Raw genomic sequence first — 55,956 nt, 5'->3', positions numbered from 1 at the left:
CCGTGCGGATCGGCGGGGTCAGGTCGGCCGGATCGGCCGGGGTGAAGTCGAGGACCCGCAGCAATTCCGGCACATCGATGTGTTTCGGGGTGAGGCCGCCGCGTAACACGTTGTCGGAGTTGGCCATGATCTCCACACCCGTGCCGCTCAGGTAGGCGTGCAGGTTACCGGCCGCGAGATAAACCGACTCCCCCGAGTCCAGGTGAATCCGGTTGAGCAGCAACGACGCCAGCACACCGGGATCGCGCGGATACTCCTCGCCGAGTTGTAGCACCGTCCGCATTTCGGCGGCGAATCGGGTGTCCCCCTTGCCGAGGACATCGACCGCGCCGTTGAGCACGGCCGGCACCAGCGTCGTCAGCGAAGCGTCCGGGAGTGTCAACCACGTGGTGAACAGCGCCCGCAGACCCTCCGAATCCGGTTGCCCGGCAAGCATTCCCAGGTATGGATCGAGTTCGGACACCTGGAGCTCACGGAGCAGTTCGACGGTGATGGCCGGGTCCCGAAAACCGGCCAGCGCTTCGAACTCGGTGATCGCGACGAGCAGTTCCGGTTTGTGCCACGCGTCGCGATAGTTTCGGTTGGCTGCATCGATCGGCACACCGCGTGCGTTCTCCCGCTCGAATCCCTCACGCGCCTGCTCGGCACTCGGATGTGCCTGCAACGACAACGGCTCCTCGGCAGCGAGCACCTTCAACAGGAACGGCAGCCGCCCGTCGAACCGGTTCGCGGTCGCGTCACCCAGCGTCGACGGCCGATCGGCGTCGATCACCGACAGCAGATCGCTGTCGGTCCGACCGTCGTCGCCGATACATCCGGCCGGGCCTGCGGGATGCGCGCCGAACCACAACTCCGCCTCGGGATGTGGCGACGGGACCGGCTTGCCCCGCAACGACGCGATCGCGGTGCGCGATCCCCATGCATAGGGGCGCACCACCCCCTCCAGAATTCGCATCACATCAGTTCCTGATCAACCTCAGATAGACGGCGGCCATCTCGACCCGTAACAGCAACAGCAACAACGACATCAGGTCAGTGGGCGCATCCGCTGCGAGCTCCTCCCGATTCAGCGGCGGCGCAGTGGCGATTGCCGTCGAATCATCACCGACAAGCACGTCGAGGTCGCCGACCGCTTCGAGCCGGTGCCGCACATACCACTCGCGCGCGGGGGTGGTGGCGACGAAGACCCGGGGCGGCAACTCCGGCGGCGGCCCGTCGATCTCGGGGTCGTAGAAGATCGAGTCGGTCGGCGACGCGCCCGTGCGCGCCGACCATTCGGCCATCATCCGCGTCACGTCGCCGATCTGGGCGACCGCGCTCATCGCGCCGGCCAACGCGACCAGCGTGCGTGCCGCCTGCCCGGCCACCACCGAGGTGCCGGCGGTGTCACCGACCCACACCGACGGCGGACCGTCGAGCCGCGCGGCGAGCATCTTGGCGCGGTTGTGGAAGCTCTCGTTCGCCGGATGATTGGCACCGGCCTCGTCGTCGAGCGCATCGGCGAGATCGGCGACCTGCGGCACCTGCCCGGTGAACCGGACCGCGGACAGTGACACGAAAACCGCGAGCAACGCGGCCACGAAACCCGGGAACCGGAATCGCGCGTCCACGTGGATCCGCGGGGAGAGATCGATTCCGCTGCCGCCCAGGGCATCCCGCAGCGGACCCTCGATCGGCGCGGCGACCACGACTTCGGCGCGACGGCGCAGCGAGCGGGCGGCGGCGTCGGCCAGGACCATGTCTCCGGCGTCGTCGCCGGCGAGCACCACCACGTCGAGCGGTCCGATCCAGCTGGGCAGCGCCGGTGCGTGCACGATGGGCACATCCACCCGCGCACCGATCGCCGCGATCACGAGATGGGCTGCGGGCGTGGCCACCCCCGTTGCTCCGGACACGATCACCACACTGCGCGGACGCAGGTCGGTCAACGGTGCGAGAACCCCCTCGGCCTGGGCTTCCGCGATCGACCGCACCTGGGCACCGGCCGACGCCACGGCCGGCAACATACCGTCCACATCAGCGGCGATCAGCTCCTCGACATCGTCGAGATCGGGGGCACCGGTACGCATGACACCACCCTAACGCGCGGTGCGCGGGCGGCGTCAGTCGATCGGATCGGGGAGTACCCGAAGATGCCCGCGCCGGCCGGGACGCGGTGTGTTCGCCCGCGAGGCGCGCCGCGGCGGTTCGTCGACGGACGGCGAATCGGAGGGTCGCGCGGGCGTCCGGTTGGCCCGGTGGCGGCCCGCCGCAACCTCGTCCGACCCATCGAACAGATCGGGCCAGCGGTCGCCGGAGGGCACCCGGCCCGCGTTGCCGACCTCGCGGACGGCCTCGGCCAGCGCGGTCAGTTCGTAGTCCTCGGCAACCGGGGCGGAGAAACCACGTTCACTGCGCAGCATCTCCCAGCCCCGCGGCACGGTGATGCGTCGGGCGTGGTCTTCGCACAGATCCCACGAGTGCGGCTCATCGGCACTGGCCAGGGGACCGATCACCGCCGTCGACTCGGCATACACGAAGGTGAGGGTCGCCACCGCGGAGCGGGCGCAGCCAGGCCTGCAGCACTGTCGGGGGAGCTTCACGCAGTCGAGGTTATCCCGCTGTCCGGCCGACGCCGACGCCGACACGCGCGCACACGCCAAACGACGTGGTCACTGCTGCCCGGACCGCAGGAGATGACCTAGACTCTTCGCATGCGTTTTCACCCGCCCCGCCCCTCCCGAGGACGCGAGATCCGCGGCCAGGAGGCTCGGGTCCGCGGTGCGCGGCCGGCCCCGGAACCCGCCGAGACCGGGCGGCGCGGCAGGGTACGCGACCGCCGCGGGCGGGGCCTGCGTTCGCCACTGCTCCCCCAGTACGTTCCGGCGTTCACCAGTCGGGCCGATGAGTTCGACGGCGTCGCACTCGAGGCGTTCGCCGAGATCGACGCCCGCTGGCACGATCAGCTCGCCGGCCTCGATATCGCCGTCGACGACATCCCCCGCATGCTGCCGCGCGATCCCGACTCGATCCAGTGGCCCGACGAGGTGACCGCCGACGGCGCGGTCCCGCTGGCCCGGCTGATCCCGGCCGGCGTCGATACCCGCGGCAATCCCACGCGCGCGCAGATCATCCTGTTCCGCCGGCCGCTGGAGATCCGCGCCAAGCGTGGCGCGGACCTGCTGGAGCTGGTACACGAGGTGCTGGTGCAGCAGGTGGCGACCCACCTCGGAGTCGACGAGGACATCGTGGATCGCGGGCCGGAATGACCTTGGCCGGTCTCGCCGACAGCAACCTGTAGTTCGCCGAGAGCAACCAAAAACTCGCCGACAGCAACCGGGTCCGGTTGCTCTCGGCGAGTTTTTGGTTGCTGTCGGCGTGATTCTGGTTGCTGTCGGCGGGTGATCAGATGATGCCGCGCTTGAGCCGCCGGCGCTCCCGCTCCGACAGTCCGCCCCAGATCCCGAATCGTTCGTCGTTGTGCAATGCGTACTCGAGGCATTCGGATTTCACCTCGCACCCCTGGCAGATCCGCTTGGCCTCGCGCGTCGAGCCACCCTTCTCCGGGAAGAAGGCCTCCGGGTCGGTCTGCGCACACAGCGCACGTTCCTGCCACTGCTCCTCGACGGAATCGAAGAGTTCGTCGAAGTCGTTGGGCACCAGGGACAGATGCCGCGGTTGCGGCCACGTGGGACCATCGACGGGTTCGGGGCAGGCCGCCGGTACGGCCGACGAATCACCAATCATCTCAAAGTGATTCGCGCCGGATTCGACACCGGCCGGAAGTGGATTCGAAAAGTTGCGTGGTTCAAGGGGATTGCCGATCGGGTTCTCAAAAGCCATCGTCGGCGCCTCCTAGCTCGAAAATATCGGTCAATTCCAGTCGTCGTTCTCCGGTTCCGCAGCAGCCCTGCCACGTCCCCTACGCACCTACTTCATCGATCTCACCGTGTGTCCGAGCGCTCCACCCACCGGGCCAATCGAACATCTGATCGAAACCGTTGTGCTCCATTGGTTCTCGATCTCAAACCCGGAATGACACTGATGTGATTACACACGGTCAGCACAGGTGCGGTCAAGTTAAACCAAAAGATTCCTTAATACCATCTTCAGTCTTATCCCCCCGGTCCCGACACGGCGGCGTGTCCGCGTCGCCGGAAGAATCACACTCACGACAATCCCGGCCGGTGACCGACACCCATCGTAGCGAATCGCATCGGTGTGATTCGCGGCCCGCGGGGTGACGCTCCCCGCACTCACCGAAAGCACTGGTGACACCGCGCGCACGGCTGCGCTCACGCGGTCACTACAGTGTCGAGGGTGAAAGTGACGGTCCTCGTCGGTGGTGTCGGTGGCGCCCGCTTCCTGTCCGGGGTGCGGGAATTATTCGGGCCCACGCCCTTTCCCGAGCCACCGGATTCCTCCGCCGAATCGACCGAGCCGGCCAGGTCCGAGCCGGGGCAGATTCATCCGTCCGGCCGACATGAGATCACCGCGATCGTCAATGTCGGCGACGACGCCTGGATGCACGGCGTGCGCATCTGCCCCGACCTCGACACCTGCATGTACACCCTCGGCGGCGGTATCGACCGTGACCGCGGGTGGGGACGCGTCGACGAAACCTGGCATGCGAAGGAAGAATTGGCGGCCTACGGCGCCGACCCGGACTGGTTCGGTCTCGGCGACCGCGATCTGGCGACCCATCTGATCCGCACCCAGATGCTCGACGCCGGCTACCGACTCTCCGACGTCACCGCCGCCCTGTGCCGCCGCTGGCAACCGGGCGTGCGCCTGCTGCCGGCCACCGACGACCGGCACGAGACACACGTCGTGGTGGCCAAACCCGACGGCGACGACGGCGAGCGCGTCGCCATCCACTTCCAGGAGTGGTGGGTCCGTCATCGTGCGCAGATCCCCACCTACGGCTTCGCCCAGGTCGGCTCCGACGACACCAAGGCCGCACCCGGCGTCGTCGAGGCCATCGAGTCGGCCGACGTGGTGCTGCTCGCCCCGAGCAACCCGGTGGTCAGCATCGGCGCGATCGTCAGCGTGCCCGGCATCCGCGCCGCGCTGCGGACCACGTCGGCGCCGGTGGTCGGGATCAGCCCGGTCATCGACAACCGCCCGCTCCGCGGGATGGCCGACGAATGCCTCTCGGTGATCGGCGTGGAGACCTCCGCCGAGGCGATCGCGGCGCACTACGGCGCCCGCAGTGCAAGCGGCATCCTGGACGGCTGGCTCATCGCGGACGGCGATCACGCCACCGTCGACGGCATCGCCGTCGGGCGCGCGCCGTTGCTGATGACCGACCCGCCCACAACCGCGCAGATGGTGCGCGACGCCTGCGCACTGGTCGGACTCGACACCCCACCCACCGATATCGGTACCGACACGGGAGCCGCATCATGACCCTCGGCGACCATCGGGCGCCCGGCACGCTGGAGATCCGACCGGTCACCGGCCTCGGCGAGTTCGGACCGGACAGCGACATCGCCCGCGAACTGCTCGACGCGGCGCCGTGGCTGGCCGACGGCGACGTCGCGGTGGTGACCAGCAAGATCTTCTCCAAGACCGAGGGACGGATGGTGCCCGCACCGGCCGACCCCGACGAGCGGGACGCATTGCGGCGCAAGCTGATCGACGACGAGTCGGTGCGTGTACTGGCCCGCAAGAACCGCACCCTGATCACCGAGAATCGGAATGGGCTGGTGCAGGCGGCCGCGGGCGTGGACGGCTCCAACGTGGCCTCCGACGAGCTGGCGCTGCTGCCCGTCGACCCGGACGGTAGCGCCACGCGACTGCGCACGCGGCTCAAGGAACTCGGCGGCATCGACGTGGCGGTGGTGGTCACCGACACGATGGGCCGGGCCTGGCGCACCGGACAGACCGACGTGGCGATCGGCGCCGCAGGCATCCGCGTCACCCATCCCTATGACGGCTCTGTCGACACCTACGGCAATCCGCTCATCGTGACCGAGATCGCGGTCGCCGACGAGATCGCCGCCGCCGCAGATCTGGTGAAGGGCAAGCTGACCGGCGTGCCGATCGCGGTGGTCCGCGGCCTCGAGCCCACCGACGACGGATCGACCGCCGCGGCGCTCATCCGCCCGGCCGAGGAGGACCTGTTCCGCCTCGGCACCGCCGAGGCGATCGAGGCGGGCCGACGTGAGGCGATCCGCACCCGCCGCTCGGTACGGTCATTCGCGCCCGGCTCCGTCGACCCGGAGCTCATGGCGGCAGCCTTCGCCGACGCACTGACCGCGCCGGCCCCCCATCACACCCACCCGGTGCGCTTCGTGTGGGTACGCTCGCCACAGCGCCGCACCCGCCTCCTCGATGCGATGACCGACGCCTGGCGCGCCGACCTCGAGGGCGACGAGAAAACCGCGGAGTCCATCACCAAAAGGTTGCGCCGCGGCCAGATCCTCTACGAAGCACCGGAATTGGTGATCCCTTTCCTCACCTCCGACGGTCGGCACGACTACCCCGACGACCGTCGCACCGCGGCCGAACACACGATGTTCACCGTCGCCGGTGGCGGCGCCGTCGCCGCACTGCTGGTGGCGTTGTCGACCCGCGGGATCGGCAGCTGCTGGGTCGGGTCCACCATCTTCGCGCCCGAGGTCGTGCGCTCGGTACTCGATGTCGACGCCGACTGGGAACCGTTGGGCGCGATCGCGATCGGTCACCCGCTCGAGGAGGCGACGGCGCTGCGCCCGCCCGCGGCGACCGACGGCCTGGTACTCGAACGATGAGCGCAACCTCGCTGCACACCTCGGCGCGCACAACACTCACCGCGTGGCAGGCACCCGATCCGGAACAGGATTCGTTGCGGCACACCTATCTCGCGTTCCTCGACGCCGCACCGAACGGGTGCCTGCGGGCATCGGAGCCCGGGCACATCACCGGGTCGGCGATCGTCTTCGACGCGACGCTGCGCCACGTACTGCTCACCCTGCATCCGCGGGTGGGTCGCTGGATTCAGCTCGGCGGACACTGCGAGGAGTCCGACGAGACGCTCCGCGACGCCGCCGCCCGTGAGGCACACGAGGAGTCGGGGCTGCCCGACCTGACGGTGACCGCGGATCCGGTGCATCTGCACACTCATCCGATCACGTGTTCGTTGGGGCTACCGACGCGACATCTCGACGTACGGTTCGCCGCGGTCGCCGCACCGACCGCCGACGGCACTCCCCCGCCACCGGTCCTCAGCGACGAGTCGGTGGACCTGGCGTGGTGGCCGGTCGACGCCCTGCCGCCCGACACCGACACCGTCGACGTGCCGGTGCTCATCAACCGCGGGCTGGCCGCCTGTCGCGCAACGGGATTGGGCTGAGACCCGAGCGCTTCAGACCCGGATCCCCTTACCGACGGTGACCACGCCGCCGCTGCTGATCGAGAAGCGTTCCCGGTCGGCGTCGACGTTGACCCCGAGGTGTTCGCCGTCACCGACGACGACGTTCTTGTCCAGGATCGCCTTGCGGATCACCGCCCCCTTGCCGATCCGCACGCCCGGCATCAGCACGCTGCCCTCGATGATCGCGCCGTTCTCCACCATCACGTTCGACGACAGCACCGAATCCCGCACCGTCGCAGCCGAAATGATGCAGCCCGCGCCGACCACCGAGTCCTGCGCCAGTCCACCCTGCACGAACTTGGCGGGCGGCAGGTTCTCCGTCTCCCCACGGATCGGCCAGCGTCGGTTGTAGAGGTTGAAGATCGGGTGCACCGACACCAGGTCCATGTGCGCGTCGTAGAACGCGTCGAGCGTCCCGACGTCGCGCCAGTAGCCCTTGTCGCGTTCGGTGGCGCCGGGCACCTCGTTGTCCTTGAAGTCGTAGACGTAGGCCGATCCCTTGTTGACGAAAGCGGGGATGATGTCGCCGCCCATGTCGTGGTCGGAGTCCGGGTCGGCGGCGTCGGCCCGCAGGGCCTCGACGAGCGCGGCGGTGGTGAACACGTAGTTGCCCATCGACGCGAACGTGGCATCCGGATCGTCCGGGGTACCCGGCGGATCACTCGGCTTCTCCAGGAACTGGGTGATCTTGGCGTTGTCGTCGGCGTCGATGCAGCCGAACGCGAACGCCTCTGAGCGCGGGACGCGGATGCCGGCGACGGTGACGTCGGCGCCCGAGTCGATATGGGCCTCCACCATCTGCGACGGGTCCATCCGGTAGACGTGATCGGCGCCGAACACCACGATGTACTCGGGACTCTCGTCGGTGATCAGGTTCATCGACTGGAAGATGGCGTCGGCGCTGCCGGTGTACCAGCGCGGCCCCAGGCGCTGCTGCGCCGGCACCGGCGTGATGTATTCGCCATGGAAGCCCGACGTCCACCAGGTCTGGGAAATGTGCCGGTCCAATGAGTGCGACTTGTATTGCGTGAGGACGCAGATACGTTCGTAGCCCGCGTTGACGAGATTGGACAGCACGAAGTCGATGAGGCGGTAGGCGCCGCCGAATGGGACCGCGGGTTTGGCGCGGTCCGCCGTCAAGGGGTACAGGCGTTTCCCCTCGCCGCCGGCGAGAACGATTCCGAGCACGTGCGGCTGTGATCTCACAGTCACCAACTTAACCGGCATCGAACCTCTGGGCTAGGCGAATCGGCGTGCTGTTGGTGCCAATGTGTATGAGTTTCCGCCATCGTTGGCGAACTCGGGGCGTTGGCGTTAGCGTCATGCCCATGAGGGTGGCGATGATGACCCGGGAATATCCACCTGAGGTGTACGGCGGCGCAGGCGTACACGTCACCGAATTGGTCCGGCACCTCCGGGCACTCACCACCGTCGACGTCCATTGCATGGGCGCCGAGCGGGACACTGCGCACGTCTACCAACCGGATCCCGGTTTGGCCGGCGCCAACGCGGCGATCACGACCCTGTCGGCTGATCTGCGGATGGCGGTCGGCGCGGCCGGCGCCGATCTGGTGCATTCGCACACCTGGTACACGGGGCTGGCCGGTCATCTCGCAGCCCAACTGCACGGTGTGCCGCATGTCCTCACGGCCCATTCGCTCGAACCGAGCCGGCCCTGGAAGGCCGAGCAGCTCGGCGGCGGCTACCGGGTGTCGAGCTGGGTGGAACGCAATGCGGTGGAGTACGCCGACGCGGTCATCGCGGTGAGTTCGGGGATGCGCACCGAGGTGTGCAACACCTATCCGCGGCTCGATCCCGAGCGAGTTCACGTGGTGCGCAACGGCATCGACACCTCGGAGTGGTATCCGGTGGATGATCCGTTCGGAGCTGACTCACCACTCGTCGAACTCGGGGTGGACCCGAATCGCCCGATCGCGGCCTTCGTCGGTCGCATCACGCGTCAGAAGGGTGTGGCGCATCTCGTCGCGGCGGCGCACGACTTCGATCCGTCGATCCAGCTGATCCTGTGCGCGGGCGCTCCCGATACCCCGGAGATCGGTGCTGAGATCGAGGCGGCGGTCACCGAGCTGTCGAAATCCCGGGACGGCGTCTACTGGGTACGCGACATGCTCGTCCGCCCAAAGATCCGCCAGATACTCACGGCCGCAACCGTTTTTCTGTGTCCGTCGGTCTACGAGCCGCTGGGCATCGTGAACCTGGAGGCGATGGCGTGCGAGACCGCGGTGGTCGCGTCGGCCGTCGGCGGCATTCCAGAGGTGGTCCGCGACAACGTCACCGGCCGACTGGTGTCCTACGATCCGACCGATCCGAAGGGCTTCGAGGCGGGCCTGGCCGAGGCGGTCAATGCGGTGGTCGCCGATCCGGCGGCCGCGACCGCGATGGGCATCGCCGGCCGCGAACGCGCCGAGGCGGAGTTCTCCTGGGTGGCAATCGCCGAACAGACCCTGGAGGTCTACCGCTCGACGCTGCGCTGACGTCGCTTCAGCGGAGTCGGCAGGTGGTGACGGTGACCGACACCGTGACGTCGATGCGTCGTGCATCGTGGGCGGTCAGTGTGCCTGCTGCCGATCGGATCTCGTCCACCGGCCGGTGAAAAGCCGACGGCCCCATGGCCACCAGGTCGGTGATGGTGGCGGCGTCGAGTGCGTGGTCGGCGCGGATCGTGCGGGTGTCGACGATGTCGAACGCAGTGGCCACGGCCGCGGCGAGTCGCTCGTCCTTGCCGGTGGCGACGCTCAGCATGCGCATCGGCGCGATGAGCGCTCCCAGGTGATCGGGTTCGGGGGTGACGACGACGAGCAGTCCACCGGGCCGGAGCACGCGTGCGAACTCGTCGACGTTGCGGGGCGAGAAGATCGAGAGCACCGCGTCGATCTCGTCGGTGCCGATCGGTAGGGTGCGCCAAATGTCGGCGACGACGGATGCGGCGCGTGAGTGGGACCGTGCGACGGCACGGGCGCAGTACTTGGACAGATCCATCCCGATGCCATGCGCGTGTGCATCGGCGTCGAGCACCGCGGCCAGATAGTGTCCGGTGCCGGCTCCGGCGTCGAACACCACGCCTGGAGCACCCGTCTGGGGCCGGGTCGATGCGACGACATCGGCTACCCCACTGGCGATCTCATCGAAGAGGCCGACCTCGTGCACCCGTCGCCGGGCGGCGACCATGTCCGCGGTATCGGAGCGGTGCGTACTCGACCGCCCGTCCATCAGGGTTACGTAGCCCTGGCGGGCGATGTCGAAGCGGTGCGCGTCGACGCAGATCAGCGAATTGTCGTCGGCGGCGACAGCGACGCCACCACCGCAGACGGGACACCGCAGGACGCGCTCGACGACCTTCAGCGCGCCCGGCGGTCGACGATCCGGACTCAGCCGGTGACCCCGCGGAGTTCCTCCCCGAGCGCGGCTGCCTCGTCTGCAGTCAGTTCGACCACCAGGCGTCCACCGCCTTCGATCGGAATCCGGACAACGATTCCACGTCCTTCCTTGGCCGCTTCGAGGGGGCCGTCCCCAGTACGTGGCTTCATTGCCGCCATTCTCGAACTCCTTCCAGAGCGTTCGCCACACGGTGTGGAATGACACCCGAGCATCGGTCGAAATGCTGCAGGTGCCACGACAATGATACGTGTTCAACCGCACGTACCTGCCGCCCACGTGCCGTGGCGTGGCCTGCCGATGAACCCGGCAACGGCCGGTGTGTCCGGCAGACCCGACTATTCGCCCGCGTCGCGAGCGCGAAGATAGCCGACGACGCCCCGCAGTTCGTCGAGTTCACGGGCCAACTTCTCCATCGCCCAGTCGACCTCGGACGGTGAGTAGCCGCGCACGGTCTGCGCGAAGGTGAGGGCACGGACGTCGTCGCCGGTGATGCCCGCACGCGGCAACCGGGTGAGGGTGGTGCCGCGGTCCAGCGGCGGTAGTTGCTCCCCGCGGCCGAACACGAACCACACCACCGCGAAGACCGCGGCCACCACGACGGCCATCACGAGCAAATACAGAAGGATTGTCTGCACGCTGCTCACCCTAACGTCGAGTGGGCGCCACTTTCCGTCGAGTGGGTGCTGTTCGACCTAGGAGGCGATCTCCTCGTCGTCGGTCTCGATGACGCGGATGGTGTTCATCGGGGGCCGGTCCTCGAGGTACACCTCTGTGGTGTGGCCGGTGAACGAGCCGTCGGGTTCGGCGGTGAACTGGGTGAGGCCGACGCCCGAGTCCTCGATGCCGCAGCGCCGCATCAGGGTGCCGACGATCTGTCGGCTCATCACACCGAGCTCGATCAGCGGCCGGTTACGGTGTGTCCGCACACCGAGGTTGACCTGGCCGATGCCCTCGAGGCCGTAATTGTCGAAGGTGTCGATGAGCAGCCCGATCTCCACGCCGTAACCGGGGGCGAAAGACACCGACGACAGCAGTTCGCGGGTGCCGGCGTACTCGCCGCCGAGCGGTTGCAGCACCCCGGTGAGGTCGGGTCGCTGCGACGCGAGCAGCGGACGCGCGACGAGTTCGGTGACCCGTCCGCCGCCGTTGGCGTCGTGTTGCCCGCCGGTCCGCAGCGGTCGCCGGTAATAGCCCTTGACCAGCTGGATCTTCGGGTCGATGAGCAGCGGCCCGAGCATCTTGGGCACGAACATCGGGTCGGGGTCGATCAAATCGGAGTCGACGAAGGCGATGATGTCGCCGGTGACCGCGGCGATCGAACGCCACAGCACCTCCCCTTTGCCCTTGACGGGTTCGAGTTCCGGAACGGCCTGCTCGCGGGTGATCACCTGGGCGCCGGCCGCGCGGGCGCGTTCGGCGGTGGCGTCGGTGGACCCCGAGTCCAGCACGATCAGTTCATCGATGAGGGTGCCGAACAGTGGACGAATCGAGGCGATCACGTCGGCGACCGTCTCTTCCTCGTTCAGGGCAGGCAGGACCACCGACACCGTGCGACCGTCCTTGGCGGCGACGAGTTCGTCGATCGTCCAATCGGGGCGTTCCCAGGTGTTGGTGGTCGCCCAGCGCTGTTTGTCGCTGAGCGTGTCGGCGGGAGCCGGCCACATCGCAGTCTTGTTGCGGTTGTTGGCGGCGGTGGCCTTGCGTGGTTTGCGCTTCTGGGTCCGACGAGCCTCTTCGGTCATGCGAGTCCCCTGACTGTTCGGGCGGGAGATCGTGTCCCCGCGATGGCAGCGACCATGTCGACCACTCGACGGGTGGCAGCCACTTCGTGCACGCGGAAGATCCGGGCGCCGGCAGCGGCGCTCAGAGCTGTTGCGGCAAGAGTGCCTTCCAACCGTTGATCGAGGTCCACTCCCAGAGTCTCCCCCACAAAATCCTTGTTGCTCAGCGCCATAAGCACTGGCCAGTCGGTATTAACAAGATCTTTTACACCGCGTAACAAGGCGAGCCCGTGGTGGGTGTTTTTCCCGAAGTCATGTGTCGGATCGATCACGATCGAGTCCCGGGCGACACCTTCGGCGAGGGCACGTTCGGCGGCGGCGGTGACCTCGCTGACCACATCGGCGACGACATCGTCGTAAGTGACCCGGTGCGGACGGGTCCGCACGGTCGCGCCGCCGGTATGCGAACACACGATGCCCGAGCCGGTGGCCGCGGCCACCTTCACCAGGTCGGGATCGGCACCGGCCCACGTGTCGTTGATCAGATCGGCGCCCGCGGCACACGCCTGTTCGGCCACCTCGCTGCGCCAGGTGTCAATGCTGATCAGGACGTCGGGATAGCGCTCCCGGATCCAGGCGATCATGGGGACGACGCGTTCGGTCTCGGCGGCGGCGTCCACCTCGTCGCCCGGTCCGGCCTTGACCCCGCCGATGTCGATGATGTCGGCGCCCTCGTCGATCACCTGCGCCACCCGCGACTGGGCTGCGGTGTCGGTGAAGCTCGCGCCCTTGTCGTAGAACGAGTCGGGTGTCCGGTTGACGATGGCCATGACCAGTGCGCGGTCGGTCGCGACGGCCTTACCGCACAGGGTTGCGAGCATGGGTCCCAGGGTAGCCAGGTCTCGATACGGCTCCTCGCTTGCGCTCGTCACCTACTCGACCAGCGGAGGAACGGCTCGCTTGCGCTCGTCACCTACTCGACCAGCGAAGGTGAGGTGCGACCAGGCGGGCGTGGGTAGCGCTCAGCCCTTCGGCGCCTTTGCGTTCGCGACGTCGGAGGGGTACTCGTCGTAGAACTCGACGTAACCCTTCTCCTTTCCGGCGAGCACGTAGATCTGGTCGTCACCCGCCTCCGCATAGCCCTCGTCGCGCAGTTGCACCTTGAAGTTCTTGAACGTCGAGGTCTGTTCGAAGTCGTCGACGACCCGGAGGAACAGCGGGACGGCATAGGACGGCAGATGGTCGTAGAGGTGGGCGGCGAGCTTGCCGGGGTCGAGTTCCTCGCCGTCGCGCACCTTCACCGCGCCCATTCCGGCGCGACCGTCGGTGCCGTCGACCTCGACGCCGTAGACCACCGACTGCGCGACCGCCGGGTAGGAGTCGAGGGCGCCCTCGACCTCGGTGGTCGCGACGTTCTCCCCCTTCCACCGGAAGGTGTCGCCGAGGCGGTCGACGAAGGCGATGTGGGAGAAGCCCTGGTCGCGCACCAGATCGCCGGAGTTGAAGTAGGCGTCGCCCTTCTTGAACGCGTCGCGGATGACCTTCTTCTCGGTCTCCTCGGGATCGGTGTAGCCGTCGAGCGGCACCCGCTCGCTGATCTCGGCGATCAGCAGACCGACCCCACCCTTGTCCACCTCCACCAGACGTCCGGCGTCGTTGCGCTTGGGGTCACCATGCTCGTCGTACTGGACGATCTTGTAGGGCAGCGGGCAGAAGCCTGCGGTGCGTGCGACGTCGAAGGCGTTGACGAAGGCGAGATTCAGTTCGCTCGCGCCGTAGAACTCGACGATGCGGTCGATGCCGAAGCGTTCGGAGAACTCGTCCCAGATCTCCGAACGCATGCCGTTGCCGATGATGACCTTCACCGCGTGCTGGCGGTCGGTCGGCTTCTCCGGCTGGGCGAGCAGATAGCGGCACAGTTCGCCGATGTAGCAGAAGGCGGTCGCCCGGTTGCGGATGACGTCGTCCCAGAACTTCGACGCCGAGAACGACCGGCCGATCGCGATGCAGGCACCGGAGGCGAGCACCGATCCGAGCGAGACCGACAACGCGTTGTTGTGGTAGAGCGGCAACGCGACATACATCGTGTCGGTGTGCTTGAGGCGCACGGCCAGACCGCCGATGCCGGACAGGTTCGCCAGCCACCGGTTGTGGCTCATCACGCTGGCCTTCGGCATCCCGGTGGTGCCCGAGGTGAAGATGTAGAACGCCTTGGTGGAGGCCGGCAGCGTGGCGGTGATCTGCGGGTTGCGCTCGGACCGTCCCTCGGCGGCGGCGTCGAGCTCGTCGAAGTCGTAGACATGCTTGGGCAGATCGTCGGCGGGGATGTCGGCGAAGGCCTCGGCACAGTCCGGGTCGTAGACGAGTACCGTCGCGTCAAGCAGGGAAACACTGTGCGCCAACACTTTTCCGCGTTGGTTGTAGTTCAGCATGCCAGCGGTGGCACCGAGTTTGACGGTCGCGAGGATCGCCATGAGGTCGGTGGGGTTGTTCTTGGCGAGGATGGCCACCACGTCGTCGCGTCCGACACCGCACTCGGTGAGCACCGCGGCGTACCGATTGACGCGCCGGTTGACCTCGCCGTAGGTCATCGAGCGGCCCTCGAACCGGATGAACGGACGGTCGGGGTGGGCGTCGGCGTGCTTGGCGAAGATCGACCCGATGGTGCGCTGGGCCTCCGGCGGGCGGTGGATCAGCCCGGGCAGGTGCTTGATCATGTTCGGTGCGTGTGGCGCCATCTTGACGACGCCGCGGATGAGGTCGGTGAGACCAACTGCGCTGTGGGCTTCACTACTCGCCATCGGGTACTACTCCGCTTCCCTCGTGCCGGTCAGGGGGTGACGCGCGGCGATCGTTCCAATCACCGTTGCCACCGTCACGTCTACCTTACCGGCCAGTAGCAAGTTGGATGGCGAGCGGCACCGTATCCGCCCGTAGTAGGCCGTCGAGTGCCGCGCGGGACACGAAACCGCGGGTGGCGAGATCTTCGAGCCACGCCAGCAGCGGGTCGTAGAAGCCGAACGGGTCGAGCAGGACGACCGGTTTGTCGTGCATGCCGAGATAGCCGCCGGTCCAGGTCTCGAACAGTTCCTCGAGGGTGCCGATGCCGCCGGGCATGGTGATGAAACCGTCGGCGCGCTCGTCCATCTGTCGTTTGCGTTCGCGCATGGTCTCGGTGACGACGAGTTCGTCGGCGCCGAGGTCGGCGACCTCGCGTTCCATCAGGGCCCGGGGGATGATGCCGACAGTGTGCCCACCCCCGGCTCGGGTGGCCTCGGCGACCGCGCCCATCATCGAGACGTTGCCGCCGCCGGAGACCAGGGTGTGACCGGCCGCGGCGAGGGCGGTGCCGAGTTCGGCGGCGAGGTCGAGGTACTCCGCGGAGACCTTTCCGGAGGCGCAGTACACGCAGATCGCGCTCATCGGGCACGCCCGGGGGTCGCGGCGTCGACGATCGCGACGACCTCGGCGGGCTCGTCGACGACCTGCAGCAGATCGAGGTCGTCGGCGGAGATCATGCCCTTGGTCAGCAGGACGTCGCGCATCCAGTCCAGGAGGCCGGACCAGTGGTCGCGGCCGACGAGCACGATCGGGAAGCGCACCACCTTCTTGGTCTGCACCAGGGTCAGCGCCTCGAAGAGTTCGTCGAGGGAGCCGAATCCGCCTGGGAGACAGACGAATGCCTGTGCGTACTTGACGAACATCGTCTTGCGCACGAAGAAGTAGCGGAAGTGCATGCCGATGTCGACCCACGGGTTGAGGTGTTGTTCGAACGGCAGCTCGATGTTGAGTCCGATGGACTGGGAACCCGTCGGGTGGGCGCCGCGGTTGGCGGCCTCCATCGCACCTGGCCCGCCGCCGGTGATCACCGCGTACCCGGCCTCGCCGAGCGCCCGTCCGAGCCGGACCGCGAGCTCGTACTCGTCGCTGCCCGGCTGCAGCCGTGCCGAGCCGAATACCGTGACGGCCTCGGCCACCTCGCTCATCGCGTCGAATCCGGCGACGAACTCCGACTGGATACGCAGCACCCGCCACGAGTCGCGCATCGTGCGTTCGGTCCGTAGTTGGTGATCGCGGGGATCGACCCACTCGAGGAAGCGCCGGTCGGTGGTCTCGGCGTCGTCGGCCACCGCGTCGCGCCGTATCCGGACCGGTCCGACGTAACAGACGTCCGGTTTCGGGGAGTCCGGGACGTTCGGTGAGTCGGGTGGGCTCGGTTGCGGTGGATCAGACTGGGAGGCGCGATGGCGGCCGGGCGTTGCGTCAGCGGTCGACATGGTCACTCACGCTACCCGGGCCTCACGACAGATAACGGCGGAGCAGCTCGGTGACCTCACCGATCTGGGCGACGGGGACCCGTTCGTCGGCGCGGTGGGCGAGGTTGGGGTCGCCGGGGCCGAGGTTGACCGCGGGGATACCGAGCGCGGAGAACCGGGACACGTCGGTCCAGCCGTACTTGGCGCGGAATCGGCCGTCGGCGGCGTCGACGAGCGCGGCAGCCGCCGGGTTGGCGAGTCCGGGCAGGGCTCCCGCAGCCGCGTCGGTGACCTCGAATCCCAGTGCGCCGTCGGCGAGCTGGGTGGCAAAGACCTCGCGGACATGGTCGGTGGCCTGCTCGATGCTGCGGTCGGGCGCGAAGCGGAAGTTGACGTCGACCCAGGCCGCGTCGGGCACCACGTTGCCGGCGACTCCCCCGCCGACGCCCACCGCCGAGAGTCCCTCACGGTATTCGCAGCCGTCGATGTCGACGCGGCGCGGCCGGTAGGCCGCCAGCGTGGTGAGGACGTCGCCGAGTTTGTGAATGGCGTTGTCGCCCATCCACGATCGGGCCGAGTGGGCGCGCACGCCGGTGGTGGTCAGGCGCACTCGCAGGGTGCCCTGGCAGCCGGCCTCGATGAGTCCGGCGGTGGGCTCGCCGAGGATCGCGACGTCGCCGCGCAACCAGTCGGGCAGTTCGCGTTCGATGAAGCCCAGGCCGTTGTACTTCGCGGCGATCTCCTCGCAGTCGTAGAAGATCAGGGTGAGGTCGCACGACGGGTCGGCCAGGGTCGCCGCGAGGTGCAGGAACACCGCGTCGCCGGATTTCATGTCGACGGTGCCGCAGCCGTGCAGCACCTCCCCCTCGTCGGGGTCGGTGGTACGACGATGCGGCAGATTGTCGGCGACCGGCACGGTGTCGAGGTGGCCGGCGAGGATGACCCGCCGTCCCAGCCCGCGATCGGTCCGCGCCAGCACCCGATCCCCGTGCCGAACGACCTCGAAACCTGTTGTCTGCGTGCGCAACGCGTGTTCGACGGCGTCGGCGATGGCGGTTTCGTTACGCGACTCGCTCTCGATGTCGACGAGGGCGGCGGTCAGCTCGACGGGGTCGGCGTGCAGGTCGAGGGTGGTCTTGGGCGCGGTCGTCACCCGACCAACCTATCGTGCCGGCATCCGGTGTGTCCGCCATGCCGATGCTCAGAGATCCACCTGTTCGAGGTGCCATTCGATGGACGCGAAATGCGGCATTTCGCGGCCCTCGAACATCGTCAGCAGGCTGCGGCGCCGCGACCAAATAGCGTCCGCTTACTTGCCGTAGCGCGGTTCGTAGAGCTGGACGGTGAACCCACCCGGTACGTGAAAGTGCGTGACGAGACCGTACCCGTGGTCTTCGATGGGTCCGGTGAACTCGACACCGCGGCCGGTGAGTTCGGCGACGGTCTGTTCGATCTCGTCGCAGTAGAAGGACACGTCGGCGGTCCCGGACGGCGGTGCGACGCCGTCGGTCGGGTGTACGCCGAGGTCTGCTTCCGGTGCGTCGAAGATGAGCCAGCCGTCGCCGGTGTCGGCGCCGGGCAGCTGCAGTTTGTCCCGGATGAACTCACGCAACGCGCGGTCCTCCGACGAATAGAACATCGCATGCATCCCGCGGATCATCGTGGCCTCCTCGCAACCGATCGCCTGTCCTGCAATCTACGCGCCGGCACGGGGTCCTCCGAGCGGATGACGGTGGCTCGTCGACGTATCGGTAGCGCTTACCATCAGTGGGTTCGAGGGGAAGGGGACTCAATGATCATCTTCGGAAGCCGCACGACCACGGCGTTTCTGGCGGCACTGATCTTCCAGTGCGCGTTCTGCCACAGTCCGGCCGCGCAGCGACTGTTTCGCGTGCGCTCATGGTTCACTCTGTTCTTCTTGCCGATCTTCCCGTTCGGTCACGGCAACTATCAGATGACGTGCTCGTACTGCGGGCAGGCGTCGACGCTCTCGCGGGAGAACGCGGAGCGGTTCGTCGCCGACGCGCACGCGCAGCAGCATGGTGCGCCCGCGCCGTACCCGATGCCGCCGCAGCAGGCACCGCGGTCGATGGGACAGGGCGGGTTCTGATCCGCACTCCCCGGGGACGGCGTTGTTCGACGACGACTGTCGGTCGGTGCGGATACCGTCGAGGAATGAGCATCGACCACCCGACACCAACGTTCAACGCGCTGTCCATCGTCGCCCGGGACATGGGCGCCACCACTGGGTTCTACCGGCTGTGCGGCCTCGAACTCCCCGACGACGCCGCCGATCAGCCGCACATCGAGGCCCGCGTCGGCGACGTGCGAATCATGTTCGACACGGTCGCGGTGGTCGAGTCGTTCACGCCCGGCTGGCGACCGCCGTCGGGTGGCCACCGGATGGCTCTCGCCTTCGAGTGCGCCTCCCCCGACGCCGTCGACGCCACTCATGCGCGACTCGTCGCTGCCGGGCATCGGTCGTCGGTGGAACCCTTCGACGCTGTCTGGGGTCAGCGATACGCGGTGGTACTCGATCCCGACGACAATCCGGTGGACTTCTACTGCCCGCTCGGCTGACGTCGGGGAGACACTCGTGGGCTCGATCGCCCACCCACCCCGGTAGGCTGTCCTCCCGTGACGACGAATGGCGCTTACGCAACCGGCATTGCCACCCTGACGAACGGCGGGTCCGCCGATACCGGTGTGGTTCTCGACGTATGGTTCCCCAATCCCGAACTCGACAGCCCCGCCATCTCGGGCACCACGATGCTCGAGGGCGACGACATCCCTGAGTCGCTACGCGAGCTCGTCGGCACGGACTCCGCACGGGGCGTCAAGACGGTCGCGGTTCGCACCTCCATCACCGATTTCGCCTCGGCACCGGATGATGCCTACGACGTCTATCTCCGACTGCACCTGCTCTCGCATCGGCTCGTCACCCCGCACGGCATCAACCTCGAAGGGATCTTCGGGATGCTGACCAACGTGGTGTGGACCAATCACGGCCCTTGTGCGACAAAGGATTTCGAGGTTACTCGGGCGCGGCTCCGGCGTCGTGGCCCGGTGACCGTCTACAGCGTCGACAAGTTCCCACGGATGGTCGACTACGTGGTGCCCGGTGGCGTCCGGATCGGTGACGCCGACCGGGTCCGTCTCGGCGCGCACCTCGCCGCGGGCACCACGGTGATGCACGAGGGCTTCGTCAACTACAACGCCGGCACCCTCGGGTCGTCGATGGTCGAAGGCCGCATCTCGGCCGGTGTGGTGGTCGGTGACGGCTCCGACATCGGGGGCGGCGCGTCGACCATGGGCACCCTGTCCGGTGGTGGCAAGGAGATCATCTCGCTGGGCAAGCGATGCCTGCTCGGCGCCAACTCCGGATGCGGCATCCCGCTCGGCGACGACTGTGTCATCGAGGCCGGCCTCTACGTCACCGCCGGCACCAAGGTGACCGGGCCGGACGGCACCACCGTCAAGGCGCGTGAATTGGCCGGACAGTCCAACCTGCTGTTCCGCCGCAACAGCCTCAACGGTGGGGTCGAGGTCACGCCGTGGAAGGGTGACGGCATCGCACTCAACGAGGCGCTGCACAAGAACAACTGAGGCACGCCCGCTGGTTGAGCTGGTCGAAACACCGATCCGATGACGGGCGTGGTTTCGACCAGCGTCGGGCTCGCTTCGCTCGCTCGTCGCGCTCAACCAGCGTGGGGTTGCGCCCGCCGGCAGCGTTTCGACCAGCGTCGGCCAGCCTGCTGTCAGACCTGCAAGCGCTCGGCTGCGGCGGTGATCCGCTCATCGGTCGCGGTCAGGGCGATGCGCACGTGGCGCGTGCCGGCCGGGCCGTAGAAATCGCCGGGCGCCACGAGGATGCCGCGTTCGGCGAACCAGTCCAGGGTGGCCCTGGAGTCTTCATCGCGCGTCGTCCACAGGTAGAGGCCGGCTTCGGAGTGCTCCACCCGGAATCCGGCGCCGCGGACCGCGGCCAGCAATGTCTCGCGTCGTGCCCGGTAGCGTTCGCGCTGGTCGGCGACGTGCGCGTCGTCGTTCAGCGCGGCGACCATCGCCCCCTGCACCGGGAACGGCATGATCAGTCCGGCGTGTTTGCGCACCGCGAGGAGTTCGGCGATCAGGTCAGGGTCGCCGGCGAGGAATCCCGCACGATAGGACGCGAGGTTCGACACCTTCGACAACGAGAACACCGCGAGCAACCCGGTGTGGTCGCCGTCGCTGACACGTGGGTCGAGGATCGAGTACGCGTCGGCGTCCCACTCGAGTCCGAGATAGCACTCGTCGGAGACGACGATCGCGCCGCGTTCACGTGCCCATGCGACGACCTTGCGGAGGTGATCGATGCCGAGCACCCGTCCGGTCGGATTCGACGGCGAGTTCAGGAACACCAGCGCTGGTGAGGTCGGTCCGAGGGCGACGGTGGAGTCCGCCCGCATCGGTGTCGCTCCCGCCAGCAGGGCGCTGACTTCGTATGTGGGATAAGCGACTTCGGGCACCACCACGATCTCACCGGCACCGATGCCCAGCGTCGACGTCAACCCTGCGATGGCCTCTTTGGTACCGATGACCGGCAGCACGCCCGACTCGTCGAGCCCGGCAACCCCGTAGCGCCGACCCACCGCGGCGACCGCGGCGCGGCGCAGTTCCGGTGTGCCGATCGTCGTCGGATAGCCGGGGAACTCCGAGGCGTCGGCGAGCGCGGACCGGATGAGTGGGTCCACCGGGTCGACGGGTGTGCCGACCGAGAGGTCGACGATGCCGCCGGGATGCGCCGCGGCACGGGCCTTGGCGTCGGCGATGGTGTCCCACGGAAAGTCGGGCAGGACCGAACTGACCCGACGGCGTGTGCGCGGCGTGTTCACGAGAACGCGATCAGTCCTCTTCGCCCATCGGGGGCAGCCCCTTGATGAACGGCGGATCGAAGTCGGTCTTGCCGACCTTGCTGGCGCCGCCGGGCGAACCCAGATCGTCGAAGAAGTCGGCGTTGGCGCCGACGTAGGGTTCCCAGTCGTCGGGCACATCATCTTCGTAGAAGATCGCCTCGACCGGGCAGACCGGTTCGCAGGCACCGCAGTCGACGCACTCGTCGGGCTGGATGTAGAGCATCCGGCCGCCCTCGTAGATGCAGTCCACCGGGCATTCCTCGACGCAGGCCCTGTCCAACACATCGACACAGGGCTCCGCGATGATGTAGGTCACCACACTCTCCTTCGCTGCAAAACTCGTCTCGGCGCCGCACCCACCCGGGTGTTGCCGGCGCAGGCGACGCGTGGGCTGAACGCGTCGCAACTCCCAACACCTGCGGCGATCCGATCGAACGGGTCCGCGCACACGTGTCCGCATCCAAGACTATCGGGCAGGTCCGCAGAACAACGAAACGATCCCCCGCCGACCAGGCATCGAGTAACGCGGATCACAGTTCGCTATGCCCCAGGGGTTGCGATCAGCGTGCGGATAACGGTCGACGCGACGACGGTCCACCGCCATGGTGGTTGGCGTGATCGATCAGGCCGCCATCGTCGTCGCTCGACGAGAGATGTGTCCCGGCTGTCCCCGCTGACGCCCCGACCCATCCACCGAGCCACGGAGATCCGATGACCATCGCCCTGCGCCGTCCCGAACCCCGCGCCCCCGAACCACGCGCCACCCACGTCCGCACCGCCAATCTCCCCACCCGACTGCGACCCGCAGACCTGCTGCGCATCACCGACCAGGGCGTCGCCGACGTCCTCGACGGCGTCTACGACCACCTGCTGCCGCCGACCTGGGATCCGGTCGAACGCTGGTCCACCCGATTGCACTCCGACGATGACCTCGACGTGTGGCTGATCAGCTGGACGCCGGACCGATCGACCGAACTGCACGACCACGCCGGATCGCTGGGAGCACTGACGGTCCTGTCGGGGTCGTTGCGTGAGTACCGCTGGACCGGGCACGACCTCACGCTGCGCATCCTCGACGCCGGCGCTCAGGCCGCGTTCCCCCTCGGCTGGGTACACGACGTGCAGCGTCACGATCCACTCGTGGTCGCACCGGTGAGCACCGACCGCCCAGCGGTGTCGGCTGTGGCGCCGACGCTGAGCGTGCATGCCTATTCGCCACCGTTGACCGCGATGTCGTACTACGCGGTCACCGATCGTGCGACGCTACGTCGTACCCGCACCGAATTGACCGACGAACCGGAGTGACCGTGCCGACCATCGATGACCTACTTGCCGCGGCCCGCAAGAACCTCGATCGCGTGCCGCCCGCCGACATCGAGGCCGAGATCGCCCGCGGCGCGGTGCTGGTCGACATCCGTCCCGAGGCGCAGCGCACGGACACCGGCACGCCACCGGGTGCGCTGATCATCGAGCGCAACGTCCTCGAGTGGCGTTTGGATCCGGCCAGTGACGCGCGGATACCGGAAGCCGTCGACCACGACGTCCGCTGGATCATCCTGTGCCAGCAGGGCTATGCGTCGAGCCTGGCGGCGGCGACGTTACGGGACATCGGGCTGCACCGTGCCACCGACGTGATCGGCGGCTGGGACGCGTGGCGTGCCCTGGACGACCCACCCGACACCGCTCGAAGTGCTGGTTTCGACGGACGCTCACTCGGCTAGCGCCTCGCTCACTGCTCAACCAGCGGTACCCCGCCCGTTGAGCCCGACGCTGGTCGAAACGGGCACTCAACCCGCGAGGGCACGACCCTGCGGGATCACGTCGGCGGCCAGGCCGGTGACGGGATCTGCCAACGCGGCAACGTGTTCGGCGAGCGAGTTATCGATCCAGTCGGAGCCGGCGAGCACGTAGGGCGGTTGGGCGGTGATCCGCTCGGCGAGGATATAGCCGGATTCGGCGGTGATCTCGGCAAGCACATCGAGGTTGGGCCAGGGGCGTTCGGGGTTGACGTGGTCGGGCGTCAGCGGTGACACACCGCCCCAGTCGTCGATGCCGGAGGCGATGAGCGCGGCACATTCGGTGCGCGACACCAGGTTCGGTGGTGCCTGGATGCGCATGTCCGGTCCGCAGACGATGCGCGCAACCGCGACGGCGGCCAGGAACTCGGTCATCTCGGCGTCCGGCGTGCCGCGCATGGCGGTATCCGGCTTGGCGCGGAAGTTCTGCACGATGACCTCTTGGATGTGCCCGTGGGCGCGGTGCACGTCGGCGATCGCGAGGATGGATTCGGCTCGCTCACGCAGACTTTCGCCGATCCCGACGAGGATGCCGGTGGTGAACGGGACGCGGGTGCGACCGGCGTCGTCGAGGACCTGCAACCGGACGATCGGGTCCTTGTCGGGACTACCGTAGTGCGGCTGCCCCTTCTCGGTGAAGAGTCGTCGCGACGTGGTCTCGAGCATCATGCCCATCGACGGGGCGACCGGGCGCAGCCAGGCCAGTTCGTCGGCGCTCATCACGCCCGGATTCAGGTGCGGCAGTAGGCCGGTCTGCTCGAGGACGGCGACGGCGGCGGCCCGCACGTAGTCGAGTGTGGAGGTGTAGCCGCGTTCGGCCAGCCACTCCCCCGCCTGTGCCCACCGATCCTCCGGCCGGTCACCGAGCGTGAACAGCGCTTCCTTGCAGCCCAATCGGGCTCCCTCGCGGGCGATCTCGAGGACCTCGTCGAGTTCGAGGTACATGCCATGGCCGGCGCGGGTCAGTTTCCCGGGCACGGTGACGAAGGTGCAGTAGTGGCAGCGGTCGCGGCACAGTCGGGTGAGCGGCACAAAAACTTTGCGCGAGTAGGTGATCTGACGTTCACGTCCCACTGCGGCCAAGCCCTGATCGCGCAGCCCGGCGGCGATGGACTGCAGTGCGACGAGGTCGTCGCCGGCGCAGGTCAGCAGCGCGGTTGCGGTGTCGAGGTCGATCGGGGCACCGGATCGCGCGGTCGCCAGTGCCTCGGATCGTGTTGCAGCATCGGTTTTTTCCGTATATGTCATGGAGCAGTTCCCCCTTCGTCGATGACATAGGGCGCGGGGTCGAAGGTACCGTTGCGTTCGCGGAACGACACGGCGGTACCCGGCCACAGCAGGGTCAGCCGACCACTGCGCGCATCCACATACCAGCTGTCACATCCGGTGAGCCACACCGTCGACGCACTGAGCCGATCGATCTCCCGCGTGTAGGATTCCTCGGCCTCCGTAGTGACCTCCAGCGATCGGATCGCGGTGTGCGACAGATGATCCAGCGCTCCGAGTACATAGTCGAGTTGCGTCTCGATCATGTAGATCGCCGAGTTGTGTCCGAGTGCGGCATTGGGTCCGTCGAGCACGAACATATTCGGGAAGCCGGCGACGACCGTCGACGCGTACGACACCATGCCCCGATGCCAGTGGTCGTCGAGGAGCAGTCCATCGCGACCTCGAATCCGGGTGGCCGCCGGCGGCCGGGTGGCTTCGAAACCCGTTGCCATCACCAGGATGTCGAGGTCATAGGCGCGTCCGCTCGCGGCGTGCGCCTTGCTTTCCACGACGCCGTCGAGTGCGCTGGGTTCGTAGGTGACGTTGGGTTCGGACAGCGCCGGGTAGAAGTCGTCGGACAGTAGGATGCGTTTGCAGCCGATCTCGTAATCGGGGGTGAGCATCTCCCGCAAGGTCGGGTCGGTGACCTGCGCGTGCAGATGTCCGAGTGCGCGGTCGCGGATCTCGTCGATGTCCGGTCGCAGCCCGAGCCGCTGCCGAAATCCCTTGTCCGCGTCGGTGAGTAGCTGGTCGCGTAGCGCCTGCGCATGTTCGGGAACGCGGAGTTCGGCCCGCTCGTCTGCGGTGTAGGCACGGTCGTTGCGGGGCACCACGTAGGGCGGGGTACGACCGAAGACGACGACCTCCTCGGCGTCGTCGGCGAGTTGCGGCACCAACTGCACCGCGGATGCGCCGGTACCGACGACTCCGATGCGCTCGCCGCCCGACAGCAATCCCGGCCGCCACTGTGCCGTGTGCACCACCGTGCCGGGGAACTCGTCGAGTCCCTCGACATCGGGTAACCGGGGTTCGGACAGCCGACCGACCGCCAGCACCAGGATGCGGGCACTGATCGGACCGGAGTCGGTGGCCAGTTCCCAGCGCGCGGTCTCGGCGTCCCACCCTGCTTGATGGAGACCACAATTCAGCCGGATGTGGGGCGCGAGTCCCTCGTCTTCGACGGTTCGCTGCAGGTAGCGCTGGATCTCGGCGCCACTCGGGTAGATCCTCGCCCAGTCCGACGGCGGTCGGAACGAGAACGAGTACAGGTGGGCCGGGATGTCGCAGGCGATCCCGGGATAGGTGTTGTCGCGCCAGGTGCCGCCGACGGCATCCGCGCGCTCCAGCACGATGAAGGATTCGTGTGCGCGCCTGGCCAATTGGGTGGCCATGCCGATACCGGCAAAACCGGCGCCCACTATCGCGACGTCGACGTTCACGGCCGCACCACGGGGACGGCGACGAGACGGTCGGCCGGTGGATCGGTGTAGCCGGTGGTGCGCTGGCGTGGCGCACGCCCGACACGGGCGGCGATGTCGGCGAGGTCGTCGACGGTCAGTACCCGTCCGACCTCTTGGCCCGCCGCCGGCATCAGGTCGCCGTCGAGCAGCAGACCGCCGATGTCGTCGACCCCACCGGCGAGCAGCATCTCGACGGTGTCGCGATCGTGCTTGGTCCACGCCACCTGGAGGTGATCGAAGCTGCCGAGGGTGATCAGTCGGGCGACGGCATGCACAGCCCGGGTCTCCCGCAGCGTCACCGTCGACGTCGCCTGCGCGGCGAGGAATGGCGGCGCGTTCTCCGGCAACAGCGGCATCAGGATCAGTTCACTGAAACCACCTGTGCGACTCTGAATCTCAATCAGCAGTCGGAGATGTGCCACCTGCTGCGCCGGGATTTCGACATGCCCGTAGAGCAGGGTCGCGGTGGAGAACAGTCCCACGCCGTGTGCCGCCTCGATCGAGGCAACCCAGTCGGCGACGGGTGCGGCGATCCCGCCGGACAAGTGGGCGCGCACCTCGTCGTCGAGGACCTGGGCGGCGGTGCCAGGCACCGAACCGAGGCCGGCGGCGTGCGCCTGGCGCAGGAAGTCGATGCTGGTGATGCCCATCCGGCGTGCGGCGTCGGCCACCTCCGGCGGACGGTAGGCGTGCAGGTGCAGTCCCGGTGCGGCGGCGTGGATACGGGTCACCAGCTGGAGGTAGCCGTCGGCCGGGGCGTCGTCGGGCAGCGGTCCCTGCATGCAGATCTCGGTGGCACCGAGCGCCCACGCCTCCGCGACGAGCTCCTCGAGGCTCGGGCCTTGCCGGTCAGCGGCCACCACGGACGTGTCGAAGTTCCGGTTGACCACGAACGTGAGCGCCGCCGGGTCGGTCACCCGTGCGCGCGCGGCATCGGCGAGGGCGCACAGTTCGTCGAGTTCGGGGCCGGACGCGCCGAGCAGCGCCACCCATTCAGGATCGGTGAGCGACGACGGATCGTCGGCGACGTGCTGCAACGCCGCCCGAACATCGTCTACCTCGGCAAGCGTGTCGGCGGCCCACTCGCGCAGGACCATTGCACCACTGTAACCGTCGGTCAGGACAGATCCGGATCGGGCAGCCTGCCGCTGCGGGCCAGGAGGGCAGGCAGGCCGGCGCCGATCACCAGGAGCAGCAGCGTCGGCAGCAGCAGCGTGCCGGATGGGTCGAGTTCGACGTCACCGCCGGGACCGGGCAGACCGCCGATCACCAGCGCCAGCAGCCAGGCCAGCAAGGGCAGGTAGCGGGCCGGGCCGTCGGTGAACAGCGACGCGAGCCACAGCAGCACGCAATTGACCACCCCGGCGATCACGGCGGCCACCGGTATCGCGACACCGCCGAACCGCAGGTAGGCGAATCCCACCGACATGACGCCGACGACGAAGCCGTCGATCGCCAGGAAGGCCAGCAGCACCCGGTCGACCCAGCGCATCTAGGCGATCCCGTCGAACAGGTCGGTCTCCCGGGCTGCCGAGTCCTCGACCGGCGGCGCGGTGCGGATGAAGTGCTCGTGGTCGAAGATCGGTTGCAGCACGTTGTTCGACAGTGCGTACTCGGTACCCGACGGCGCGACGGTGACCTGCGTGGCGTGCGCGGCCAGGGCTGCGGCCTTGCGCTGGTGCACGCCCGAGATATCGATCTCGGCGGTGATGTGTCGGTCGGGGTACCGCGGCAATTCGCCCGCCTCCGGCATCCGCCACCCCTGCGGCACGCGGTCGGCGGCCGCCGCGAGACCGGTATCCAGCGCCGAGTGCTCGGTCACCGACTCGTAGACCTTGATGGCCCGGCCGAGGCGTTCGCCGGCGATGGGCAGCGCGGCCATCGACACATCGTGGACCATCACGTGGTCGGGATGACCGTAGGTGCCGACCCGGTCGTAGGTGACGACGACCTGCGGTGCGAAGTCGACGATGAGGTCGGCGAGGGTCGCGACCAGCGTGTCGAACGGCGCCTGCACGAGGGCTCGGGGATTGTCCGCCGACGGTGTCCCGGCCATTCCGGAGTCACGCCAGCGGCCGGCGCCTCCGAGGAACCGGGGTTGCAGCGGCGCCGCGCCGGGCGGGCTGAGCTCGGCCAGGGCGCGGGTCAGCTCCAGAATCCGGTAGCCGCCGAGTTGGTCGGCGCCGCCGTCGGCCACCAACTGGGCCCACTCGTCGCCGATGACCTCGCCCTCTTCGCCGAGGCTGAAGGTCACCACCCGCACGTCCACACCCTCCTCGAGGTACCGCGCGATGGTGCCGCCGGTCATGATCGTCTCGTCGTCGGGATGCGCATGCAGCAACAGCAGACGACGGTCGGCGGTGTCGGTCACGGAAGCTCCCACGAGACGGTGTCGCCGTAGATGGCGACCTGGATCGGGCCGGTGAGTGGCACGCCACGCACCTTGCCGGTGGAGCCGGCGATCATGCTGTCCTGATAGATCGGCAGGTAGACGTGCTGGGCGGCGAGCAGCGGTTCGGCCTCGGTCAGCTGCGGTGTCGGGTCCACCGCGGACAACGCGGTGCGGGCCAGCCCGATCAACTGCGGATCGCACACCCCGGAGATGTTGCTGGCGTAGCTGTCGTCGGCGCTGGTGCCGGTTTGGCCGGGGGCCACGCTGGTCGGGGTGGGCGGCGTCGACAGCGACGGCGCAGTCCCTGGCTTGGGCTGATCGCAATCGACCTGCGAGGCCAACTGGGCGGCCGGGCGGTCGCCCAATCCGGTCCAGCCGACGACCAGGTCGACGCGCGAATTGGTCAGTGCCACACCGTAGAGATCACTGTTGGGCAGCGCGACGACCCCGGCGCGCACCCCCTGCCCGCGCAGTTGGTCGACGATGTTGGACGCCGCCGACGTCGACCGCGGATCACCGCTGATCGCGCCCACCCGTACGGTCAGGTCGCCCGCAGTGTTGCGATAGGGGTCGATCCCGGCGGGCAGTTCCTTGACGTCGGTGGTGTCGGTGCCGTCGGTGCTCGACGACGGCACCGAGGGAGCGGCCGACGAGGTGGCCGACGCCGACGCGCCCGTCGATGCATCAGCGCTCGGGGTGGGGGTCGCGGTGGCGGCGGGGACCCGCTCGTACCCGGCTTCGCCGAGCAATCCGGTGATCTCCGTTGCCGACGGTCGCACCCGATCGACCGGGAAGTAGCCGGGGTCGGTCGGCGCGTAGACGGTGTTGGCGTACGGGGTGACGATGTCGTCGCCGGCCGCGGCGAAGGTGACCAGCCCGGGGTCGATCATGCCGAGGATCGCTTCCCGCACCGGGATCGAGCGCATCGTCGAGGTACGCGCATTCACACTCACCGACAGCGCCCGCGACGTCGGATTGCGCTGAGTGGCGAATCCGGGCACCGAGGTGAGTTCGGCGGTGGTCGCCGGCCCGGTGGCCAGCGTCACGACCGACGAGTCACCCGAGCGCACGGTATCGACCATCTGCGACGCGGTGCCGGCCCGACGCAGCACGACCTGGTCGAGGCTGGGCGGGGTCATCCAATACCGGTCGTTGCGGGCGAGCCGCACCTCGTCGCGCGTCTGATCGATCGACACCACCTGGAAGGGACCGGCCGACAGCGGTTTGCCGCTGTCCATGCCGGTCTGGAATCCGGCGGGTGCGCCACGCAACACGTGGCTGGGCAGCAGGCCGGTGAACAACTCCCGCCAGGCGGGGTACGGCCGGGCGAAGGTCACCTGGACCTCTTTGCCACCCGACCGCGACTGCACCGAGTCGATGAGCCGATAGCCGGCGGGCGCCACCACATTGGGTTGCCGCGACATCTGCTGCCACAGGTAGCTGAAGTCGTCACCGGTGACGGGCAGGCCGTCGGACCACTGCGCGTCGTTGTGAATGTGATAGGTCACCGTGAACGGCGACTGCGAGGTCACCCCCGCCGACGTGATCAATGCCTCCTGCCGGCGCCACACCACACCCTCCGGAGTGGTCACCGGACGGAAAGCGCTCGGCAGGGTCATCGCCGCGATCGCGGTCGTGACCGTGCTCTGGTCGGCCCCGACGTGCGGGTTGAAGCCGTTACCGATCGAATCGGTGGCGATGTAGATGGTCTTCTCGGTCGGGTACTCGGCCGGGGTGGCCGGTGCCGCGGTCTCCCGGACCGGCGGAGGCGGGCTGGCGCTGCAGGCGGCGAGCACCATGATCACCGCCCCGAGCAGCGCCGCGACCGACGCCGTCCGCCGGCGCGACGTCCCCTGTGCCCGAATCACCAGCAACCTCCCCCAGAGATCCCGCACGGGCCGACTCCCCGATCGGCCACGTATGCACCCAACCCGTGTCTATCCAACCGCCTGATCACGCGTCTTGGCGCGGGAACGCTCACGGGCACGGGTGGTCGCATCGAGATGAACCTTACGCACCCGGACCACCTCCGGAGTCGCCTCGACACACTCGTCGGCGGCGCAGAACTCCATTGCGCCCTCGAGTTCGAGCTGCATCGGCTTGGCGAGCGTCTCCATGACGTCCGCCGACGACTGCCGCATATTGGTGAGCTTCTTCTCGCGGGTGACGTTGATGTCGAGGTCCTCGGCGCGCGGGTTGATGCCCACGACGTGTCCCTCGTAGGTGTCGTCGCCGGGGTTGACGAAGAAGGTGCCACGGTCGGCGAGCTGGATCATCGCGAACGGGGTGACGCTGCCCGCGCGGTCGCTGACCAGCGAACCGGTGTGGCGGGCGCGGATCTCGCCGGCCCACGCGTCATAGCCGTCGAACACGGCGTTCGCGATGCCGGTGCCGCGCGTTTCGGTGAGGAAGTCGGTGCGGAAACCGATGAGTCCACGTGAGGGCACCCGGAACTCCATCCGGACCCACCCGGAGCCGTGGTTGTTCATCTGATCCATGCGTCCCTTGCGGGCGGCCAGCAACTGGGTGACCGCGCCCAGGTATTCCTCCGGGACGTCGATGGTCAGGTGCTCGAACGGCTCGTGCACCTTGCCGTCCACCTTGCGGGTGACCACCTGCGGCTTGCCGACGGTGAGTTCGAAGTTCTCGCGGCGCATCTGCTCGACGAGGATGGCCAGCGCCAGCTCACCACGACCCTGCACCTCCCAGGCGTCCGGACGGCCGATGTCGAGGACCTTGAGCGAGACGTTGCCGATGAGCTCTGAGTCGAGTCGATCCTTGACCATGCGCGCGGTGAGCTTGTGGCCCTTGACCCGACCGGCGAGGGGCGAGGTGTTGGTGCCGATGAGCACCGAGATGGCCGGCTGGTCCACGGTGATCCGCGGCAGCGCGACCGGGTTCTCGGCGTCGGCGAGGGTGTCGCCGATCATGATCTCGGCCATGCCGGCGACCGCGACGATGTCACCGGCCACGGCCGATTCCGCCGGGCTGCGGTCGACACCGACGGTGGCGAGCAGTTCGGTGATCTTGGCGCGTTCGACGACGGATTCACCGTTGACCTCGCGGCACCACGCCACGGTCTGGCCCTTTTTCAGGGTGCCGTTGTGGATACGGACGAGCCCGAGGCGGCCGAGGAACGGCGACGCGTCGAGGTTGGTGACGTGCGCCTGGAGCGGCGCTTCCGCGTCACCCTTCGGGGCGGGGACGTGCTCGAGAAGGACGTCGAAGAAGGGGTCGAGGTTCTCACCCTCGGGCACCTCGCCGTTGGCGGGTTCGACGGTGCTGGCGATGCCGGCGCGTCCCGACGCGTAGAGCACCGGCAGGTCGAGGACCTGCTCGGCGGCGGCCGCGGCCTCCTCGTCGAGGTCGGAGGCGAGATCGAGGAGCAGGTCGTGGGTCTCTTCGACGACCTCGGCGATCCGCGCGTCCGGCCGGTCGGTCTTGTTGACCAGCAGGATCACCGGCAACGACGCGGAGAGCGCCTTGCGGAGCACGAAGCGGGTCTGCGGCAGCGGGCCTTCCGAAGCATCGACGAGAAGCACGACGCCGTCGACCATGGACAGGCCGCGTTCGACCTCACCGCCGAAGTCGGCGTGGCCGGGCGTGTCGATCACGTTGATGACGACCTCGGTGCCGTCGGGCTGACGACGGTGGACCGCGGTGTTCTTGGCGAGGATGGTGATGCCCTTTTCCCGCTCGAGGTCACCGGAGTCCATCACGCGGTCGACGAGTTCGGCGCGTTCACCGAAGACACCGGACTGGCGCAGCATCGCGTCGACCAGCGTGGTCTTGCCATGGTCGACGTGCGCGACGATCGCGACGTTACGGAAATTGGGGACAGCGCTCACTAGGATCTCTTTCACTGCGTTTGGGCAACCGGCGACACCGGCGGGCAAGTCAACCTGTACAGGGTACCGGCAGGGCCGCTGAGATCGCGATCACAGCGGGTGAACAGTCCTCTACCGACCGCCGAACTCGGCGGGTTCGGGGTCCGGATCGTCGGACGAGCGCACCGCGACCGCGGCCGCGACGGCGACGATCCCGATCGCTTCGACGGGTCGAGGGATCTGGCCGAGTGCGACCGCCCCGACGATGCAGGCGGTGACCGGCAGCAGCGCGAGAAGCAGGGCGAACCGGGCCTGACCGACGCGAGCGAGCACCACCTGATCGAGGGCATACGGGATCGCGGTGGACGCGATGCCCACGGCGAGTCCGGCCACCAGCAACCGGGTGGTCGGGGCGTCGTCGGCGAACGCCGGGCCGAGGCCGAGCGCCAACGGCGAGGTCAGCACTGCGGCCACGACGAATCCGGTGGCGAGGTCCTCGATGCCGCTGCCGCGTCGGGCAACGCGTTTGCCGAGCACGATGTAGCCGGCCCAGCACGCGGCGGCCGTCAGCGCCAGCAGCACGCCGCCGGGGGTCCCTGCCCAGTGGACGTCGGCGATCAGGATCACCCCGACGACGGCGAGCAGCAGTGCCGCCACGTCGCGTCGGGTCCGGGAGCCGACCGCGGCCACCGCGACGGGGCCGAGGAATTCGAGTGCGACGGTGGTGCCCAGCGGCAGCCGGGCGAGTGCCTCGTAGAAGGCGATGTTCATCGCGGCGGTGATCAGTCCGAACGAACCCGCGAGCAGCAGCCGCGACCGATGCCAGGCGGCCGCGCCCGGTCGGGCCCAGGCGACGAGCGCGACGGCCGCTCCGGCGATCCGCAACCACGCCACTGCGCTGGGCGACAGCGTGTCGAACAGCACGACGGCGATCGCCGCACCCACGTACATCGACGTGGCACCGACGATCATCAGGGTCGGCGCCACCACGGTGGTCGACGGCCGGTTCATTCGAGGTCGGCGAGTAGTTCGGGCACCCAGACCGCGTCGGCGGGCACGAGGAGTCCGTCGTGGGCGGCCGCGGCCAGTGCCGCGGCATCGAGCCAGCGGATCGCCTGGTGTTCGGCCGGGTGCGGGATTCCATCGACAATCTGCGCGCGCAGCGCGATCAGCGTGAGGTCGTCACGTAACGCGACCTGCTCGGCCAACGCCTCCCCCACGACCACGTCGATGCCGAGTTCCTCCTGCAGTTCCCGGCGCAGCGCCTGCGCCGGGGTCTCGCCCGCCTCGACCTTGCCGCCGGGCAGCTCCCACAGCCCGGCCACCGCGGCCGGGTAACTGCGTTGCGCGAGGAGCAGGCGCCGGCGGATCGGGTCGAGGATCGCCCCGCCGACCACGAGGCGCGGCGGAATGGTGTTGTCGGGCAGCGGATTTTCGGACGGGGTCATGAGCCGATCACCGCCACCCGTTCCGCGACCAGGGCGAGCGTGACCTCGGCGCCGACCTCGACCGGCTCAGCGCTCACCGCGTCGAGGTCACCGCTGCGGGTGTTCACCCGCAGTCGGCGTCCGGCCGGCAGATCCGCGACGGCAGCGACGATACCGATCATCGCGCCGTTGTCGGCGTTGTCGCCACTTCGTATGGCGCGCAACGATTCCGGACGTAACCCCAGGTGCGTCGGCCCATCCGGGAGGGGTAGGTCGATGCACCCGAGGGCCGTGTCGACCACCCCGCCGGCCACCTTTGCGTCGATCACGGTGGTCACCCCGAGGAATCGGGCGGTCCACGCGTCGACCGGCCGACTCCACAGTTCGTGCGGTGCCGCGGTCTGCACGATGTCGCCGTCGCGCATCACCGAGATGGTGTCCCCCATCAGTGCCGCCTCGGTGTGGTCGTGGGTCACCACGATGGTGGGAGTGGCTGCGGCCCTGACTATTTCGGCGATCTCGGTGGCTAGCTGATCACGCAGGAGCCGGTCGAGGGCGGCGAGCGGTTCGTCGAGCAGCAACAGTCGGGGCCGTGGCGCGAGAGCGCGGGCCAACGCCACCCGCTGCGCCTGACCGCCGGAGAGTTCGTCGACCCGACGCCCGCCGAGGTCGGGAAGCTGGACCAGTTCCAGCATTTCGGCCACCCGCGCAGTGGTCGCGGGCCTCGACCAGCGCCGCATCCGCAGGCCGTAGCCGATGTTGGCGGCCACACTGCGCCCCGGGAACAACTGTCCGTCCTGGAAGACGACGCCGAAGTCGCGGCGATGGGTGGGGACGTCGGCGAGGTCGGCGCCGTCGAATCGAATTCGCCCGGCACTCAACGGTTCCAGGCCCGCAACGGCGCGCAGCAGGGTTGATTTGCCGCAACCGGACGGTCCCAGCAGAGCCGTCACCACCGACCCCGAGGTGCCGACCGTCCAGTCGACGCCGTCGAGCACGGTGACCGTGCCGTACCGTACGCCCACGTTCTCGATGTCCAACATGGCTAGAGCGGCGCTCCCGTCCGTGGTCGGAACACCTCGACGAGAGCGACCGCGATCGTGGTCACCACCACCAACACCATGGACGCAGCCATCGCCGTCGCGAGGTTCTCCGCGCCGGGCCGGTTGAGCGCCGACCCGATCAGCACCGGGAGTGTGGTGGTGTCGGCGCGGGCCAGGAAACTGGTCGCGCCGAACTCACCCAACGCCATGACGAAGGCGAATCCGCCTGCGGCCGCCAGTGATCGGCCGATAATCGGGGCGTCGACGGTCCAGAACACCCGGGTCGGGGTGGCACCCAGGGTGGCGGCGGCCTGCCGCAGCCGTTCGGGCACCGACTGCAGTGCCGGGATGGCGATGCGCACGACGACCGGGATGGCGATGAGGGCCTGCACGCAGGGAATCACCAGGGGCGACGCCGAGACCTCCGACGGCAGCGCGGCGAGCACGATGAGGTAGCCGAACCCCAGGGTGACCGCACTGATGCCGAGCGGAATGGTCGCGACGACGTTGCCGACGGTGCCGCTGACGCCGCGCGAGCGGTGCATCGCCACCGCCGCGAGCAGTCCCACGACGAGTGCGATGACCATCGCCAGCACCGCGGTGGTCAGCGAATAGCGCAGTGTGGCAAGCGGTGTCACACCGTTGACCGATTCGGTGAGCGACCGGTAGCCGTCCAGCGTCCAGGCCCCGCCCACCGCCGGACGCACCGACCGCACCGCCAGCACCGCGATGGGGCCGACGAGCACGAGTACCGTCCAGGTGACCGCGGCGCCCACCGGAATCCATTGCCGGCCATGCGGGCTGAACCGGGAGTCGGCGGCGCGGCCGGTGGTCTGCGGGGCCGGGTCGTCGAAGAGTCGGGTCACCAGCAGAGCTGCGACCACGACGATGATCTGCAGCATCGACAGCAGCACGGCCTCGGGAATCCGGAAGTAGCCGATCGCCTGCGTGTAGATCTCGGTCTCCAGGGTGCGGATCTCGCCGTTGCCGAGGATCACGATGACGCCAAAGCTGGTGGAGCAGAACAGGAAAACCAGTGCCGCGGCAGCCGCCACGGCCGGCGCCAGCCGCGGCGCGACGATACCGGCGAAGGCCCGCCACCGGCCGGCACCGAGTGTCCGGGCCGCCTCGACCATCCGCGGGTCCAGCGACCGCCACGCGGCCCCGACGACGCGCGCGACCACCGCGACGTTGAGGAAGGCGTGGGCGAGCAGGATCGGCCACAACCCGGAATCGAGACCCAGGAAGCCGAGTGGCCCACCCAGTAACGCCCGGAACGCGATCCCGACGACCACGGTCGGGAGCACGAACGGGACGGTGATGATCACCATCAGCAGCAGCGAGCCGGGTATCCGTACGCGCGCGAGCAGCCACACCATCGGAATGGCCACCACCAGCGCCAGCAGCGCCGACAATGCCGCCTGAAACAGGGTGAAGCCCAACAGTTGCCACGCGTGGGTGCGCTCGGCCAGCGCCGTGAGTCCGTCGCCGGAGCCCACCGAAATCGCGCGTCGGATCAGCGCGGCGACCGGCCAGATGAACAGGATCGCGATGAACGCCGCGGGAGCCACCCGCAGCGCCAGCGTGCCAAGGTTTTTCGTGCCGCCGCGGGTCACCCGCTCGTCACCGTCCGACGGCGTCGCGCCACTGCTGCAGCCAGACCTCGCGGTTCGCAGCGATATAGGCGGGCGGCAGATTCACCGTCGACGTCGGTACCGGTGCCCGTTGCGCCCACCCGTCGGGCAGCTTGGTGCCCTGCTGCACGGGGTAGACATACATCGAGTCCGGCAAGGCCTCCTGCACGGTCGGGGTCAGCATGAAGTCGACGAGCTTGCGTGCGCCGTCGGAGTTCTTGGCGCCCTTGAGCACTCCGACGTATTCGACCTGCCGGAAGCAGCTGTCGAGGATCGCCGAGGTGCCCGGTGTCGCCGCCGGCGAGGAGGCATAGGACAGCACGATCGGCTTGTCCCCCTTGCCTTCCCCTGCGGTGAACAGTTGGTTGTAGGCGATCTCCCACCCGGCGACGATATCCGCGCCGCCCGCGGACACGGTCTTCCAATAGTCCTGCCAGCCTTGCGGGAAGACGCCGATGGTGGTGAGCAGGAACGCCATTCCCGGAGACGACGTGCTCGGGTCGAGCAGGGCAGCCTGCGCCGCGTAGCGCGGATCGCGCAGATCCCGCAGGCTGGTCGGGGGCGCCTGATTGTTGCGCCGGTACCACATGTCATCGACGTTGAGGCAGACGTCGCCGCGGTCGACGGCAGTCAGTTCGTTGTTCGAATCGGGCACGGCATAGTCGTCGGCGCCGTTGGCCGCGGCCGGCGAACGGTACGACTCGAGGGCACCCGCCTCGATGGGCCGGGAGGCGAAGGTGTTGTCGATGCCGAACACCGCGTCGGCCTTGGGTGACCCCGGGGTCAGCGACACCGTCGACGCGAGCTGCCCGGCGTCACCGGACTTGACCACCTTGAGCGTCAGACCGGTCTCGGTCCGGAAGGCCTCGAGTACCGAGTCGGGCAGGGTGAAGGAGTCATGGGTGAGGAGAGTGACCTCGCTCGGCGCCGAGGAATCCTCGCCGCAGGCGGTGGCCCCGGCCAGGACGGTCATCGCCGTCAACGCCACCAACACCGTCCGGACCCTCACTGCGCGTTGTCTCGCCACGGCTCGATCCAACCAGATCAGCGGCGCGGAGGACGAACGCGACCGCCCCCGGCCCAATCGTCACATGAGTAACATGCGTAACAATTGTATCAATAATCACAGGTGTCGCTCAGGATGGCGGTAGCGTCCCTGTGCAGCGCTCGTCGGTCGCGGGTGCATAGAATGACCCGCGGCGTCCCGGGGGGCGTCGGAGTCACTGACCGCCAACGTGTGTGACCGCTTTCGGGTGCACACCGACACCGATAGGACCGGAACCAGTGCGCCTGCCTGCATTCCACAACCCGCGTTCGGCTCGAGCGCCCCACTCGGCCGGCTTCGCGCGACGCGCGACTGTCGCCTTGGTAGGCGTCGCCGCCGCGGCGTCGCTGAGCCTGCCCGCCACCGCACATGCCACACCCTCACTCGCGCCCGAGATCGGCAAGATGAAGGTCGATCAGCGGACGCTGGATTCGCTCGGCGCCTTCGCCCCGGCCATCATCGGCGCGGTCACCACCAAGGGCGCCGACGGCAAGATCAATCCGCAGCTCATCCAGCAGGCCAAGGCCCTCGCGGCCGCACCCGGGCTACCCCCGCAGGTCTCCGACACGTGGAACAAGATCATCGCTTTCCTCGGCGAGCCCGGACGCCAGGACATGTTGCGCCAGCAGAAGGCCGCCGAGCGCAAGCCCGGCGAGCCGGAGATCCCGCAGGGTCCCAACGCTCCGAAGATTCAGGAGTTCCTCTACCCGACGCTCGGCCTCGGATGCATCGCACCGAGTGCGGCGAACCAGCCCTACGGCAACTCCCTCGGTCGCGCGCTGGTCACCGCGGGCCCACAAGCGGCACCGGCACCCGGCCCCAAGAAGGGTGAGGCCGGCTACGTCTACACCAGCCTGGGCACCGGACCGGCGTTCAACAGCCGCGCGCACCCGTTGTGGGTCAGCTGGATCAACATCGACACCGGCAAGTCCGGGCAGTTCGCCCTCAAGCGCAACCCGAAGATCAATGCGGTCGACGGCCCCGGCACCTTCACCGGCATCGCCAAGACCGGCAAGGGTCGCGTCGTGTCGACGATCTACGGCAATGTGACGACCGTCCAGAAGCGGAAGGTCATCTCGTGCGGCATCGTCCCGGTGATCGGTCTCGCAATCGTCTAGGCGCGTCTCCCGCCCCACCCGCACCCCCGGCCATCCGACCGGGGGTGCGGTCGTTTCCACGCCGGTCGTCATGTGCTCCCGCGCACACCGCGACCTGCCACAACGACCCTTGCTCGGAGTCTGCGTCGCCCCTGGGTCGCGGCAATGTCACAACACGGACTCACGACTTGCGGCTTCGCCTTTGATCGTGAACTCTTTTAACTTGAGCAACACCAGTCACATCCGTAACAGCAGTCCGCGGCGGGTGTCTGAGTTCACGCAAAAGGAGATCACCATGGTTGCGACCGCACCGAACCGCGCTGTCGAGCGCACCGCGCGCCCCAGTCGCGTCCTCCGCGCCGGGATCGTCGGCGTCGCCGCCACGGCAGCGCTGGCCCTCGGTACGCCTGCCATCAGCTCGGCCGAACCTGTCGTCCCGCCGAACTCGATGACCCTGCCGGACATCCCTTACGACGCCGAACTCGCCGCTGCGGTGCGGATGCTCAAGGACGCGGGCGTCGACCGGATGGCGCTTGAGGCGGCGCAGGCCGTGGTCGGCAGCGCCGGTCAGCTCTCGGCCACCGACATCATCGACCGCCTGAACCAGCTGTCCGGACTCCTGCCGACCCAGCAGGCCGCCGAGTCGGGCTCGTTCGTGCCCGCCGCGAGCACTGACCCGACGGCGTTGCTCAAGCAGCTCGGCATCCAGACGCTGACGCCGTCGGTGGCCCCGTTCTGCACCGATGCCACCGCAGACAACCCGCTCGGACTCGTGACCGCCGGTGCCGGCGCCGCACCCGGTCCGTGGCCGCTCAAGAGTGGCGAGCCAAAACTGCCGTTCCCGCTTCCGTTCATCACGCTGCCGAAGCTCAACATCGTCGACGCGGGTGAGACCGCCTACGCCTTCGTCCCGGCATCGGGTACCGCCGGTACCGGCGGCAAGATGCAGGTCGCGTGGTTCAACCCGACGACACTGAAGGGCGGTTTCGCCGATCTGGAACCCATCGCGAAGAACTCGCCGGCGCTCGGCGTGTTGCCGCTGTTGTCCGGTGTGCGGCTGGCCCCGGTCAAGACCGGTACCGGAACCATCCTGTCGGCCGTCTTCGGGACCGCCCAGAACGGCGCCCGGACCTGCACGTTCCTGCCCGCAGTCGGCATCGTCAACGCCTGATCCCGCGTCGGGGCACTGACCTCGGCGCCACAGCACGAGAAGAGATCATGACCGCCCGCCCCATGACCCGACACGCTCGACGCCGCGGCACTCTCGCCGCGGCGTTGGCGGTCGGTCTGCTCGCCCCCGCCGTCGTCGAGGCCGGTGTCGCCGACGCCGCGCCGGCGGCGGGCACCGTCTACGTCAACCGGGATCTCCCCAAGAACCGGCTGGTGCCCGGCGCCCGGTCCGGCGATGTGTTCACCTATCGGACAACCGGATCCGACGGTAAGCCGCAGATGTCGTCGGCCACGGTCCAGGTGCCCGCGGGGCGGGTGCCCGCAGGCGGATGGCCGACGGTCGTCTGGTCGCACGGCACCCGCGGGATCGCCGACCGGTGCGCCCCGTCGAATCGACCGCTGCCTGCCGACACCGAGCAGATCCGTCGGTGGATCTCCCGCGGCTACGCCGTGCTCTCCCCCGATCTCGCGGGACTCGGAACTCCGGGCACCCCCATGAGTTTCGACGTCAACAGTTCGGTACGCAGCATCGTCGACGGGGTGCGGGCGAGCCGCGACGTCACACCCGGATTGAGTCGCAAGTGGGCGGTCGTGGGCCACGCCTACGGCTCACCGGCGTCGATCACACTGGCGCGCACCGCAACCGGGATGCAGGGTCCGGGCCTCGACTATCGCGGCAGCGCGGCGGAATCGATCCCCGCCGAGAGCCCGAGCATCCTGTCCAACCTGGGTCCCTCCACCGATGTGCTGCCGCGGGCGGCGACCCTCGAGATCGTCTATGTCCTCGCGGCGTTGCGGCTGGCCCGCCCCGCCGTCGGCCTCGGGTCGTATCTCACCGACGCCGGCGTTCGCTGGCTGGACCGGGCGAGCACGGCTTGCGCCGACGAACTCGCCCCGCAGGTCGCGAACCTGAAACTGGGGACGCTGTTCACCAAACCGCTCGGCGGCAATCGGGCGGCGATGGACGTACTGTCGACCGCGCTGACCATGCCGATCCGCGGTTTCACCCGGCCGCTGCTGTTGGGTCAAGCCCTCATCGACGACAATGTGAGCGTGCCGCTCGCCCTGCGTTACCTCAACGATGCCCATCGCGCCGACTTCCGCGCCATCCCACACACCTATCTGACAGTGGATCCGCGGCAGGCAGAAATGATGGCCGACAACGATATCCGCCAGTTCATCGGCCGACTGCTCGGCCGGTGAACGCCAGCGCAGACCGCGCCATCGACATCGGCTACGCCGCGACGGCGGTGGCCGCGACACTGGCCGGCGCGCTCGGTCATCGCCGACTCGCCGGTATCACCAAACCGCTGCCCATCGCGCTGCTCGCGGTCCGCACGGCGGTGGGGGCCCGTCGTCGCAGCAGCGTCGACAACGTCGTGCTGGCCGGTGCTCTCGCCTTCTCCGCGGCCGGTGACCGCGCCATGCTGCTCGAGGAGTTCGCCGACGACCCGGCCCGCAAGGATCGCCGGCTACAAACGGGCGCAAGCCTGTTCGCCGGCGCACAGCTTTGCTTGACCGGACTCATGCTGCGCCGCGGTGCGCGCCCCCGCCCGGCCGGATTATTTTTGCGGACAACGATTCTCGCCGAATCCGCGGCGGTCATGGCCCGGCACCGACCGCGGCTGCTGCCGGTGCTCGGCGCCTACGGCAACACGTTGGCGCTCATGTCGGCGACCGCCGACGACGATCGGCTACCTCAGCCCCGGATGCGTACGGGCGGTTGGCTGTTCCTGGCGTCGGACCTGACGATCCTCAACCGGCGCCACCTCATCACCGACCCCACCCTGGCCGGACTGGCCGAAACCTGGGTGCTGGCAAGCTACTTCGCGGCACAGTGGCTGCTGATCACCGGTCTGACCGACGCCGATTGAGTCACCTCGCTCATTTGCGCTTGGCTGCGCGCAACGCCTCGTAGTCCGACAGCGAGTGTTCGGCCACCGAATCCATCGCCTCGAGTTCCATGCCCTTGGTTTCGGAGACCTTTGCCCGTACGTAGAAGAACGACGCGGCGGCGCAGAACGCGAAGAACCCGTAGATGATGCCGAGCCCGACGACCTTGCTCATCTCCGGGAACAGCATCGAGATGGTGAAGTTGGCGATCCAGTTGACCGCGGTGCAGACACCGAGCGCGACACCGCGGATGCGGTTCGGGAACATCTCGCCGAGCATCACCCACATCACCGGACCCCAGGTGGCGGCGAAGAATACGACGAACATGTTCGCACCGATCAGCGCCAGCACACCCCACGGGTTGGGCAGCGACACCTCGGCCACGTCGTCGACGACGGTGGTCACCGATTGGGTGAAGGCGATACACGCCATCAGCAGGCCGATGAACATGCCGACCGAACCGATGAGCAGGAGTAGGCGACGTCCGATCCGGTCGACGAACAGGATCGCGACGAAGGTCATGCCGACGTTGATCGCCGAGGTGATCACCGACGTGGTGAACGCCTGGGCGGTGTCGAATCCGACCGACTTCCACAGGGTCGTCGAGTAGTAGAAGATCGCGTTGATGCCGACGAACTGCTGGAAGATGGCCAGCCAGATGCCCACCCAGACAAGGGGATGCAAGCCGAAAGATGGCCCGCGGATATCGGCCAGCGACGATCTCGACTCGCGCTTGACCGTCAGCTTGATCTCCTTGACCCGCTCGAGCGGGTGCGCCTCTCCGGTGACCTCCTGCAGGATGCGGGCGGCCTCCTCGTCGCGGTTGCGGCCGACGAGGTAGCGCGGCGATTCGGGGATGGTCAACGCGAGCACGCCGTAGACCACGGCGGGTATCACGCCGACGAGGAACATCCAGCGCCACGCCTCCAGACCCCACCAGAGGTCGTTCATCGGATCGCCTGCGGCCTGCTGAATGAGCTTGTCGGAGAGCAGAGCCGCGAAAATGCCGAGGGTGATGGCCAGTTGCTGCATCGACGCGAGAGCACCGCGGTAGCGGGCAGGCGCGATCTCGGAGATATAGGCGGGAGCGATCACCGAGGCGATGCCGATGCCCAGACCGCCGAGCACGCGCCACAGCAGCAGGTCGCCGATGGTCTGGGTGTAGGCGGTGCCGATGGCGGAGACGGTGAACAGAATCGAGCCCGCGAGCATCACACGTTTGCGGCCCCACACATCGGCGATGCGACCGGCGAACCAGGCGCCGACGGCACAGCCGAGCAGGGCGATGGCGACCGCGAAGCCCTTCATCAGCTCGTCGAGCCCGAAGGTCTGCTGGATGGAATCGACCGCGCCGTTGACCACGGAACTGTCGAATCCGAAGAGGAATCCACCGACCGCCGCGGCGATGGTTACCCCGATGACCTTCGCCGTGTGTTGCTCGTTGACTTCGTTCTGGTGCGCTTGCGACATAGACAGATTCCCGTCCGTCGTGATCGGCCCGACCTTCTCCCACGCTACTCGGCGAGGGCGGAAAATCAGGCGGTTGCGCGGCCTTTGCAGGTCGACGTTTTCGCGTTGACCATCGGCACGAAGGCCATCAGGCCGATCTTCTGCCGGATGGTGAACGCGACCGGCCCACTACCCGGGTGCACATCGACCTGCCAGGTGACGGTGCGAGCGCGGGTCGGCACGGTCACCGACCCGGTCCGCCCGGTCGCCAGATTGCGCCAGTCGACGCGGGTTTCGATGGTGTAGTCGGTGATCAGCGACGAGCGCGACCGGTCTGAGGCGTCGAGCGAGATCGCCGGTCCGGGCAGGCCGTCCGACGGGAATGGGATGTGGTTGTAGACGTCGACCCAGATGGGGATCGGACCGTTGCCGGGCCAGGGACTCGGGCTGTCGCAGCGCAGTGTGGTCACCAGATTCGGGTCGGTGTACTCCGGATACGCGTCCGCCGTGGGTGTCGCGGCGAGTACCCCGGCCGCGACCCCCACCGTCGCCGACATCCCGATCAGTGCACGTTTCATAGATCCCCTCCGACGCATCCCCATGGGGTGAGACTACGGGTTACTACGATGACCCCATGGCGAAAATCCAGATTGCGCAGGAGCCCGCGGCCGACGAACTCTTGTCCACCGACCCGTTCGCGCTGTTGACAGGAATGTTGTTGGATCAGCAGTTCCCGATGGAACGGGCGTTCGCCGGGCCGGCCAAGATCCGCGATCGTTTCGGCACGATGGACCCCGCGGCGATCGCCGACGCCGATCCCGACGCGTTCGCCGATCTGTGTGCCACCCCGCCGGCGATCCACCGGTACGGGCGCTCGATGGCCGGTCGGGTCCAGGCACTCGCCAAGGTGGTCGTCGACGAGTACGACGGTGACACCGAACGGATCTGGACCGACGCGAAATCCGGCGCCGATCTGCTGGCACGCCTCAAGGCGCTCCCCGGATTCGGCGAACAGAAGGCCAAGATCTTCACCGCGCTGGTGGCCAAGCAACTCGGGGTGAAACCGGCCGGGTGGACCAAGGTCGTCGGCGATTACGGCAAGACCGGATTCCGGTCGGTGGCCGACGTGACCGACCCCGATTCGCTGCAGAAGGTGCGCGATTTCAAGAAGGCGGCCAAGGCCGCGGCGCGCCGTTCCTGACTGCTTGCCTGCATCACGGACAGGCGCCAAATCGAGCGGGGCTCTCCCCTCCAGACCCTGACATCGCCTAATGTCAGCGTCATGGACTCGCAGAACGCTCCCGCGCGGACCGCGGTGGAGCTGCCGTTTCGCCTGGGCTTCGCCGTCACCGGTGTCGTGCTCACGGCCGCGGAATCGGCCGTCACCATCGCCCGGTTGACCGCGAACAGCGTGCAGCACGAGGTGAACCACGCCTTGGGCCTGTCCGGTGATGAACTGGGCAGCGCGCGCACTCCCCTGGCATTGCTCAATCAGCTCGCCGAGCTCCTCGGACCGGATCGGCCGTTCGGCCGCATCCTCGCCGCCGGTGGCCCGGTGGAACGACTGCTCAATCCGGGTGGTGTCGTCGACCGCCTGACTGCTCCCGACGGCCTGTTGGAGAAACTCACGGCCAGCGGCGGATTGCTCGATCAGATGACCGAGGACGGCGGCATCCTGGTCCGGTTGACCGCCAAGGACGGCCCTCTCGACCGCCTCACCCGCCCCGGCGGTGTGGTCGATCAGTTCACCGAGAACGAGGGCATCCTCGAACGCCTGACGTCCGAGGGCGGCATCATCGACAAGCTCACCGCACCCGACGGGGTGATGGAGAAGGTGACCGAATCCGGCGGGGTCCTGGACCGGATGTCCGCCGACGGCGGTCTCCTCGACCAGCTCGTCGGCGAGAACGGCGCCGTGGAACGCGCGATCGCCCCCGACGGTCCGCTGGACCGGATCACCGAGCTGACCGAGGTGATCGGGCAACTCGCCCCGAATCTGCTGGCGATGCAGGACACCGTGCACGAATTGGCCGAGACGGTGGACCTGCTCAACCAGACCGTCGCGCCGCTCGGTGGCCTCGCCGACCGGCTGCCCAAACGACTCACCCGCGCTCCGCGGGGCGGGCACGGTCCCGACAGCCACCACGCGCTGACCGACGGCACCGAACGCTACGACCGCAACGGTCAGCCGCCGCGTTCCTGACCTGGGCGCAGCTGATCGGGGCGGCGTACTTCGCGCCGCACCCGGTCGATCGCCGCCGACAGTGACTCCAGGTAGCGGTCGACGTCGGGCATGATTGCCGGACTGGTGGTCACCGACAGCGTGACCGTATCCCCGATCCCGTGCACACCGTGGGTCAGTCCCTGCGCGGGTGAGAGCGCGGGAAAGCCCGCGGTACACACCACCGGTGCGCCGTCCAGCGTGAGGTCCGCGCGGCCGCGATAGACCGACGACACCACGCTGACCCCGGTCATCGACTCGGGCCGCACCTCGACGTCGAATTGCCTGATGCCCCACCGGGTCAGCATCGCCGGACTGGCATCGGTGGCGCGACGTTCGGCCACGCGCGTGGGATCGCGGTCGGCGTCCCGCGCGCGGTCGATCTCTTTGGCGATCGCTGCCGCACGTTCGGTCAGGTCGTCGAGTTCGGTGTGCAGATCGACGCCGACGTTGCGGAAGTTGTTGCGCGCCCGAGTCTCTGAGGACCGTCCGACAGTCAGTTCCACGGCCAGGGGTGCGCCGCCGAGTCGGTCGTCGAGCACGTCGTCGAGCGCGAGAGAAATGGCCGTCAGCGCACCGACGGTGACGGTGTGCCCGGGCGGCAACAGATCACGCGGTCCGACGATGGTGCGCAACAGGCGATCCGCGCTGGGTGGGCGGTTGAGGTCGGTGGGTGGCACGCCACTCGCCGCGACCGCCGGTTGCGAGCGGGACGCGCGGTAGGCGGCGGTGCCACGAATCACGGTGCGAGCCAGATCGACGGGCAGCCGGGCCACGCCCAACGCTGCGGTCCCGCCGGCCAGTACCGGCGCGGGGAGCCGGTCGAGCACCGGGCCACGAACGAGGTCCGGCCCGGAGTCGCTGTCGGTGAACAGTTTTCGTGCGATACCGGAGGCCCCTCGACCGTCCGCGAGCGCGTGACAGATCTGCAGCACCGCCACGACACCCACACCGGAACCCGCCGGCGGGTCGGCGATCGGGCCGAACAGGTGGACACGCCATGGGGCGCGGGTCGGGTCGAGCGGCGCGCCCATGAGTACGGCGAGCCGGTCGAGGCACTGCTGCCAGGTGTCGAGATCCCGATGGACCGTGACCTGATCGTCGTCGGGCCGGTGATACACCCAGTACGGCCGGTCGAGTGTGCCCGGGACGTCCAGGATTCGGACGGTGAGGTCTCCGATGGTCCGGGTTCGACGACGCAGCATCGCGGCCGCGTCGTCGAGCCGGATGGGTTGTCCGGCAAAACAGTACAGCAGGAACTGATCGTTGCCGATCACCGCCGACTGCCAGTGGAAGCGGGCGTCGACGGGCGCCAGACGTCTCACCCGGCGCGAGGCTCCAGGTGGACCATGGCCTGCACGTGGGTGTCGCTGCCGTCCAACGCACCCCGCACGTGTTCAACCGCATCGCCCACCACCGAGGCGATCTCGGCGTAGGAACGCGTGGGGTCGGCGGTGACCGTCATGCGAATGATCGTGCGTCCGCGGTCGTCGGTCGCCTTGGATGAGACGCGGTCGAGTTCCGGTGCGGCCGCCAGATCGGCGCCGACGGCATCGGCGATCAGCTTGGGCGGCACGGTCATCTGACCGCCCGGGCCGCTGTCGGCGAGCAGGACGTCGTCGGTCTTGCCGGGGCGAATCACGGTGGCGATGAGGCACCAACCCCAGATCAGGGCGACGAGCGCGACCGCGACGAGCACCGCGGGCCACCACGATTGTTCGGTCGCGGTCTGGCCCGCCCGCTGATCGATGCGGTTGATCCATGTCTGCACCGGATCGACGCCGAGCTTCCACAAGATGGCGCCGATACCGATGATCAGCAACAGGACTGCCACGATGGCGACGGTGATGCGCAGCAGCGCAGCGGGACGTCGGTTCATCGTCGATCACCTCCGGTCGGGGCGTGTGCGTACTTGACGCGCGTGTTGAACTTGGCGTCGACTGCCGAGACGACCTCGTCGACCGCTCGGGTGACCTCGGCGGGATCGACGCCGGGCTCGGCGTTGACCGAGACCTTGACCGTGCGCCGGCCGACCACCGTCGAAGCATGGTTGACCTCTGGTACTCGGGAGACCGCGGCGCTGCATCGGCGAGCCAGGTCGACGGGACGGGTCCACATGACCTGATACCCGGACATGCTCAGGTGGGTTTGCTTGCGCGGCTTGATCGCGAGCCACAGCAGGAACAGGCCGAGCAGGATCGCGACCACGGCGACCGGCCACATCCAGTCGGCCCACCCGATGTCGGCAATCCAATCCAGGGCCGCGGCGATCCATTGGCTGCCCGACAGCCAGCCGACGTCGATGAGCAGGTCGCGGATCGCGATGACCGCGACCGCGAGCAGCGCGATGCCGATGACGAGTCCGGGCCAGGTTGCCGCGGGCATCGCCGCCGGCGCGAACACCTTCTCATTGGACAGGTCCGTGGTCTTCTGTGTTGCCGACCGGGTCTCGCCGGGGCGTTGGGTCTCGGCGGTCATCGGTATGCCTCCTCCTGGGCAGGAACATACGGGGGCAACACGATGTACCCACGCGGCACCGGGCGGCCCCGGATCAGTTCTTCGGTCAGCACGTCGTCGGTCAGCACATCATCGGACGACGCCAAGGCAGCCTGCGCTGTCGGTTCGACATCGATGCCGTCGACACGATCGCGCCAGACATCGGTCCGGCGCGCGAGTTCATCGCTGCCCTCGAGCGATTCGCCACCGAGATCGACCGGCGGCAGGACGACGTACCCACGTCGGACCGGCTTGCCATGGATGTGCTCGATCACACCGGGTTCGCCGTCGGGCAGTGCTGCCGCCACGGAGGCCGGCACCACGGCCGCTATGGAGACATCGACACGTTCCGGCCGGATGCCGGTCAAGCGCTCGAGCTCGGCGGCGACCTCGGTCCGCACCCGCTGGCAGATCGCGGTCACCGGGGCCGGCCAGCGAACCGCGATGTTCATCGCGACATGCGGTGCCACCGATGACATGTCGATCGACGCGCTGGGATAGTCGCTGCCCATCATCGCGCGACCGGGCGTCGAACCGGACAGCAGTGCCCCCAGCTTCGACCGGTGCTCGATCACACCGTCGACGCCCAGCGCCGTCCGCACCGCGATCTTCTCCCCGACCCGATCATCGATCGTGAGAGTGCCGCGGAGTGCCGGATCATCCACGGTTGCGGCTCCGCAGCAGCACACTCAGGTCGACGGTGCCGTCCCGCTGCAGCCCGATGGCCAGACCGATGGCGCCCAGCAGCACCGCCAGAACAAAGCCGCCGAATCCGCCGGTGGTGACGGCCAGGGCCAGTAGCAGCCCGGCGAACAGTCCGATAGTTGCGTTGTTTCCCATGGTTTTTCGTCCTCTGTTCCGGTTGTGCGGTCACCCGCGGATGGTGATGTCCTCGATGGTCACCATGGTCGGCAACCCGGTGAGATCGGTGACGACGTCGCGGACTCGGGCCGCAACACCGCGCAGGTCGTGTGCTGCGTCGACGACGATGTGGATCTCCGCCGCCTCGTCCCCGAGGACCACGCCGGTCACCCGACCGCCCGGCAGATACGTTGCGACTTCCTCGAATACGCCGCCGTGCAGGCCGGTGACACCGTCGACCGCGGTCACGGCATCGGCGATCTGACGAGCCGTCGGCCCGGTGGGAGCGGCCGTCCCGGCGGGGTCGGGCGCGTTCGGGTCGACCGCCGGTGGCAGCCTGTCGGATGGTCCTGGATCGGCAGCCGACGGTGAGTCGGTGGCCATCACTGGACCCGATTGGCCTCGGGCACCGGTTCGGTGTCGTCCTGCTCGTCGGGGAAGTGGATGTCATGGACAACGACGTTCACCTCGGTCACCTCGAGGCCGGTCATCTGCTCGATGGCGGCGATGACGTTGCGCCGGATGGCGGCACCGAGTTGATTGATTGCGACGCCGTAGTCGGCGACGATCGCCACGTCGACGGCGGCCTGCCGTTCGCCGACCTCGACGCTGATGCCCTGGGTGGTGCTCGTGGTGGTGCCCGGCAACACGTCGCGGACCTTGCCGACCACCCGCTCGGTGGTACCGCCGACGTCGTAGACGCCGCTGATCTCCCGGGTTGCGATGCCGGCGATCTTGGCGACGACGGTTTCGGAGATCGAGGTCTTACCCCGCTCCCCGACCAGTGCGGAATCATTCTTGGCCAGGGCGATGCCCTTCGCCGGATCAGCGCTCGAGTCGGCGGCCGCGTGCTGTGAACGGTGTACGGCGTCGGCGTCAGTCATGTGAACTCCTTCGTTCTCTGCGGACGGACGGATCCTGTCGTGACCCGTGTATAGAGTCAGTCGCAGTGAACGCGGAAACTGCACGCACAGATTTTTGTGATCTGGATCACACCGCACAGTTGGTGTCGGTCGCGGTCGATTCTGCCCACCCGACGCCAACCGCAGATCTGCCCGACCTCTCCGATCTCGACCTGACCGATATGTCCGACGACGCGTTGGCGGCCGCCGCCGCGGCAGGTGATTCCGCGGCGTTCGGGGTGCTCGCCGCCCGGGTGTCACCGGGACTGCTGCGATACCTGCGCCGCATGCTCCCGGACACGCAGGCGGCCGAGGATCTCGCCCAGGAGACACTTCTGCACGCGTGGAAAGGGCTGCCGGATTTCGGGTTCCGCAGTTCCTTTCGGACGTGGATGTTCGCCATCGCGCACCGCAAGACCGTGGACTATCACCGGCGCAGGCGTGACGTGCCGGCCGACGGGGATCGGTTCGCCGACATCGCCGATCCGACACCGCTGCCCGCCGACCAGGTCGAGCACGCGTCCCTGGTGGAGGCGCTGCGGCGCGAGCTCTCCGCATTGCCTGCCACCTCCCGGGCCGTGTGGTGGTTACGTGATGTGGAAGGGCTGTCCCTGCAGGAGATCGCGAGGATCCTGCGCATCAGTACCGGGTCGGTGCGCGGACATCTGCAACGCAGTCGCCGCTACCTGTCGGTGCGGCTGGCACCGTGGAAGCCCTCCGCCGGCGTGACGTCCGTTGAGCGAAAATCCAATGAGTGACAAGGGTTGGGTGAAGAGGATTGAACCGATGAACAACATCGTCGTCGACGACGACACGTCCGACGAGACCGACGCCTGGCTCATCGATGCGAGCCGGCGCCTCGACGAACCCGGCGGCGACGTCCACCGACTGATCTCCACCTTGTCGGCGAACCTGCCGCACGGGCGTCGCCCCGGGCGGTCATTGGCCACCGATACCGCGGGCGTCCAGGTCAACGACCGAATCCTCAAACAGCTCTTGGCCACCCGCATCCGCGCGCGCATCGGACGTCTCGTCGTCTCCGTGGCGGTCGACGGCAACGGGGAGGCGGTCGACGGTGTCCACGTCGGACTGATCGCGCGGTACCACGACGACATGGTCGCCGCGTCCGACCATGTCCGTGACGTGGTCGACGACGTCCTGCACACCACCCTCGGCATCAGCGCGTCCGACGCGGCCCGTCGGGCGATCGGAGTGCGGTGGCAGGACGTCTACGCGACCTAGTGGTGTATCTCTATTCAGCGTGCTTGCGCCCAGCGCTCCACGCATACGGCAGGTCGGCGCCGTTGAGAACGTGATCGCCGATCGCCTGCAGTTTGTAGATGAGCGGATTGTGCACCGAGATGACCCGCGCATTGCGCCAATGCCGGTCGAGGCGCAGCGATTCCGACGTGATGGACGCGCCGCCGGTCTCGAAGAGCTGGGTGGTCGCGTCGAGCACGGTGGTGATCACCGCCTGCTGCGCCCGCGCGACATCGAATTCGACTCCGTCCAAAAGCTTTTCGTCGGCGCCACCGGCGTCGAGGAGCTCGTCGAGCTTGCCTGCGATGTCGAGCACCAGGGTACGGGCGGTGTAGGCCGCCGACGACAGCCGCCCGATGACCTGCTGCACCAACGGATCGTGGCGCGGCAGATCCGCGGCGGAGTGTGTGTAGGTGCGGGTGCGGTCACGCACCCACGCGGTGGTGTCGTCGAGCGCACGCTGCGCGATCCCGGCCAGCACCGCGAGCTGGACCAGCTGCAGATACGACGTCGCATAGGTACGGCCGGCTCCCCCGTAACCCGCACCCAGCACGCGTTCCGCCGACACCGCAACGCCATCGAATTCGGTTGTGCCGCTGGCGGTCAGTCGCTGACCGAAACCATCCCAGTCGTCATGCTGGGTGACGCCGGACGCATCCGCGTCGACGAGGACCGAGACCCGCTCGCCGTCCCGGTCGGCAGCGACCAGGATGTGATCGGCGTAGAGACTTCCGGTGCTGTAGTACTTGGTGCCGTCGAGTCGCAGGTCGTCGCCGCTGCCGGTCAGGCGCGTCTGATAGCGGTCGATGGCGCCGACGCCGGGTTCGGTGATCGCGTTGCCGACCAGGGTCCCGCCGGCCACCGCCCGCAACCATTGCTCACGGGCAGCCGCGTCGTCGGACAGCAACTGGTCCTCGACGAACGACCAATGCACCCGAAGCGCCTGGGGCAGATTCGATTCCGCGGCCGCAAGGTCGATCAGCAGTCGGAACAGCTGGCGCACCGACGCCCCGTAACCACCGAACTCGACCGGTACCCGCAATGCACCGAAGCGCGCCTCCTTCAGCCAACCGACCTCCTCGTAGGCCAGGCGTCGATCCACTTCGCGGCGCACCGCTCCCTCGGCGATACGCGCGAAGATCGGCGCGAACACCTCGTCGAGATCAGCATCGTCGTAGGTGCGGCGGTCATCGGTGATGGTCACGGTGGTTCTCCTCAGCGCGGTTGGCTCACAACCCGGACAGTTTCATCGCTGCGGCGGCCGCCGACCACCCTTGTGCGCGCCCTGAGAAAAACCCAGACGCTCAGTCGAGCGTCGGCCCCGCGTCCCGGATCTCGTCAACCCGACTCATCGCGTCCCGCAACTCCGCGAGCCACGAATCGGTGTGCTGGCCAACCAGTTTCACGCACCAGGAGAGTGCGTCGGCGCGACTGCGGGCGACCCCGGCGGCAACCAGTGTGTCGAGCACCTGCCGCTGCGGTTGCCGCAGGCGCGTCATCACCGGAACCGCGAGATGGGTGAACATCGCCGACGAGTCGCCGCACCGGACACCCCATGCGACCTTGCGGTCGAACCGGTGCTCGGCCTCTCGCGCCACCTCGATACGACGATCCCGGGTCGACTCCCGGAACCGGGAGATCCGCCCTTCCTCGGCCTGCCGTCGTGCGGCGTCGTCGTCGCCCGCCGCGAGTTCCGGCGACTCGATGGTGCCGATGACCGTGATCTCCTCACGATCGACGCGCACCTCGGGTGTCTCTATGAATAAATCGTCGGGCAGACGGCCCGTCAACCAGCCGGTTATCGATGTATCGGTGTCGGTCATGACGACTCCTTCGATCTGAGAATTACTTGTAATTATTGTTACTCGGATTACCGTCTCGCCGCAAGGATGAGCATGAACGCGCAAGAACAAGAACGTGTTGCAGCCCCGGTGGCGTCGGCGCACCGCCGGGATGGATAAATGGGATGAGCACGTTGCCACCGACCACTGGTCCGATCCGAAAGGTCACTCTCATGCCGCGATCCGCAGCGCCCGCCGCACTCGACCCCAACACGCCGGTCATCGTGGGCGTCGGACAGGCGTCGGAACGACTCGGCGAGCCGGACTATCGGACGCTCAGCGAAGCCGACCTGGCTGCGCTCGCCGTCGAGCAGGCCTTCGCCGATACCGGGATTCGCGGGCCCGCGGTCGCCGCCGAGATCGACACCGTTGTGGGCGTGCGCACCTTCGAGGAGTCCAGTCCGCTGTCGTCCTCACCGCTCGGCCGCCCCGACAACATGCCGCGCGCGATCGCCAAGCGCGTCGGGATGCAACCCCGTCGCGCGGTCCTCGGGGTGACCGGCGGCCAGAGTCCGCAAGCCCTGCTGACCGAGTTCGCCGGCGAGATTGCTGCCGGCCACACCTCGGCGGTACTGCTCTACGGCGCCGAGATCATGTCCACGACAAGACATCTCACGTCGAAGTCATACGAGGGTGAGCGACCCGATCTCGGCGAGCAGGTCGGCGGGCAGATCGAGGACCGCGGATACAACATCGCCGGGCTGACCTCCGCGCAGGAGGCTCGCCACAAGCTTCTTTCCCCGATGCTGCAATACGCGGTTATCGAGAACGCGCGCCGTCACCGCCTCGGGCGCGGTCGCGATGCGTACGCGACGGAGATGGGCGCCCTGTTCGCGCCGTTCACCGAAGTCGCCGCCGGCAATCCGCATTCGGCGGCACCGACGGCCCGCTCGGTCGCGGAGCTGACCGAGGTCACCGACACCAACCGTGTCGTGGCCGATCCCTACACGCGCATGCTGGTGGCCCGCGATCAGGTCAACCAGGCGGCCGCGGTGGTTGTGACCTCGGTGGCGACCGCGCAGGCCCTCGGCATTCCCGCCGACCGCTGGGTGTTCTTGCACGGACACGCCGATCTCGTGGAGCAGCCTCTGATGGCCCGCCCCGACCTGTCCCGCGCGCCCGCGGCGGCGGCTGCGGTGCAGCATGCACTCGAGGTCGCCGACATCGGACTCGAAGACGTCGACTTCCTCGACATCTACAGCTGTTTCCCGGTCGCGGTGTTCAACGTCATCGATCCGCTCGGCATCGCACCCGACGACCCGCGCGGCCTCACGCTGACCGGCGGACTGCCGTTCTTCGGCGGACCCGGCAACAACTACTCGATGCACGCGATCGCCGAGGTCGTCGACCGAGTACGGGTGAAAGCCGACTCGTATGGACTCATCGTGGCCAACGGCGGTCTGCTGTCCAAGACGTCGGTGGGCGTCTACTCGTCACAGCCCACCGCCTGGCGTCCCGACGACTCCGCTGACCTGCAAGCCACCCTCGATGCCCGGCCCCGCCTGCCGCAACGGCGAAATGCCAATGGTGCGGCGACGATTGAATCGTTCACCGTCCTACCCGGCCGCAATCGACCCGGGACCGCGATCGTGCTGGGTCGGCTCGATGACGGCGACCGGTTCATCGCCAACGTCGAATCCGACGACACCGCGATGTTCGACCTACTCGCCGGCGACGACCCGATCGGCAGCCGCGTCCACGTGCGTTCTGACGCCGATGGCAACCGGGTCTTCGTTGACAAGCAGGCCATGCGCGACCGGCATCCCGTCGTCGCACCCGGATTCCGTGAGTCCTACGAGCACATCGAGATTCGCCGCGACGGTCATCTCCTCGAGGTGACCATCAACCGGCCCGAGGCCCGCAACGCCCTACATGCCGCGGCCAATGCCGAACTCGACTCGGTCTTCGACGCCTACTTCGCCGACCCCGACCTGTGGGTAGCCATCCTCACCGGCGCCGGCGACAAGGCGTTCTCGGCGGGCAACGACCTCGCCGCGACCGCAGGCGGCGCAGCATTGTCGGTGCCCGAGAACGGCTTCGCGGGATTGACCGCGCGCCGTCGCATGACCAAACCCGTGATCGCGGCGGTGAACGGGTACGCGCTGGGCGGTGGGCTGGAGGTGGCACTGGCGTGCCACATCATCGTCGCCGACGAACGCGCGAGTTTCGGTCTGCCCGAGGTGAAGGTCGGCCTCGCCGCGCTCGCGGGTGGGTTGGTTCGACTCCCCGAGACGATCAGTCCGGCGCTGGCCCGCGACATGATCCTGACCGGACGACGCCTGGACGCGACCGACGCGCTCGACGCGGGGTTGGTGAGCCGGATCGCGCCCGCCGGTGAGGTGATGTCTCTGGCCCGCACCGTCGCCGAGGAGGTCCTCGCTGCATCACCGACATCGGTGCAGGTGTCGTTGGCCGCGATGGCCGACGTCGCCGGCATACCGGACCGGATCGAGGCCGTCGATGCGACGATGTCGGCGCTGGACACGCTCATCGCCAGCAACGACACCGTCGAGGGCATCACCGCGTTCGTGAGCAAACGGCCGCCCCGCTGGACGGGACACTGAGTCATCACCCCGCCGGGATGAGGCCACGGATGCTCACGCGGCGCTAGGATCAGCGCAGCCCACGGCGAGTGTCCGTGGAACGGAAGGCATGTGGATGACTGTTGACGGTGTGGCACCCGAACCGACCAAGGCCTGGTCGATGCCCCGCGGCACCATCGTGTTGCTGACGCTGGCCGGACTCGTGATCACCGTGGGCGGCCTCAAGGAGATCTCCGGCATCGTCGGCCCGGTCTTCCTCGCGCTGATGCTCACCGTTGCGGTACAGCCCATCCCGGCGTGGATGCGGCGCAAGGGCATGCCCAACTGGCTGGCGTATCTGGTGACGCTGCTGGCCTTGTGGGGCATCATCATCGGGATCTTCGCATCCCTGGTGTTCTCCGTGGCGCGGCTGGCCACCATCTTGCCCGAGTACAGCGACAAGATGCAGAGCCTGATCGACAACTTCCAGAAGTTGCTGACCGATCACGGTGTCAGTCAGGAGAAGGTGCACGACACCATCTCCAACATGAATCCGAGCAAGATCGTCGGCTACGTGTCCGAGGTCTTGCAGGGCACGTTGTCGGTCGCGTCGGCGGTGATCCTGGTCCTCACCCTGCTGCTGTTCATGGCCGCCGACGCACTCTCCTACGACAAGCGCATCGCGGTACTCAAGGGGCAGCGCGCCGACATCGCGTTGGCCTTCTCGTCGTTCGCGCGCGGCAC

60 protein-coding genes (2 of these 60 running past the window's edge) are annotated in these 55,956 nt (G+C 68.1%); 20 read left to right on the top strand and 40 right to left on the bottom strand.

Translation table 11 applies throughout. From position 1 onward, the window contains the following. The 3 genes in view from manA to AAFP30_RS02140 are tightly spaced (at most 33 nt apart) and all read right to left on the bottom strand, a layout consistent with a single transcriptional unit that may run on beyond the window. Positions 1 to 955 carry the 5' portion of a mannose-6-phosphate isomerase, class I gene (gene manA / locus AAFP30_RS02150; protein ID WP_419228178.1) on the bottom strand. It extends 296 nt beyond the left edge of the window, so only the first 955 of its 1,251 coding nucleotides appear in the window; it begins with the start codon at positions 953 to 955; its stop codon lies off the left edge, out of view. Positions 956 to 959: 4 nt separating this feature from the next. Further along, entirely contained in the window at positions 960 to 2,069 is a 1,110-nt protein-coding gene (locus AAFP30_RS02145; protein ID WP_419228177.1) for a hypothetical protein, read from the bottom strand. 33 nt (positions 2,070 to 2,102) lie between these two features. Further along, positions 2,103 to 2,582 (bottom strand): DUF3499 domain-containing protein, encoded by a 480-nt coding sequence (locus tag AAFP30_RS02140; protein ID WP_419228175.1) that lies wholly within the window; start codon positions 2,580 to 2,582, stop codon positions 2,103 to 2,105. Positions 2,583 to 2,693: 111 nt separating this feature from the next. Between AAFP30_RS02140 and AAFP30_RS02135 the strand changes: the two genes are divergently transcribed. Beyond that, entirely contained in the window at positions 2,694 to 3,248 is a 555-nt protein-coding gene (locus AAFP30_RS02135; protein ID WP_419228174.1) for a metallopeptidase family protein, read from the top strand. Between the two features lie 136 nt (positions 3,249 to 3,384). On the opposite strand, the gene AAFP30_RS02130 is transcribed toward AAFP30_RS02135, so the two are convergent. Then, the gene (locus AAFP30_RS02130) at positions 3,385 to 3,822 is read right to left on the bottom strand and encodes a WhiB family transcriptional regulator (protein WP_419228173.1); all 438 of its coding nucleotides are present in this window, start codon (positions 3,820 to 3,822) and stop codon (positions 3,385 to 3,387) included. Between the two features lie 477 nt (positions 3,823 to 4,299). On the opposite strand from AAFP30_RS02130, the gene cofD reads away from it, so the two are divergent. The 3 genes from cofD to AAFP30_RS02115 are packed head-to-tail and all read left to right on the top strand — an operon-like array spanning position 4,300 to position 7,315. After that, complete coding sequence (gene cofD, locus AAFP30_RS02125; protein WP_419228172.1) at positions 4,300 to 5,388, top strand: 2-phospho-L-lactate transferase; 1,089 nt, start codon at positions 4,300 to 4,302, stop codon at positions 5,386 to 5,388. Continuing rightward, positions 5,385 to 6,734, top strand: a complete 1,350-nt coding sequence (locus AAFP30_RS02120; RefSeq protein ID WP_419228170.1) for a coenzyme F420-0:L-glutamate ligase — start codon at positions 5,385 to 5,387, stop codon at positions 6,732 to 6,734. Before cofD ends, AAFP30_RS02120 begins: the two co-directional genes overlap by 4 nt. Continuing rightward, complete coding sequence (locus AAFP30_RS02115) at positions 6,731 to 7,315, top strand: NUDIX hydrolase (RefSeq protein ID WP_419228169.1); 585 nt, start codon at positions 6,731 to 6,733, stop codon at positions 7,313 to 7,315. The genes AAFP30_RS02120 and AAFP30_RS02115 overlap by 4 nt, the downstream gene beginning before the upstream one ends. 12 nt (positions 7,316 to 7,327) lie before the next feature. Here the strand turns inward: AAFP30_RS02115 and glgC are convergent, their stop codons facing one another. Beyond that, the gene (gene glgC / locus AAFP30_RS02110) at positions 7,328 to 8,542 is read right to left on the bottom strand and encodes a glucose-1-phosphate adenylyltransferase (RefSeq protein ID WP_419228168.1); all 1,215 of its coding nucleotides are present in this window, start codon (positions 8,540 to 8,542) and stop codon (positions 7,328 to 7,330) included. Positions 8,543 to 8,664: 122 nt separating this feature from the next. Here glgC and glgA point away from each other — a divergent pair, with 122 nt between their 5' ends. Beyond that, positions 8,665 to 9,831 (top strand): glycogen synthase, encoded by a 1,167-nt coding sequence (gene glgA / locus AAFP30_RS02105; RefSeq protein ID WP_419228167.1) that lies wholly within the window; start codon positions 8,665 to 8,667, stop codon positions 9,829 to 9,831. Positions 9,832 to 9,838: 7 nt separating this feature from the next. Here glgA and AAFP30_RS02100 read toward each other — a convergent pair whose 3' ends face one another. From AAFP30_RS02100 to AAFP30_RS02055, 10 genes are all read right to left on the bottom strand, one after another. Further along, the gene (locus AAFP30_RS02100; protein ID WP_419228645.1) at positions 9,839 to 10,678 is read right to left on the bottom strand and encodes a putative RNA methyltransferase; all 840 of its coding nucleotides are present in this window, start codon (positions 10,676 to 10,678) and stop codon (positions 9,839 to 9,841) included. 47 nt (positions 10,679 to 10,725) lie between these two features. Beyond that, the gene (locus AAFP30_RS02095; protein ID WP_004019232.1) at positions 10,726 to 10,893 is read right to left on the bottom strand and encodes a DUF3117 domain-containing protein; all 168 of its coding nucleotides are present in this window, start codon (positions 10,891 to 10,893) and stop codon (positions 10,726 to 10,728) included. A 177-nt stretch (positions 10,894 to 11,070) separates the two neighbouring features. Beyond that, entirely contained in the window at positions 11,071 to 11,370 is a 300-nt protein-coding gene (locus tag AAFP30_RS02090) for a DivIVA domain-containing protein (RefSeq protein ID WP_419228166.1), read from the bottom strand. Between the two features lie 57 nt (positions 11,371 to 11,427). Beyond that, positions 11,428 to 12,477, bottom strand: a complete 1,050-nt coding sequence (locus AAFP30_RS02085) for a glucosyl-3-phosphoglycerate synthase (RefSeq protein WP_419228165.1) — start codon at positions 12,475 to 12,477, stop codon at positions 11,428 to 11,430. Continuing rightward, entirely contained in the window at positions 12,474 to 13,337 is an 864-nt protein-coding gene (folP, locus tag AAFP30_RS02080) for a dihydropteroate synthase (RefSeq protein WP_419228164.1), read from the bottom strand. Before folP ends, AAFP30_RS02085 begins: the two co-directional genes overlap by 4 nt. Positions 13,338 to 13,478: 141 nt before the next feature. Further along, positions 13,479 to 15,257, bottom strand: a complete 1,779-nt coding sequence (locus AAFP30_RS02075; protein ID WP_419228162.1) for a long-chain-acyl-CoA synthetase — start codon at positions 15,255 to 15,257, stop codon at positions 13,479 to 13,481. 85 nt (positions 15,258 to 15,342) lie between these two features. Further along, entirely contained in the window at positions 15,343 to 15,879 is a 537-nt protein-coding gene (locus AAFP30_RS02070) for a TIGR00730 family Rossman fold protein (RefSeq protein ID WP_419228161.1), read from the bottom strand. Beyond that, positions 15,876 to 16,733 (bottom strand): TIGR00730 family Rossman fold protein, encoded by an 858-nt coding sequence (locus AAFP30_RS02065; RefSeq protein WP_419228159.1) that lies wholly within the window; start codon positions 16,731 to 16,733, stop codon positions 15,876 to 15,878. Before AAFP30_RS02065 ends, AAFP30_RS02070 begins: the two co-directional genes overlap by 4 nt. 22 nt (positions 16,734 to 16,755) lie before the next feature. Beyond that, a complete protein-coding gene (gene dapE / locus AAFP30_RS02060) occupies positions 16,756 to 17,865 on the bottom strand; it encodes a succinyl-diaminopimelate desuccinylase (protein WP_419228158.1) in 1,110 nt (369 codons plus the stop codon). Positions 17,866 to 18,021: 156 nt separating this feature from the next. Beyond that, positions 18,022 to 18,372 carry a VOC family protein gene (locus AAFP30_RS02055; RefSeq protein ID WP_419228157.1) on the bottom strand — a complete coding sequence of 117 codons (351 nt, stop codon included), beginning with the start codon at positions 18,370 to 18,372 and terminating at the stop codon, positions 18,022 to 18,024. A 132-nt stretch (positions 18,373 to 18,504) separates the two neighbouring features. On the opposite strand from AAFP30_RS02055, the gene AAFP30_RS02050 reads away from it, so the two are divergent. The 3 genes from AAFP30_RS02050 to dapD all read left to right on the top strand — a co-directional run bounded on the left by AAFP30_RS02050 (position 18,505) and on the right by dapD (position 20,318). After that, complete coding sequence (locus tag AAFP30_RS02050; protein WP_419228156.1) at positions 18,505 to 18,822, top strand: zinc-ribbon domain-containing protein; 318 nt, start codon at positions 18,505 to 18,507, stop codon at positions 18,820 to 18,822. Between the two features lie 65 nt (positions 18,823 to 18,887). After that, entirely contained in the window at positions 18,888 to 19,292 is a 405-nt protein-coding gene (locus AAFP30_RS02045; protein ID WP_419228155.1) for a VOC family protein, read from the top strand. Positions 19,293 to 19,349: 57 nt separating this feature from the next. Further along, positions 19,350 to 20,318: a 2,3,4,5-tetrahydropyridine-2,6-dicarboxylate N-succinyltransferase gene (gene dapD / locus AAFP30_RS02040; protein ID WP_419228154.1), complete on the top strand. Its 969-nt coding sequence runs from the start codon at positions 19,350 to 19,352 to the stop codon at positions 20,316 to 20,318. Positions 20,319 to 20,470: 152 nt separating this feature from the next. Here the strand turns inward: dapD and dapC are convergent, their stop codons facing one another. After that, complete coding sequence (gene dapC, locus AAFP30_RS02035) at positions 20,471 to 21,586, bottom strand: succinyldiaminopimelate transaminase (RefSeq protein ID WP_419228153.1); 1,116 nt, start codon at positions 21,584 to 21,586, stop codon at positions 20,471 to 20,473. 10 nt (positions 21,587 to 21,596) lie between these two features. Further along, positions 21,597 to 21,926, bottom strand: a complete 330-nt coding sequence (gene fdxA / locus AAFP30_RS02030) for a ferredoxin (protein WP_419228152.1) — start codon at positions 21,924 to 21,926, stop codon at positions 21,597 to 21,599. A gap of 392 nt (positions 21,927 to 22,318) precedes the next feature. Between fdxA and AAFP30_RS02025 the strand changes: the two genes are divergently transcribed. Further along, positions 22,319 to 22,912 (top strand): cysteine dioxygenase, encoded by a 594-nt coding sequence (locus AAFP30_RS02025; RefSeq protein WP_419228151.1) that lies wholly within the window; start codon positions 22,319 to 22,321, stop codon positions 22,910 to 22,912. Between the two features lie 2 nt (positions 22,913 to 22,914). Then, positions 22,915 to 23,328, top strand: coding sequence for a rhodanese-like domain-containing protein (locus AAFP30_RS02020; RefSeq protein WP_419228150.1), 414 nt, complete (start codon positions 22,915 to 22,917; stop codon positions 23,326 to 23,328). A gap of 66 nt (positions 23,329 to 23,394) precedes the next feature. Here the strand turns inward: AAFP30_RS02020 and cofG are convergent, their stop codons facing one another. The 12 genes from cofG to AAFP30_RS01960 all read right to left on the bottom strand — a co-directional run bounded on the left by cofG (position 23,395) and on the right by AAFP30_RS01960 (position 37,428). Continuing rightward, positions 23,395 to 24,651 (bottom strand): 7,8-didemethyl-8-hydroxy-5-deazariboflavin synthase CofG, encoded by a 1,257-nt coding sequence (gene cofG, locus AAFP30_RS02015; protein ID WP_419228149.1) that lies wholly within the window; start codon positions 24,649 to 24,651, stop codon positions 23,395 to 23,397. Further along, entirely contained in the window at positions 24,648 to 26,111 is a 1,464-nt protein-coding gene (locus AAFP30_RS02010; protein WP_419228148.1) for a flavin-containing monooxygenase, read from the bottom strand. The genes cofG and AAFP30_RS02010 overlap by 4 nt, the downstream gene beginning before the upstream one ends. Next, positions 26,108 to 27,229 carry an FO synthase gene (locus tag AAFP30_RS02005; protein WP_419228147.1) on the bottom strand — a complete coding sequence of 374 codons (1,122 nt, stop codon included), beginning with the start codon at positions 27,227 to 27,229 and terminating at the stop codon, positions 26,108 to 26,110. The genes AAFP30_RS02010 and AAFP30_RS02005 overlap by 4 nt, the downstream gene beginning before the upstream one ends. Before the next feature lie 20 nt (positions 27,230 to 27,249). Further along, positions 27,250 to 27,624: a facilitated glucose transporter gene (locus tag AAFP30_RS02000; protein ID WP_419228146.1), complete on the bottom strand. Its 375-nt coding sequence runs from the start codon at positions 27,622 to 27,624 to the stop codon at positions 27,250 to 27,252. Further along, positions 27,625 to 28,503 (bottom strand): N-acetyl-1-D-myo-inositol-2-amino-2-deoxy-alpha-D-glucopyranoside deacetylase, encoded by an 879-nt coding sequence (gene mshB, locus AAFP30_RS01995; protein WP_419228145.1) that lies wholly within the window; start codon positions 28,501 to 28,503, stop codon positions 27,625 to 27,627. It lies immediately after the preceding gene. Beyond that, a complete protein-coding gene (locus AAFP30_RS01990) occupies positions 28,500 to 30,323 on the bottom strand; it encodes an ABC transporter family substrate-binding protein (protein ID WP_419228644.1) in 1,824 nt (607 codons plus the stop codon). Before AAFP30_RS01990 ends, mshB begins: the two co-directional genes overlap by 4 nt. A 138-nt stretch (positions 30,324 to 30,461) precedes the next feature. Further along, positions 30,462 to 32,372, bottom strand: coding sequence for a translational GTPase TypA (gene typA / locus AAFP30_RS01985; protein WP_419228144.1), 1,911 nt, complete (start codon positions 32,370 to 32,372; stop codon positions 30,462 to 30,464). A gap of 111 nt (positions 32,373 to 32,483) precedes the next feature. Then, a complete protein-coding gene (locus AAFP30_RS01980) occupies positions 32,484 to 33,362 on the bottom strand; it encodes an EamA family transporter (protein WP_419228143.1) in 879 nt (292 codons plus the stop codon). Then, on the bottom strand, positions 33,359 to 33,799 hold the full coding sequence (locus AAFP30_RS01975) for a (deoxy)nucleoside triphosphate pyrophosphohydrolase (RefSeq protein ID WP_419228142.1): 441 nt from the start codon (positions 33,797 to 33,799) through the stop codon (positions 33,359 to 33,361). Before AAFP30_RS01975 ends, AAFP30_RS01980 begins: the two co-directional genes overlap by 4 nt. Further along, positions 33,796 to 34,821 carry an ABC transporter ATP-binding protein gene (locus AAFP30_RS01970; RefSeq protein ID WP_419228141.1) on the bottom strand — a complete coding sequence of 342 codons (1,026 nt, stop codon included), beginning with the start codon at positions 34,819 to 34,821 and terminating at the stop codon, positions 33,796 to 33,798. Before AAFP30_RS01970 ends, AAFP30_RS01975 begins: the two co-directional genes overlap by 4 nt. A gap of 2 nt (positions 34,822 to 34,823) precedes the next feature. Continuing rightward, complete coding sequence (locus AAFP30_RS01965; protein ID WP_419228140.1) at positions 34,824 to 36,437, bottom strand: ABC transporter permease; 1,614 nt, start codon at positions 36,435 to 36,437, stop codon at positions 34,824 to 34,826. Positions 36,438 to 36,444: 7 nt separating this feature from the next. Beyond that, on the bottom strand, positions 36,445 to 37,428 hold the full coding sequence (locus tag AAFP30_RS01960; protein ID WP_419228643.1) for a thiamine ABC transporter substrate-binding protein: 984 nt from the start codon (positions 37,426 to 37,428) through the stop codon (positions 36,445 to 36,447). A 392-nt stretch (positions 37,429 to 37,820) separates the two neighbouring features. Between AAFP30_RS01960 and AAFP30_RS01955 the strand changes: the two genes are divergently transcribed. From AAFP30_RS01955 to AAFP30_RS01940, 4 genes are all read left to right on the top strand, one after another. Beyond that, on the top strand, positions 37,821 to 38,618 hold the full coding sequence (locus AAFP30_RS01955) for a hypothetical protein (protein WP_419228641.1): 798 nt from the start codon (positions 37,821 to 37,823) through the stop codon (positions 38,616 to 38,618). 274 nt (positions 38,619 to 38,892) lie between these two features. Continuing rightward, positions 38,893 to 39,768 (top strand): hypothetical protein, encoded by an 876-nt coding sequence (locus AAFP30_RS01950; RefSeq protein WP_419228139.1) that lies wholly within the window; start codon positions 38,893 to 38,895, stop codon positions 39,766 to 39,768. 47 nt (positions 39,769 to 39,815) lie between these two features. Continuing rightward, entirely contained in the window at positions 39,816 to 40,970 is a 1,155-nt protein-coding gene (locus AAFP30_RS01945) for a lipase (protein ID WP_419228138.1), read from the top strand. After that, positions 40,967 to 41,641, top strand: coding sequence for a lysoplasmalogenase (locus tag AAFP30_RS01940; protein ID WP_419228137.1), 675 nt, complete (start codon positions 40,967 to 40,969; stop codon positions 41,639 to 41,641). The genes AAFP30_RS01945 and AAFP30_RS01940 overlap by 4 nt, the downstream gene beginning before the upstream one ends. Positions 41,642 to 41,651: 10 nt before the next feature. On the opposite strand, the gene AAFP30_RS01935 is transcribed toward AAFP30_RS01940, so the two are convergent. After that, positions 41,652 to 43,130 carry a sugar porter family MFS transporter gene (locus AAFP30_RS01935; RefSeq protein WP_419228136.1) on the bottom strand — a complete coding sequence of 493 codons (1,479 nt, stop codon included), beginning with the start codon at positions 43,128 to 43,130 and terminating at the stop codon, positions 41,652 to 41,654. 65 nt (positions 43,131 to 43,195) lie between these two features. Continuing rightward, entirely contained in the window at positions 43,196 to 43,687 is a 492-nt protein-coding gene (locus AAFP30_RS01930; protein WP_419228135.1) for a hypothetical protein, read from the bottom strand. Between the two features lie 56 nt (positions 43,688 to 43,743). Between AAFP30_RS01930 and AAFP30_RS01925 the strand changes: the two genes are divergently transcribed. Next, a complete protein-coding gene (locus AAFP30_RS01925; RefSeq protein WP_419228134.1) occupies positions 43,744 to 44,310 on the top strand; it encodes an HhH-GPD-type base excision DNA repair protein in 567 nt (188 codons plus the stop codon). Between the two features lie 81 nt (positions 44,311 to 44,391). Continuing rightward, positions 44,392 to 45,312 (top strand): hypothetical protein, encoded by a 921-nt coding sequence (locus AAFP30_RS01920; RefSeq protein WP_419228133.1) that lies wholly within the window; start codon positions 44,392 to 44,394, stop codon positions 45,310 to 45,312. Here the strand turns inward: AAFP30_RS01920 and AAFP30_RS01915 are convergent. The 7 genes from AAFP30_RS01915 to AAFP30_RS01885 are packed head-to-tail and all read right to left on the bottom strand — an operon-like array spanning position 45,294 to position 49,571. Beyond that, positions 45,294 to 46,655, bottom strand: a complete 1,362-nt coding sequence (locus tag AAFP30_RS01915) for a WS/DGAT domain-containing protein (protein WP_419228132.1) — start codon at positions 46,653 to 46,655, stop codon at positions 45,294 to 45,296. The genes AAFP30_RS01920 and AAFP30_RS01915 overlap by 19 nt on opposite strands. Next, positions 46,652 to 47,209 carry a hypothetical protein gene (locus AAFP30_RS01910; protein WP_419228131.1) on the bottom strand — a complete coding sequence of 186 codons (558 nt, stop codon included), beginning with the start codon at positions 47,207 to 47,209 and terminating at the stop codon, positions 46,652 to 46,654. The genes AAFP30_RS01915 and AAFP30_RS01910 overlap by 4 nt, the downstream gene beginning before the upstream one ends. Further along, complete coding sequence (locus AAFP30_RS01905; RefSeq protein ID WP_419228130.1) at positions 47,206 to 47,808, bottom strand: DUF6286 domain-containing protein; 603 nt, start codon at positions 47,806 to 47,808, stop codon at positions 47,206 to 47,208. Before AAFP30_RS01905 ends, AAFP30_RS01910 begins: the two co-directional genes overlap by 4 nt. Then, a complete protein-coding gene (locus AAFP30_RS01900) occupies positions 47,805 to 48,491 on the bottom strand; it encodes an Asp23/Gls24 family envelope stress response protein (RefSeq protein WP_419228129.1) in 687 nt (228 codons plus the stop codon). The genes AAFP30_RS01905 and AAFP30_RS01900 overlap by 4 nt, the downstream gene beginning before the upstream one ends. Continuing rightward, positions 48,484 to 48,666 (bottom strand): DUF2273 domain-containing protein, encoded by a 183-nt coding sequence (locus tag AAFP30_RS01895; protein ID WP_419228128.1) that lies wholly within the window; start codon positions 48,664 to 48,666, stop codon positions 48,484 to 48,486. The genes AAFP30_RS01900 and AAFP30_RS01895 overlap by 8 nt, the downstream gene beginning before the upstream one ends. Positions 48,667 to 48,696: 30 nt before the next feature. Then, positions 48,697 to 49,071 (bottom strand): hypothetical protein, encoded by a 375-nt coding sequence (locus AAFP30_RS01890; RefSeq protein WP_419228127.1) that lies wholly within the window; start codon positions 49,069 to 49,071, stop codon positions 48,697 to 48,699. Further along, a complete protein-coding gene (locus AAFP30_RS01885; protein WP_419228126.1) occupies positions 49,071 to 49,571 on the bottom strand; it encodes an Asp23/Gls24 family envelope stress response protein in 501 nt (166 codons plus the stop codon). The genes AAFP30_RS01890 and AAFP30_RS01885 overlap by 1 nt, the downstream gene beginning before the upstream one ends. Positions 49,572 to 49,636: 65 nt before the next feature. Here AAFP30_RS01885 and AAFP30_RS01880 point away from each other — a divergent pair, with 65 nt between their 5' ends. Continuing rightward, complete coding sequence (locus AAFP30_RS01880; RefSeq protein WP_419228125.1) at positions 49,637 to 50,347, top strand: RNA polymerase sigma factor; 711 nt, start codon at positions 49,637 to 49,639, stop codon at positions 50,345 to 50,347. 28 nt (positions 50,348 to 50,375) lie between these two features. Continuing rightward, positions 50,376 to 50,831 carry a hypothetical protein gene (locus AAFP30_RS01875; protein WP_419228124.1) on the top strand — a complete coding sequence of 152 codons (456 nt, stop codon included), beginning with the start codon at positions 50,376 to 50,378 and terminating at the stop codon, positions 50,829 to 50,831. Positions 50,832 to 50,841: 10 nt separating this feature from the next. Here AAFP30_RS01875 and AAFP30_RS01870 read toward each other — a convergent pair whose 3' ends face one another. Further along, positions 50,842 to 52,053: an acyl-CoA dehydrogenase family protein gene (locus AAFP30_RS01870; RefSeq protein WP_419228123.1), complete on the bottom strand. Its 1,212-nt coding sequence runs from the start codon at positions 52,051 to 52,053 to the stop codon at positions 50,842 to 50,844. 100 nt (positions 52,054 to 52,153) lie between these two features. Beyond that, entirely contained in the window at positions 52,154 to 52,672 is a 519-nt protein-coding gene (locus tag AAFP30_RS01865) for a hypothetical protein (protein ID WP_419228122.1), read from the bottom strand. A gap of 191 nt (positions 52,673 to 52,863) precedes the next feature. Here AAFP30_RS01865 and AAFP30_RS01860 point away from each other — a divergent pair, with 191 nt between their 5' ends. Then, entirely contained in the window at positions 52,864 to 55,254 is a 2,391-nt protein-coding gene (locus tag AAFP30_RS01860) for an acetyl-CoA acetyltransferase (RefSeq protein WP_419228121.1), read from the top strand. 94 nt (positions 55,255 to 55,348) lie between these two features. After that, positions 55,349 to 55,956 carry the 5' portion of an AI-2E family transporter gene (locus AAFP30_RS01855; RefSeq protein WP_419228120.1) on the top strand. The gene runs 601 nt beyond the window's last position, so 608 of the gene's 1,209 nt are visible here — the first part of the coding sequence; it begins with the start codon at positions 55,349 to 55,351; the stop codon falls past the right edge of the window.

It is taken from the genome of Gordonia sp. CPCC 205515 (assembly GCF_048537925.1).
In the GTDB taxonomy this organism is placed as follows: Bacteria; Actinomycetota; Actinomycetes; order Mycobacteriales; family Mycobacteriaceae; genus Gordonia.
The sequence above is the reverse complement of the archived record's forward strand: the minus strand, read 5'-3'. Positions and strand labels throughout refer to the sequence as shown.

Excerpts from the sequence above, each read along its gene's own strand:
- AAFP30_RS02145 (WP_419228177.1), bottom strand. The coding sequence starts at position 2,069 with ATGCGTACCGGTGCCCCCGATCTCGACGATGTCGAGGAGCTGATCGCC.
- AAFP30_RS02135 (WP_419228174.1), top strand. The coding sequence starts at position 2,694 with ATGCGTTTTCACCCGCCCCGCCCCTCCCGAGGACGCGAGATCCGCGGC.
- AAFP30_RS02130 (WP_419228173.1), bottom strand. The coding sequence starts at position 3,822 with ATGGCTTTTGAGAACCCGATCGGCAATCCCCTTGAACCACGCAACTTT.
- AAFP30_RS02120 (WP_419228170.1), top strand. The coding sequence starts at position 5,385 with ATGACCCTCGGCGACCATCGGGCGCCCGGCACGCTGGAGATCCGACCG.
- AAFP30_RS02115 (WP_419228169.1), top strand. The coding sequence starts at position 6,731 with ATGAGCGCAACCTCGCTGCACACCTCGGCGCGCACAACACTCACCGCG.
- glgA (WP_419228167.1), top strand. The coding sequence starts at position 8,665 with ATGAGGGTGGCGATGATGACCCGGGAATATCCACCTGAGGTGTACGGC.
- AAFP30_RS02095 (WP_004019232.1), bottom strand. The coding sequence starts at position 10,893 with ATGGCGGCAATGAAGCCACGTACTGGGGACGGCCCCCTCGAAGCGGCC.
- AAFP30_RS02085 (WP_419228165.1), bottom strand. The coding sequence starts at position 12,477 with ATGACCGAAGAGGCTCGTCGGACCCAGAAGCGCAAACCACGCAAGGCC.
- folP (WP_419228164.1), bottom strand. The coding sequence starts at position 13,337 with ATGCTCGCAACCCTGTGCGGTAAGGCCGTCGCGACCGACCGCGCACTG.
- AAFP30_RS02075 (WP_419228162.1), bottom strand. The coding sequence starts at position 15,257 with ATGGCGAGTAGTGAAGCCCACAGCGCAGTTGGTCTCACCGACCTCATC.
- AAFP30_RS02070 (WP_419228161.1), bottom strand. The coding sequence starts at position 15,879 with ATGAGCGCGATCTGCGTGTACTGCGCCTCCGGAAAGGTCTCCGCGGAG.
- AAFP30_RS02065 (WP_419228159.1), bottom strand. The coding sequence starts at position 16,733 with ATGTCGACCGCTGACGCAACGCCCGGCCGCCATCGCGCCTCCCAGTCT.
- AAFP30_RS02055 (WP_419228157.1), bottom strand. The coding sequence starts at position 18,372 with ATGATCCGCGGGATGCATGCGATGTTCTATTCGTCGGAGGACCGCGCG.
- AAFP30_RS02050 (WP_419228156.1), top strand. The coding sequence starts at position 18,505 with ATGATCATCTTCGGAAGCCGCACGACCACGGCGTTTCTGGCGGCACTG.
- AAFP30_RS02045 (WP_419228155.1), top strand. The coding sequence starts at position 18,888 with ATGAGCATCGACCACCCGACACCAACGTTCAACGCGCTGTCCATCGTC.
- AAFP30_RS02025 (WP_419228151.1), top strand. The coding sequence starts at position 22,319 with ATGACCATCGCCCTGCGCCGTCCCGAACCCCGCGCCCCCGAACCACGC.
- cofG (WP_419228149.1), bottom strand. The coding sequence starts at position 24,651 with ATGACATATACGGAAAAAACCGATGCTGCAACACGATCCGAGGCACTG.
- AAFP30_RS02005 (WP_419228147.1), bottom strand. The coding sequence starts at position 27,229 with ATGGTCCTGCGCGAGTGGGCCGCCGACACGCTTGCCGAGGTAGACGAT.
- AAFP30_RS02000 (WP_419228146.1), bottom strand. The coding sequence starts at position 27,624 with ATGCGCTGGGTCGACCGGGTGCTGCTGGCCTTCCTGGCGATCGACGGC.
- AAFP30_RS01990 (WP_419228644.1), bottom strand. The coding sequence starts at position 30,323 with ATGGTGCTCGCCGCCTGCAGCGCCAGCCCGCCTCCGCCGGTCCGGGAG.
- AAFP30_RS01980 (WP_419228143.1), bottom strand. The coding sequence starts at position 33,362 with ATGAACCGGCCGTCGACCACCGTGGTGGCGCCGACCCTGATGATCGTC.
- AAFP30_RS01975 (WP_419228142.1), bottom strand. The coding sequence starts at position 33,799 with ATGACCCCGTCCGAAAATCCGCTGCCCGACAACACCATTCCGCCGCGC.
- AAFP30_RS01970 (WP_419228141.1), bottom strand. The coding sequence starts at position 34,821 with ATGTTGGACATCGAGAACGTGGGCGTACGGTACGGCACGGTCACCGTG.
- AAFP30_RS01960 (WP_419228643.1), bottom strand. The coding sequence starts at position 37,428 with ATGACCGTCCTGGCCGGGGCCACCGCCTGCGGCGAGGATTCCTCGGCG.
- AAFP30_RS01950 (WP_419228139.1), top strand. The coding sequence starts at position 38,893 with ATGGTTGCGACCGCACCGAACCGCGCTGTCGAGCGCACCGCGCGCCCC.
- AAFP30_RS01945 (WP_419228138.1), top strand. The coding sequence starts at position 39,816 with ATGACCGCCCGCCCCATGACCCGACACGCTCGACGCCGCGGCACTCTC.
- AAFP30_RS01935 (WP_419228136.1), bottom strand. The coding sequence starts at position 43,130 with ATGTCGCAAGCGCACCAGAACGAAGTCAACGAGCAACACACGGCGAAG.
- AAFP30_RS01930 (WP_419228135.1), bottom strand. The coding sequence starts at position 43,687 with ATGAAACGTGCACTGATCGGGATGTCGGCGACGGTGGGGGTCGCGGCC.
- AAFP30_RS01925 (WP_419228134.1), top strand. The coding sequence starts at position 43,744 with ATGGCGAAAATCCAGATTGCGCAGGAGCCCGCGGCCGACGAACTCTTG.
- AAFP30_RS01920 (WP_419228133.1), top strand. The coding sequence starts at position 44,392 with ATGGACTCGCAGAACGCTCCCGCGCGGACCGCGGTGGAGCTGCCGTTT.
- AAFP30_RS01910 (WP_419228131.1), bottom strand. The coding sequence starts at position 47,209 with ATGAACCGACGTCCCGCTGCGCTGCTGCGCATCACCGTCGCCATCGTG.
- AAFP30_RS01905 (WP_419228130.1), bottom strand. The coding sequence starts at position 47,808 with ATGACCGCCGAGACCCAACGCCCCGGCGAGACCCGGTCGGCAACACAG.
- AAFP30_RS01895 (WP_419228128.1), bottom strand. The coding sequence starts at position 48,666 with ATGGGAAACAACGCAACTATCGGACTGTTCGCCGGGCTGCTACTGGCC.
- AAFP30_RS01890 (WP_419228127.1), bottom strand. The coding sequence starts at position 49,071 with ATGGCCACCGACTCACCGTCGGCTGCCGATCCAGGACCATCCGACAGG.
- AAFP30_RS01885 (WP_419228126.1), bottom strand. The coding sequence starts at position 49,571 with ATGACTGACGCCGACGCCGTACACCGTTCACAGCACGCGGCCGCCGAC.
- AAFP30_RS01875 (WP_419228124.1), top strand. The coding sequence starts at position 50,376 with ATGAACAACATCGTCGTCGACGACGACACGTCCGACGAGACCGACGCC.
- AAFP30_RS01865 (WP_419228122.1), bottom strand. The coding sequence starts at position 52,672 with ATGACCGACACCGATACATCGATAACCGGCTGGTTGACGGGCCGTCTG.
- AAFP30_RS01860 (WP_419228121.1), top strand. The coding sequence starts at position 52,864 with ATGCCGCGATCCGCAGCGCCCGCCGCACTCGACCCCAACACGCCGGTC.